This window comes from Trujillonella endophytica (genome assembly GCF_900110555.1).
GTDB classification, from domain to species: Bacteria; Actinomycetota; Actinomycetes; order Mycobacteriales; family Geodermatophilaceae; genus Trujillonella; species Trujillonella endophytica.
In genome coordinates, this window is sequence record NZ_FOEE01000009.1 from 1 (window position 1) to 55,843 (window position 55,843).

Here is a 55,843-nt window from a genome sequence, read left to right on the forward strand (position 1 = left end):
CGGCTCAACCGCGGCGGCGACCGCGCCGCCAACAACGCGATCCATCGGATCGTGCTCTGCCGGATGCGCCACGACGACCGCACCCGCGCCTACGTCGCCCGCCGCACCGCCCAGGGACTGAGCAAGAAAGAGATCATGCGCTGCCTCAAGCGCTACGTCGTCCGTGAGGTCCACACCGCGCTACTCGCCGACTTTGACGACCTGGTCTCCACTGCTTGACGCCGATAGGAGCATCCCGTCGCCGTCCGGCCGCCGCGCGGTGGTGCACCATGCCAGCCGTGCCCGGTTCCAGCCCCGTCCTGCCGCACGAGGTCCTCGTCGAGGGGACGCCGGTGCGCTACGCCGTCACCGGCCGCCAGGACGACGACCGGGCCGGCGACCTGGTCCTCGTCCACGGCCACGGCGCCCACCACGTGTGGTGGCACGCCGTCGTCCCGCTGCTGGCCGACCGGTGGCGCGTGGTCACGTTCGACCTGAGCGGGCACGGCGACAGCGGGCACCGCGCCGGGTACTCCGGCCAGCAGTGGGCCCGGGAGATCGTGGCGGTCGCGGAGGCGGCGGGCGCGCGACGGCCCGTGGTGGTCGGCCACAGCCTGGGCGGCCGCGTGGCCCTGCTCGCCGGCGGCGGGCACCCGGACCGGATCGCCGGCCTCGTGCTGATCGACTGCGGGATCCTCGTGCCCGAGACCCTCAAGGGCCGCACCCTCCCCCCGCCGCGGCCGCCGAAGGTGTACCCGACACGGGAGGCCGCCGTCGCCGCGTTCCGGCTCGGCCCGTCGCAGCCCGAGCCGCCCGCCGAGCTGTTCGCCCCGGTGGCCGAGTACTCGGTCCGGGCCGTCGAGGGCGGGTGGACGTGGAAGCACGGGGGGCAGCAGTTCCCCACGCTCTACGACGAGCACGTGATGCACGCCGCGACCTCCCTGACGATCCCCGTCGCATACGTCTCCGGGGGCGCCAGCCTCGTGGTGGACGACGCCAAGGCCGCGGAGGTGACCGGGATGCTGCCCGGCGTCCGCGCGGTCCGGGTGCCGGGCCTGCACCACCACATGGTCCTCGAGGACCCTGCTATCTGCGCGCGGCTGATCGACGAGCTCGCCCGGGCCTGAGCGCCCGGCGCGGGCACGCCGCGACGTCCGTCCCACACCTCGAACCGGCCCGCCACCTGGGCAGACGTGATCCAGGTCATCGGCGCCCCGCTCGTGGCAGCTCGTGCCTTTCTTGTATGGTTCAAGAAAAGCACGGCAGTCCCACCAACGAGCGGAGGCATCTCCATGGCCCTCATCAACACCGAGATCAAGCCGTTCGCGGCCACCGCGTTCCACAACGGCGCGTTCGTCGACGTCTCCGACACCGACCTGCGCGGGAAGTGGTCGGTCGTCTTCTTCTACCCGGCCGACTTCACCTTCGTCTGCCCCACCGAGCTGGGCGACCTCGCCGACCTGTACGAGGACTTCCGGGCGATCGGCGTGGAGATCTACTCGGTCTCCACCGACACCCACTTCACCCACAAGGCGTGGCACGAGACGTCGGACACGATCGTCAAGGTCCAGTACCCGATGATCGGCGACCCGACCGGCGCGATCACGAACAACTTCGAGGTCATGCGCCCGGGCCAGGGCCTGGCCGACCGCGCCACGTTCCTGATCGACCCCGACGGCGTCATCCAGTTCATGGAGATCTCGTCCGAGGGCGTCGGCCGCAACGCCGCCGAGCTGCTGCGCAAGGCCAAGGCCGCGCAGTACGTCCGGGAGCACCCGAACGAGGTCTGCCCGGCCAAGTGGGAAGAGGGCGACAGCACCCTCGCCCCGAGCCTGGACCTCGTCGGCAAGATCTGACTCCGGTCAGCACCTGACGCCCCCGGGCGTCGCACGCCGGTGCGGGGCGGGCTGCCGCTCGCCCCGCCCCGCACCGGCCCCCGGCTCCTCCAGCACCCCCTCTCATCCCGGAGGCCTCCCGTGCCCGTGCTCGACCCCGCCCTCAGCAAGCAGCTCGCCCAGCACCTGACCCTGGTCAAGCGGCCGATCGAGCTGGTCGCCTCCCTCGACGACAGCGCCAAGTCCTCGCAGACGGACGAGCTGCTCACCGAGGTCGCCGCCCTCTCCGACCAGGTCACCTACGTCCGGCGGGACGACGACGAGCGCCGCCCCTCCTTCGCCATCGAGCGGGTCGGGACCGACATCTCGGTGCGCTTCGCGGGCCTGCCGCTGGGCCACGAGTTCACCTCGTTCGTGCTCGCGCTCCTGCACGTCGGCGGCCACACCCCCAACATCGCGCCCGAACTGGTCGAGCAGATCCAGGCCCTGGACGGCGAGTACTCCTTCGAGACCGTCTTCTCCCTGACCTGTCAGAACTGCCCCGACGTGGTGCAGGCGCTCAACGTCATGAGCGTGCTCAACCCGCGGATCCGGCACACCGCCATCGACGGCGGCGTGTTCCGCGAGGAGGTGGAGGAGCGCGGCGTGCTCGCCGTCCCCACCGTCTTCGTCAACGGCGAGGTCTTCGACCAGGGCCGGATGACCCTCGAGCAGATCCTGGGCAAGCTCGACACCAGCGCCACCGAGCGCGCCGCGGAGGCCATCGAGGGCAAGGACCCCTTCGACGTCCTCGTCGTCGGCGCCGGCCCCGCCGGGTTCTCCGCCGGCATCTACGCCGCCCGCAAGGGCATCCGGACCGGCGTGATCGGCGAGCGGCTCGGCGGCCAGGTGCTCGACACCATGGCCATCGAGAACCTCATCTCGGTGCCCTACACCGAGGGCCCGAAGCTGGCCGCCGCGCTCGAGCAGCACGCCGCCGAGTACGAGATCGACGTCATGGGCCTGCAGCGCGCCGCGAAGCTCGTGCCGGCGGAGACCGACGGCGACCTGCACACGGTCGAGCTGGCCAGCGGCGCCCGGGTCCAGGGCCGCGCCGTGGTCCTGGCCACCGGCGCGCGGTGGCGGCACATCGGCGTCCCCGGCGAGCAGGAGTACCGCAACAAGGGCGTCACCTACTGCCCGCACTGCGACGGCCCGCTGTTCAAGGGCAAGCGCGTCGCGGTGATCGGCGGCGGCAACTCCGGAGTCGAGGCGGCGATCGACCTGGCCGGCGTCGTCGAGCACGTCACGCTGGTCGAGTTCGACGACCGGCTGCGGGCCGACGACGTCCTGCAGCGCAAGCTGCACAGCCTGCCCAACGTCGACGTCGTCCTGTCCGCCGCGACCAGCGAGGTCCTCGGCGACGGCAACCGGGTGACCGGCCTGACCTACACCGACCGGCCCTCGGGCGAGACGCGGCGGCTGGACCTGGCCGGCGTGTTCGTCCAGATCGGCCTGCTGCCCAACACCGAGTGGCTCGAGGGCAGCGTCGAGCTGACCCGGCGCGGCGAGGTCGTGGTCGACGAGCGCGGCGCGACGTCGATCCCCGGGGTCTACGCCGCGGGCGACTGCACGACCGAGCCCTACAAGCAGATCGTGACCGCGATGGGCACCGGCTCCACCGCCGCGCTCAGCGCGTTCGACCACCTGATCCGGACGTCGGCGCCGGCGGGTGCGACCGCCTGACCGCCGGCAGCACGGCAGGAGGGGCCGGTACGGATCTCGATCCGTACCGGCCCCTCGCGTTCCCCGCCCCCCTCACCGCACGGCCGCCGAGCCCTTGGCCCCTGCCGCGCCCCGGGGCCGGGTCCTAGCGTCGCTCGCGCGGCCGCCCTCCGGGGGCGCGGGACGGCGGTCGCCGTGGCGCACCGTCCCGCGCCCGCGAGCTGCAGGGGTGGACCCGGATGACCTCCACGACGACGGGCACCGAGCGGGACACGGCCGCGATCGCCGACCGGATCCGCGCGGCCTACGCGGCGATGGCACGGGGCGACGTGGAGCCGCTGCGGCAGCTGATGACCGACGACGTCACGTACGTCGACGTCAGCGGCGGCATCACCGGCGGCGTGCACCGGGGCTGGGACAGCATCCTGCACCTGTGGACCCAGGCGTCCCAGGTCGCCGGAGGCCCGGTCCGGCTGACCCTGGAGGACGTCGTCGTCCCCGACGAGAAGCGCGCCGTGGTCTTCATCAGGGCGAGCGCGGACATCGACGGCAGGACGGTGGAGGACGCGTCGGTGTTCGTCTACTACCTCGAGGACGGCCGCGTCCGGACGGCCTATCTCATGCACGAGGACCCCGCCGCCCCGGAGGCCTTCGCCGACCGGTGACGACCCGGCCCGGACGGCGAGAGGGGCCGGTGCGGATGATCCGCGCCGGCCCCTCTCGTTCCCCCCGGTCGGTGGCTGCGTCCCCCCGTGCGTCGCAGACGCCGACCGTGTCCGGCCCTTCCCGTTCCCGGCTCCCCCCGACCAGCGGCTCCGTCCCCCCGTGCGATGGAGACGCTGGTCGAACCGGGCCCGCGAGGGCCTGAGCTGTGGTGCGCCGCCGTTCCCGGCGACAAGGAGGACTCTGCCGACCGAACCGCAGGCGTCCCGCCCGGCAACCGCAAGGTCACCGCAAGATCCGCCGACCCGGCCTCGAGCTGCGAAAACCCCTTGTCGGGGCACCTACCGTCGCCTCGTGACCCCCTCCCCCGGCACGGCGCCGCCCCGGCTCCCCGTGCACCGCCCGCACGACGGCGAGCTGGTCGGCCGGCTGTCCGCCGAGCGGCGCGACGGTGCCGACGTGTGGGTGGCGCACACCCTCTTCGGCGTCGAGCTGGCCACGTTCGGCGGCCGCGAGGAGGCGGCGGGGTTCCTGCACGCCCGCGGCCTGGCGGTGCTGGCCGAGCGGTGGTGGTGGACCTCGCCGGAGGAGGGCCGGGTGCCCGTGACCCTCGTCGAGGCCCGCCCCGACGCGGTGACCTTCCGCCTCGAGCTCGACCCGGCGAGCCCGCTGCGCACCGTCTCCGGCGCGGCTCTGGCGTCGCTGTCGCGCACCCCGGACTGAGGAAGGTCCGCGCCGGTCGGGGCGTTGACCGGCGTGTGACCAGCAGCCGGGCCGTGGAGTGGTGGTGGTCGGGGGCGGCCAGGGCGGGCTGAGCACGGCCTACCACCTCGCCCGCCTCGGCTTCGCCCGCGAGAGGGGCTTCGTCGTCCTGGACGGCGACGACGGCCCCGGAGGCGCGTGGCGGCACCGCTGGCCCGCGCTGACGGTCGGCACCACCCACCGCGTGCACGACCTGCCGGGGCTGCCGTTCCCCGGGCGGGGCGAGCAGTCGGCCGCGGAGGCGGTGCCGGCCTACTTCGCCGAGTACGAGCGCCGCTTCGACCTGCCGGTGCACCGGCCGGTCCGCGTCACCGCCGTCCGGCGGGCGGGCCTCGGGTTCGTCGTCGAGACCCCCGACGGCGACTGGTCGGCCCGCGCCGTCGTCAACGCCACCGGCACGTGGACCCGGCCGTTCGTGCCTCGCTACCCGGGCCAGGAGACCTTCCGCGGCCGGCAGCTGCACGCCGCCGACTACCGGTCGGCGGAGGAGTTCGCCGGCGGGTCGGTGGTCGTCGTGGGCGGGGGCGCCTCCGCCGTCCAGCTGCTCGGCGAGATCGGCGAGGTGGCGACGACGACCTGGGTGACCCGGCGCCCGCCCGTGTGGCGGGAGGGCCCGTTCGACGAGGCCGCCGGACGCGCGGCCGTCGCCCGGGTGGCCGCCGCGATCCGCGAGGGCCGCTCGCCGGGCAGCGTCGTCGGCACCACCGGGCTGGTCGTGACCCCGTGGGTCCGCGGGGCCCGCGACCGCGGCCTGCTCGAGCGGTTGCCGGTGTTCGACCGCATCACCCCCGACGGCGTCGTCTGGGACGACGGGCGGTCGGTCCGGGCCGACGCGATCCTGTGGGCCACCGGCTTCCGCGCCGCCGTCGGGCACCTGGCGCCGCTGCGGCTGCGCGCGCCGGGCGGCGCGATCCCGCTGGAGGGCACCCGGGTCGTCGGCGAGACGCGGCTGCACCTGGTCGGCTACGGCCCCAGCGCCAGCACCATCGGCGCGAACCGGGCCGGGCGCGCCGCGGCCGTGGAGCTCGCCAGGCAGCTCCTCCCGGACCGCGCCGCGGCCTGACCCGCCCGCCGTCCGCCCCCTCTCCCCGCCGCCTGCCCCCGCCGAGATCGGCGATCTCGGCGGCATCGGGCCCCGATGGTGCCGAGATCGGCGATCTCGGCAGGCTGGAGACCCCCGAGCGGTCTCCTGGGGGACGGATGGGGGTCGGGTCAGGGCGCTCCCGGATGTCCCCGGACGGCGGCGCCCGACAGCCTCGACGGCATGACTCCTCCCCTCCTGCCCGGGACGGCGCCGTGATCATCGCCCGGGACCTCACCAAGACCTACGGCCCCCGGACCGCCGTCGACGGCATCTCCTTCACCGTCGAGCCCGGCCGGGTGACCGGCTTCCTCGGCCCCAACGGCGCGGGCAAGTCGACGACGATGCGGATGGTGCTGGGGCTGGACCGGCCCACCAGCGGCAGCGTCACGGTCAACGGCTCCCGCTACGCCGACTCCCCCGCCCCGCTGCGCGAGGTCGGCGCGCTGCTGGAGGCCCGCGCCCTGCACCCGGGCCGCACCGCCCGCAACCACCTGCGCTGGCTGGCGGCCAGCAACGCGCTCCCCGCGACGCGCATCGACGCGGTCCTGGGGCTCGTCGGTCTGGAAGGGGTGGCCGACCAGCGGGTCGGCCGGTTCTCCCTCGGCATGAGCCAGCGGCTCGGCATCGCCGTGGCGCTGCTCGGCGACCCCGCCGTCGTCGTCCTCGACGAGCCGGTGAACGGCCTGGACCCCGAGGGCATCCGCTGGGTCCGCACCCTCGCCCGGCAGCTGGCCGCGGAGGGGCGCACCGTGTTCGTCTCCAGCCACCTCATGGCCGAGATGGCGCTGACCGCCGACCACCTGGTCGTCATCGGGCGGGGCCGGGTGCTCGCCGACTGCCCCACGGCGGACTTCATCGCCCGGCACGCCGCCGCGCACGTGCGGGTGCGCAGCCCGCAGTCGGGCGAGCTCGCCGCGGTGCTGCGCCGCTCCGGCGCCCACGTCACCGCCGATGGCGAGGGGCTGCGCGTGGAGGGCCTCGACACGAGCGGCATCGGCGACCTCGCCGGCGCGCACGGCCTCGTCCTGCACGAGCTCACGCTCGTCCGGTCGTCCCTGGAGGACGCCTTCATGACCCTCACCGCCGACAGCGTCGAGTACGGCACCACTCCCGCGGGGGCCGCGCGATGACCGCCGCCGTGACCGCCGACCGGCCCGTCCCGACCACCCCGCCGGCCGCCGCCGGCGCCTCCCGGCCCGGTTTCGGGAACGTGCTGCGCGCCGAGTGGATCAAGTTCTGGTCGGTGCGCTCCACCGCCTGGTCGGTCGCGACCCTGTTCGTGCTCGGCGCCGGGCTGACCGTGCTCGTGTGCGCCACCAGCGCGGAGTGGCTGGCCGGCGACGAGGCCGACGAGTCGCCGGCCTCCTTCGTCACGTGGGGCCTGATGCTCGCCCAGGTCACCGCCGTGGTGCTGGGCACGCTCGTGGCGACCAGCGAGTACGGCACCGGGATGATCCGCGCGACCCTCGCCGCCGTCCCCCGGCGCGGGCCGGTGCTGGCGGCCAAGGCGGCCGTCCTCACCAGCACCCTGCTCGTGGCCGGCACGGTCACGGCCTTCGCGGGCTACCTGGGCGGCAACGCGTTCCTCTCCGCGGAGGGCATCGGCCTGTCCCTGGACGACGACGGCGTGCTGCGCGCCCTCGTCGGTAGCGGCCTCTACCTGGCCGGGCTGGGACTGCTGTCGATGGCGGTCGGCCTCCTCGTGCGGCACACCGCCGCGGCGCTGGCGACGGTGCTCGGGATCGTCTTCGTCGTCGGCAACATGGCGTTCCTGCTGCCCGGCGGATGGGGCGAGTGGGTGGCCAAGGTGCTCCCGGGCAACGCCGGCTCGGCGGTCGCGACCCCGGTGTCGTTCAATCCGGAGCTGCTCGACCCGTGGCCCGGGTTCGCGGTGTTCGCCGTCGAGGTGGCGGTGCTGCTCGCGGTGGCGACGGTGGCCTTCCGGCGCCGCGACGCCTGAAGGGCGGGCCGGCGGTGGGACAGTGGGCGGGTGACCGCCCCCGATGACCTCACCGCCGGCCGCGACCGGGCCGACGAGCTGCTGCGCCGCCTGGCCGACGACGAGGCGAGCGCGGAGGCGCTGCTGGAGGAGCTCACCGAGGTCCGCGACCTCGCCTTCGTCGGCGCGGGGCTGACCGCGATCGCGCGCACCGAGGCCCGCCGGCTCCCCCCGGCGCAGCGCGCCCAGGCCGCCACCCGGCAGGTGCATCTCGGCGCGCTGCGCGACCGCTCCCGCACCGACCCGGCCGGCCTGCGGACCTGGCTCCGCCGGGCGGCCGAGGAGGTGCTCCTGCTCCGCCGGCTGCGGGAGACGGCCGACCGCGTCGCCGGCTGAGGGTCACTCCGGGACCGGGAGGATCCGCGGCGGGGCCGCGGCCGCTGCCCGGAGGCTGTCCAGGGTGGGAGTGCCGGCCAGGAAGCGCTCCGCCTCCGTCGGGTCGAAGTCGGGCAGGGCCAGCCGTCCGTCGTCGCCGACCGTGACGAGCAGGTCCGCGCCGCCCCACTCCACGCGGTGGATGCTCGGGTCGTAGGCGAAGGCCCCCGACCTCAGGAAGAGGACGACCTCGCCCAGCGCGGGCAGTCCGTCCCGCGCCACCTCGAAGGGGACATCGGGGCCCCAGGGGACACCCACCACGATCGTCCGAACATTCAGCTGCCCGCCGAGCACCGTCGTCACGTCCACCTGTGCATGCACCGTTCGCCACTCGAGGTCGCGGGGATCGTCGAACGCCGTCACCACGGTGTCGGGCTCGTCGCCTCCCGGTGGGGTGTAGAAGCCCCGTCCCGGGCCGACCTGCGTGACGCGGCCGACGACGACGAGCTCCGTCGCGGGCCCGCCGACCGAACCGTCGGGCAACCGGAACCGCGTGTTGGGCAGGGCCTCCGCGAGGGTCCGGTACGGCGGCGGCACAAAGGCCCCCGCGTCCTGGCTCCCCCGGAGGAGGCGGAGGTATTCCTCGGCCGCCTCCGCCCGGTCGGCGGGGTCGGTGAACTGCGGCGACTCCCAGGTCGCGGCCGCCGCATGCCCGCCCGACGGCTCGCCACCCCCGTCGCCGACCACGAGGAAGACGCCCGCGGCGGCCGCTGCCACGGCGGTGCCCAGTGCGAGGGGTGGCGCCCAGCGGCGGACCCGGCTGCGCCGGGGCGGGCCGGACGGCGCGGATCGGCTGTCGAGGGCGCTGTCCGGGTCTGCCCCGGCGAGGTCGGCATAGGCGGCGAAGGCGCGCTCCAGGCGCTGCTCGATGTCAGTGCTCATCGGTGGCTCCCAGGCGGTTCGACAGCGTGGCCAGCGCGCGGAACGCACTGGTCTTGACGGTGCCCGCGGACACCCCGAGCGTGCGGGCGATCTCGGCCTCGCTCAGCCCCGACCAGTACCGCAGCACCAGCACCTCCCGCTGGCGCCTCGGCAGCCGGCGGACCGCCCCCAGGACGGCGCGGTGCTCCTCGGCCAGCAGCAGCCCGGCGTCGGGGCCGGCGGTCGAGGCCGGGTCGGGCGGCGGCGGGCGCCGGCGGGCCAGCGCTCGCCGCCGGTGCGCCGACCGGGCACCGTTCACCACCGACGAGCGGAGGTAGGCCGCCGCCGACGACCTGTCGTCGAGATCGCCCCACCGCCGGTGCAACCCCAGGAACGCCTCCTGGGCCAGGTCCTCGGCGAGGCCGAGGTCGTCGGTGAGGAGGAAGCCGAGCCTCCGCAGGGACGCCCACTCCGCCCGGAAGAGCACCTCGACGGCCGCGTCCCGGTCGTGCGGCACGAGCTCCTCCGTGGCGTCCACCCACGCACCGCCTCTCGCGTCGCCGATCTCCCACCAGGACAGACGCACGACTCCCGCCGAGGTTGACATGCGGGTCGAGGAAGTTCCGAGGTCGGCCGGCGGCGTCCTATGCCTCCGGCGGACGGGCCACCGCGGCCACCGGCCGGGTCGCCGCCACCGCCAGCGGGGTCGTGACCGCCAGCAGGACCGCGACCCAGGCGTAGGTCCACGGCAGGCCCAGCCCGCCGGCGACCCAGCCGAGCGCCAGGGCACCCATCGCCGTGCCCGCGTCGAACGAGGCGTTCCACATCGCGCTGGCTGCCGTCGCCCCACCCGCTCCCGCCCGGGCGAAGGCCGTCAGCAGCGTCAGGTTCTGCACCGCGCCGTAGCTGATCCCGAACAGCGCGACCCCGACCAGCAGCGCGGCGTCGTCCCACCGCAGGCCGGCGCCCAGCAGGGCCATGCCGACGGCGCCGACCGCCACCCCCGCCGGCAGCAGGAGGCGGGTGCCCAGCCGGTCGGCCAGCACGCCCACGCGCCAGCGGGCCAGGGCCGCCCCGACGCCCATGACGACCAGCGCCACGGTGGCCAGCGCGCCGTCCGGTCGCTCGATCGGCAGGAACGTGACCACCCCGCCGCCGGCGAGCGTGACCGCGAGCAGCACCGCCGACGGCGCCAGGGCCGCCCCGACCGCGCGCCTGCCCGCCCCGCCACCGGGCGAGGGCACGAGCGGCGCCGCGGCCCGCATCAGCGCGGGCAGGAACAGCAGCCCCAGCAGCGGCGAGGCGGACAGCCACGCCATCCACGCCGCGTGCCCGTCGAGGACCAGCGCCACCCCCGCCGGGACGCCGATCAGGTTCGGCACGGCGACGGCCAGGCCGTACAGGCCGATCGCCTCCCCGCGGCGCTCCGCGGGCGCCACCGCCGCGGCCAGCAGCGCCCCGAGGACGGTGATGATGCCGAACCCGACCCCGCGGACCGCCGACAGCACGGACAGCCAGAGCAGGCCGTCGTCCAAGGCGTACAGCGGGGAGGGCAGCCCCATCGCCAGCAGTCCCAGCGCCAGCACCGGCCCGGTGCCGAACCGCGCGGTCAGGGCCGGCACGGCGATCTGGGCGGCGATGGTCACCCCGAGGAAGACCGCGGTCACCACCCCGGCGGTGCTCGCGTCCGCACCGCCCTCGACGGCGTAGGTGGGCAGCGACGCCAGGGTCAGGCAGTAGCTGGCGAACCCGAGCACGGTGACGGCGAGCAGCGCCTGCAGGGCCGGCTCCCGCAGCAACGACGTCCGCGCCGCCCGCCCGCCGTCCATTCCTGCCCTCCCCCGGGCCCGAGCGGCCCGCCGACCAGCATGGCCCGCGCGTCGGCGGCACCGTCCCCGGGGTAGGGAGCAGGCGTGCGGCTGCTGACCGTGGGCCACGGGCCCGCCCCCCGCGAGGTGCTCGGCCCCCGTCTCTCGGCGGCCGGGGTCGACCTCGTGGTGGACGTGCGCCGCTTCCCCGGCAGCCGTAGCAACCCCGACGTCGGCCGCGAGGCCCTGGCGGCGTGGCTACCCGGCGTCGGGGTCGGGTACCGGTGGGAGGAGCGGCTGGGCGGGCGCCGGCACCTGCCCACGGGGGAGCCCGTCGCCGACGACTGGTGGACCGTCGCCCAGTTCGCCGCGTACGCCGCCCACACCCGCACGCCGGAGTTCGCCGCCGCGCTGGACGAGGTGCTGGCCGAGGCGGCCGCTGCGACGGTCGCGGTGATGTGCAGCGAGAGCGTGTGGTGGCGCTGCCACCGGCGGCTGATCGCCGACGTCGTCGTCCTCGGCCGGGGCCTGCCCGTCCGCCACCTCCTCCCCGACGGGCGGACCACGCCGCACCCGCCGGCCGAGGGCGCCGTCCTGGGCCCGGACGGGCTGGTCCGCTGGCCCGCGGCGCCCCGCGGGGATCAGGGAACCTGATCCCGCAGCGTCCTCCCTCACCTCCTGCGGTGAGGGAGGACGCCGCATGATCAGGGGACCTGATCGTGGCCGGTCGACCGGCGACTCCGCTCAGGACATGTGCGGGTAGCGGTAGTCGGTCGGCGGCACGAACGTCTCCTTGATCACCCGGGTGCTGGTCCAGCGCAGCAGGTTCTGCGCGGCCCCGGCCTTGTCGTTCGTGCCCGAGGCGCGGCCGCCGCCGAAGGGCTGCTGACCGACGACGGCCCCGGTGGGCTTGTCGTTGACGTAGAAGTTCCCGGCCGCGAAGCGCAGGACCCGCTCGGCGGCGGCGATGGCGGCGCGGTCCCGGGCGACGACGGCCCCGGTCAGCGCGTACGGCGCCACCGACTCCAGCTGGGTGAGCACCGCGTCGTAGTCGGCGTCGTCGTAGACGTGCACCGCGAGCACCGGGCCGAAGTACTCGGTGGTGAAGACCTCGTGCCCGGGGTCGGTGCCCTCGACGATCGTGGGCCGGACGAAGAAGCCCTCGGCGTCGTCCGCGGTGCCGCCGGCGACCACGGTCAGGGCGTCGTCCGACCGGGCCCGGTCCAGCACCCGGGCGAGGCGGTCGAAGGCGCGGCGGTCGATCACCGCGCCCAGGAAGTGCGACAGGTCGCTGACGTCGCCCATGGACAGCGCCTCGGTGGTGTCGACCAGGTCGTCCCGCAGCCGCGTCCACACGCTGCGCGGCACGTAGGCCCGCGAGGCCGCCGAGCACTTCTGCCCCTGGTACTCGAACGCGCCGCGGACCAGGGCGGTGCGCAGCACGTCGACGTCGGCCGAGGGATGGGCGACGACGAAGTCCTTGCCGCCGGTCTCTCCCACGAGGCGGGGATAGGAGCGATACCCCCCGATGTTCTCCCCGACGGTGCGCCACAGGTGCTGGAAGACCCGCGTCGACCCGGTGAAGTGGATGCCGGCGAGCGCCGGGTCGGCCAGCGCCACCTCCGAGACCGCCGCGCCGTCGCCGGTCACCATGGTGATCACCCCGGGCGGCAGGCCGGCCGCCTCGAGCAGTCGCATCAGGAAGTGCGCGGCGAACTGCTGGGTCGGCGCCGGCTTCCAGACGACGGTGTTGCCCATCAACGCCGGGGCGGTCGGCAGGTTGCCCGCGATCGCGGTGAAGTTGAACGGGGTGATCGCGTAGACGAAGCCCTCGAGCGGGCGGTGGTCGCTGCGGTTCCAGGTGCCGGGGGCGGACTCCGGCTGCTCGGCGAGCACCTGCCGGGCGAAGTGCACGTTGTAGCGCCAGAAGTCGGCGAGCTCGCACGCACTGTCGATCTCCGCCTGCTGCACGGTCTTGCTCTGACCGAGCATCGTGGCGGCGTTGAGGGTCTGCCGCCACGGCCCGGCGAGCAGGTCGGCGGCCCGGAGGAAGACGGCGGCGCGGTCGTCGGGGGACAGCTCCCGCCAGGCGGGGGCGGCGTCCCGGGCGCACCGGATCGCCGCCTGCGCGTCGGCGGGGGTGGCCTGCGCGCAGACGCCGAGGACGGCCGCGTGCCGATGCGGCTGGACGACGTCGAAGCGCTCGCCGCCGGCCATGCGTTGCTCGTCGCCGAGGGTGAGGGTCAGCTCCAGCGGTGCGCCGGCGAGCTCCGCGAGCCGGGTCCGCAGCTCCGCCCGCTCGGGGCTGCCCGGGGCGTAGGTCAGCACGGGCTCGTTGCGGGGCGGGGGGACGCGCGTGCTGCCGTCCATGGCGGGCCTTCCCTTCAGCCGGGGACGAGGGAGCGCAGGAAGAAGCGGAGGTTGGCCGGCCGCTCGGCCAGCCGGCGCACGAGGTAGCCGTACCAGTCGGCGCCGTAGGGCACGTACGCCCGCACGCGCACGCCCGCGGCGGCCAGCCGGACCTGCTCGGCGGAGCGGATGCCGTACAGCATCTGCACCTCCCAGGAGTCCGCCGCGCGCCCGTACTCGGCGGCCAGCCGCCGGGCCAGCGCGACCATCCGCGGGTCGTGGCTGCCGACCATCGGGTACCCGCCGCCGCGCATCAGCACCCCGAGGCAGCGCGCGTAGGCGGCGTCGACGTCGTCCCGGTCGACGTGCGCGACCGACGGCGGCTCGTCGTAGGCGCCCTTGACCAGGCGGACCCGCGCCCCGGGGACGGCCAGGGCCGCCACGTCGTCCGCCGTGCGGAACAGGGCCGCCTGCAGGACCGCGCCCGTGCCCGGGAAGTCGCAGCGGAGCGCGGCGAGCGTGCGGAGGGTGGCGTCGACGGTGGCCGACTGCTCCATGTCCAGGGTGACGGTGGTGCCCAGCCCGGTCGCCGCCGCGACCACCGGCCGGACCAGCTCCAGCGAGAGCGCCTCTCCCCCGGGCAGCGCCTGGCCGAACGCCGACAGCTTCACCGACAGCTCCGCGGCGGGACCCAGCCGCAGCGGCGCCAGCCCCTCCAGCGCGGCGAGGCAGGCGTCGCGGGACCGGCGGGCCGTCGCCGGGTCGGTCACCGCCTCGCCGAGGTGGTCGAGGGTCACCGCGACGCCGTCCGCGGCGAGGCGGCGGACGGCGGTCAGCGCGTCCTCCAGCGTCTCCCCGGCCACGAAGCGGTCGACGACGCGGCGGGTGACCGGCAGGCCCACCAGCGCCCGGCGCAGTGCCGGCCGGCGGGAGGCGGCCAGCAGGACTGCCCTGGAGCTCAGCACGGCGACCTCCGGCGACCGGGGACGGTCCGGTCGACGCTAGGCGCGGGGAGCCGCCGCTGCCAGGGCTCGCCGGCCGCCCCTCCGACCGGGGCATCGGGACCGCGCGCTCCCGGTGACCTAGGCTCGGGAGCGGTTCGGCTGGAGGAGGAGAGGCGTTGCCTCGAGAGAGCGGGGGCGCCGACGTCCTCACGGTGCTGCGGTCGGCGACGGCCCCGGAGCACGAGCGCGTCGAGGAGATCCTCGGCCTCGTGGACCCGGAGCTCACCCGGGAGCGGCTGGCCGTCGTCCTCACCCTGATGCTCGGTTTCTGGCTGGCCGCCGAGGAGGGGCTGGACGCCTGGGCCGAGCGGGAACCCGCCGCCGCCGAGGCCCTCACGTGGAGCCGGCGCCGCCGTGCCGGGCTGTTCGCCGCCGACCTCGCGACCCTCGGGCACGCCGACGGGCTCCCCGCCCGTCCGGAACTCCCGCCCGTCGCCGACACCGACGCCGCGCTCGGCCGGATGTACGTGCTGGAGGGCTCCACCCTCGGCGGCACGTTCATCGACCGGCACCTGGCCACGCTGCCGGATCTCTCCGGCGGCGTCCGGCTCCGCGCGTTCAGCCCGTACGGCCCCGACACCGGCCCGATGTGGCAGGCCTTCCGGCGCGCCGTCCGGGGGCACGTGGCCGGCGGCGGGGACGCCGACCGCGTGGTGGGCGCCGCCCGCGGCACGTTCACGGTCCTCGCCGACTGGTGCTCCGCCGCGCGGACGGCGGACGGGGCGTGAGCGGGGAGGTCGAGCTCCTCCCGCCCGGGACGCCGATCGACCTGAGCAACTGCGAGCGCGAGCCGATCCACGTGCCGGGCAGCATCCAGCCGCGCGGCGTGCTGCTGACCGTCGACGAGCCCGGGCAGGTGGTCCAGCAGGCCTCGCGCAACCTGGCCGACCTGATCGGCGTCCCGTGGGAGTCCGCGCTGGGCCGGTCGCTGGCGGAGGTGCTCGGGGTGCCCGCCGCCGACGCGGTCGCCCGCTCCGCCAGCGCCTTCGGCGACCTCCGCGAGCGGAACCCGATCGAGCTGACCCTCGACGTCGGCGGCCAGCCGGTGCCGGTCGACGCGATCCTGCACCGCGTGGCGCTGCGCGCCGCCGGCGACGCCACCCCGGATCTGCCCGCGGTCACGACGCTGGTGGTCGAGCTCGAGCCCGCCCGCGGCCCGCGGCCCTTCTCGTTCCCCAACACCTACCAGGCGGTGCGCGGCACCGTCGGCGAGCTGAACCGCGCCTCGTCGCTGCAGGAGCTCTACGACATCACCGCCCGCGCGGTGCAGTCGCTGACCGGCTTCGACCGGGTGATGGTCTACCGCTACGACGCCGACTACAACGGCGAGGTCGTGGCCGAGGCCAAGGTCGACGGCCTGAACTCGTTCCTCGGGCTGCACTACCCCGCATCGGACATCCCGGCCCAGGCCCGGGCGCTGTACGAGAAGAACTGGATCCGGCTCATCTCCGACGTGGACTACGCGCCGGCGCCGATCGAGCCGACGGCGCACCCGGCGACCGGTGAGCCGCTGGACCTCACCTACTCCACGCTGCGCAGCGTCTCGCCGATCCACTGCGAGTACCTCGGGAACATGGGCGTGCGCGCCTCCATGTCGATCTCGCTGCTGCGCGACGACCGGCTGTGGGGGCTCATCGCCTGCCACCACTACGCGGGCACGCACGCCCCGCCCTTCGCCACCCGGGCGGCCGCGGAGTTCCTCGGCTCGACGCTGTCGCTGCGGCTGGTCGACCGCGCCTCGGAAGAGGAGGTGCACCGCGCGCTGCGGGTGCGCTCGACCCTCGCCTGGCTCACCGCCGCCACCCTCGACGAGGACCGCCCGCTCACCGACACCCTGCTCGGTTCCCCGAGCCTGCTGGACCTCATCCCCGGCGAGGGGGTGAGCGTGTGCCTGCAGGGCGCCGCCGGCAGCCGGGGCGCGCCGCTGCCCGAGGGGATCGCGGCCGCCGTCGCCGCCTGGGCCGCCGGCCTGGGGGACGACGTCGTCGCCACCGATGCCCTGCCCGCCCTCGCGCCCCAGCTGGGCGCGCCCGTCGACGTGGCCTGCGGCGTGCTCGTGCTGCCGCTGCTGGAGGGCCAGTACCTGCTGTGGCACCGGGGCGAGACGGTGCAGCAGATCGACTGGGGCGGCGACCCGGACAACAAGGCGATCGCCGAGCGCGAGGGCGACGAGATCCGGCTGAGCCCGCGCAAGTCCTTCGAGCGGTGGCGGGAGACCGTGCGCGGCCGGTCCGAGGCGTGGACCCCGCAGGAGATCGCCGAGGCCACGGAGCTGCGCACGCATCTGCTCGAGGCGCTCTACGCGCGGCAGCGCAGCATCGTCCGCGCCGCCGAGATCCTGCAGCGCAGCCTGCTGTCGGACCCGCCCAGCCGCCCGGACCTGCGCATGGCCGTGCGCTACGTGCCCGCCACGCGCGAGGCCCAGGTCGGCGGCGACTGGTACGACGTGTTCACCCAGCCCGACGGCTCCACGGTGCTGGTCATCGGCGACGTCGTCGGCCACGACACGGCGGCCGCGGCGGACATGGCGCAGCTGCGCGGCCTGCTGCGGGGCATCGCCTACGACAACGCCGCCGGCCCGGCCTGCGTGCTGGGCCGGCTCGATGCCGCGATCGAGGGCCTGGGGCTGGGCGCCATGGCCACGGTGCTGCTGGCCCGGCTCACGCCCGGGGTCGACGGGCGCGTCACGGTCCGCTGGGCCAGCGCCGGCCACCTGCCCCCGCTGGTCGTGGACCCCGACGGCACGGTGCGGGTGCTCGACGGCGGCCGCCCCGGCCTGCTGCTCGGCGTCTCCCCCGGCGCCCACCGGTCCGACACCGACACCGTCCTGGCCGACGGCTCCACCCTGGTGCTCTGCACCGACGGCCTGGTGGAGCGCCGCGACCAGCTGTTCGACACCGGGGTGGAGCGGCTGCGGGATGCCCTCGCCGAGCTGCGCTCGGCCCCCGTCGAGGAGGTCTGCGACGGCGTGCTGGCCCAGCTCGTGCCCGACGGGGCCGAGGACGACGTCGCGCTCGTCGTCGTCCGCCTGCAGAGCTGAGGCGGCGCTACCGCTCCGGTGCGCTGAACTCCGCCTCCAGGCCGTCGCCCTGGAGGCCGCCCTTCGCCGGCAGCGGCACCTCGTCCGCGGCGGCGCGCAGCTCGGCGTCGCTGCCGCGGTCCAGGCTCTCGACCCCCCGTTGCAGCTCCGCGAGCAGCCGCTGCTCGTCCGGGCTCAGGTCTCCCCCGCGCAGGCGCTCGCCGGGCGCGCCGGCGTCGGATCCGCTCGCCATGCCCGAGTCGGGCAGGTCGAGCTCGTCGGGCTCGGTCATCGCGACACTCCTCAGCGGGGGAAGTTCGGTTCGAGACGGGGCACGATCTGCATCTCGGGCACGAAGGCCGACGGGTGCAGGGTGATGAGGTAGCGGACCATCTCCGCGACCGCGGACGGCGGCATCATCAGGTGCGGTGGGATCCCCCACTGCTCCATCATCGGGGTGTCCATCGCGGCGGGGATCACCGCCTGCACCCGGCAGGGAAACGGCCGCTCGGTGCCGTCGTCGGCCCGGGTCGCCTTCTCCCTCAGCTCCCGCTGGATGCACCGGGTGGCGTTCAGGAAGCCGGCCTTGGAGCCGTTGTAGGCGATCGCGCCGCTGCCGGAGGTGACGGCCGAGAGGCTCACGATGTGGACGACGTCGGCCGTGCGCCCCTCGGGCAGGTGCTGGACCCGCTTCATGAACTCGCTGGTGAGGAAGAGCGGGCCCTCGCAGTTGACCGCCTGCACCCGCTGGTAGTCGGCGAGGTCGATGTCGGTGACGTAGCCGGGCCGGTCGATGCCCGCGACGTTGACCAGGACGTCGAACGCGTCGCCGTGCTGCTCGAACAGCTGCGCGACCACGGCCCGGCGGCCGGCGTCGTCGGTGACGTCCAGGGCGACGACGTCGGCCTTTCCGCCCGCCTCGCCGACCAGCTGCGCCGTCCGCTCGCTGCCCGCGGCGTCGATGTCGGCGACGACGACGTGCGCGCCGGCCCCGGCCAGCGCGACGCAGGTGGCCCGCCCGAGCCCGCTCGCCCCGCCGGTGACGAGGGCGACCCGCCCGTCCAGCGACCGACTGCCCGCCATCCTCGCCTCCCCCACGCCGTCCGCGCCGCCGCGACCACGGCGTCCCCGCCAGCCTCGCCGATGCCGCCGGATGCCGCAGGTCGACGACGATCCGGGCGACTCCGCCCTTCTGCCCCGGGCAATACCGCGCTTCTGCACGGAGCAACAGAGCCCTTCCGCACCGGTGGCCGCCCCCCCGCACCGCCGGTCAGCGCGGCGCGGCCCACACGTCGGCCAGCGTGACCGTCTCCAGCGCGCGCTCCTCGATCAGCTCCACCAGCTGGTCGAGCACCGTGGTGACGGTGTCGTGGTTGGCGTGCCCGATCACGATGCACTGCGCGGCGAACCACCGCCGGGCCGCGGCCATCAGCTCCTCCGCCCCGAGCACCCGGTGGTCTCCCAGCGTGCCCTCCCACATGGCGACGGTGGGGTGCCCGCAGTCGGCGGCGATGCGGTCGACCCGCTCGTCGCGGGAGCCGTAGGGCGGCCGGAAGAACGGGGTCTCCCCCGCGCCGAAGGTGTCGGCGAGGAACCGCCGGTTGCGGCCGATGTCCTCGGCGACCGCGGCGTCGTCCAGGGTGCGCAGGTCCGCGTGCGACCAGGTGTGGTTGCCCAGCGCCACCTGCCCGGAGTCCACCAGCGGTCGCAGCGCGCGGGCGTTGTCGGACCAGGAGCGGTAGCAGCCGTTGGGGAAGAACGTCAGGCGCAGCCCGGTGTCGGCGGCGAGCTCGGCGAAGGCGGCGACCACGGCGGAGCTGACGCCGTCGTCGATGGTGAGGGCGAGCCGGCTGCCGGTCCCGGGGAGCCGGTCGACCACCCCGGACGGCGGCGGGCTGGTGCCCGGAGGCTGCTGGGGGGTGGCCGCGGCGGGCAGGGCCACCGGCCACGCCCCGCCCTCCCGGTCCGCCACCAGCTCGGCGGTTCCCCGGCCGACGGCGGCACCGAGCACCCCGCCGGCCGCCAGCAGCAGGAGTCGTCGGCGGTCCACGAGGCGGGACGCTAGGGAGGCCGCTGCGCGCGTCCCGGCCAGCGACACCCCGGCACCCGCGCGCCCGCCACGCGCCGTCGTCCCCCGGCTACGGCTCCGCCAGCACTTCGCGCGCGACAGTCTCCTCAGGCGGCCGGGACGAGCCCGGCGGTCTCGATCAAGCGCGCCTGCTCGCGGCACCACGGCGACCAGGCGTCGCCCTCGGTCTCCTGCCGGCGCCGGAACGCCGTCCACTCCAGCAGCTGCCAGTCGCCGACCTCGGTCGGGTCCGGCGCCGGGGTGCCGGTGAACCGGCCGAGGTAGACGGGGCAGATCTCGTTCTCCACCACGCCACGGAACTCGGCGCGGTAGCGGTAGCCGGGCAGCGCCGGACGCAGGTCGGCGACGCCGAGGCCGAGCTCGAAGCCGGCCCGGCGGGCGATCGCGGCGGCGTCGTCCTCGTCGGGGCCGGGATGCCCGCAGACCGTGTTGGTCCACATCCCCGGGAACGTCTGCTTGTCCGCCGCGCGGCGGGTCACCAGGAGCCGCCCGTCGTCGGCGAACAGGTAGGCGGAGAACGCCCGGTGCAACGGCGTCTCCCCGTGGTGCACCAACGGCTTGGGCATGCTGCCGATCGCCGTTCCGTCCTCGTCGACCAGCACGATCAGCTCCTGAACCACTCCTGCAGTGTCCCCGATCGTCGGCCCTCGGGGATCGGGGCATTGATAAACCGAGCGACCGGTCGGACAATGCCCTCATGACCGGCGCCCGCCTCCGCTGGCACGAGCGGCTCCTCGAGGTCCGGATCGCGCGCCGTGGCGTCCGGACACGGGTCACGCTGCTGGTCGATTCCGCCCCCGCGGCCGAGGTGGACGGCCTCGGCCTGCTCCGCCTGCCGGTCCGCCTCGGCGACGGGAGGGCGGCGGTCGTCGTCGTGGTCACCCCCCTGCCCGGCGTGGCACTGCGCACGGTGCTGCTGCGGCCGGCCGCCGACGCCCCCGGGGACGACGACGCCGATCCCGATCCCGATGCGGACCCCGCCGCCCTGGCGACCGCCGAGCGCCACCCCTTCTCCCCCGCACCCGGGACGGCGGCCGCGCGCGTGCAGGCCTTCGAGCAGCGGCACCCCCGGCTGTGGGCCACCCGGCACGTCGTCCTCGGCGTCGGCAAGGCGCTGGCCGCGCTGCTGGGGCTGGCCGTGCTGCTGCAGGCGCTGGTGCGGCCACTCCTGCAGTGGCTGGCGGGGCTGGTCCCCGCCCTCGACCTGCCGTCGATCCCCTGGCCGGACGTCGACCTGCCCTCGATCCCGTGGCCCGACGTGGACCTGCCCGACCTCGCGCCGCCCGGCTGGGTGGCCGCGGTGCTCGCGACGGCGAAGTTCTGGGTCCCGGTGCTCGTCGGCGTCGTCCTGGCCGTGCGCGAGGCCCGTCGCCGGCGCCGGCCACCCCCGGGAGAGGATGACCCGGATGCGCACCGTTGACCCCGTCCGGCACCGGGAGCGCCGGATGGCCATCGTGGGGGCGGCGCTGGAGCTGTTCGCCACCCAGGGCCTCGCCGGCACCACCACCGCCGAGATCGCCCGCGCGGCCGGCATCTCCAGCGGCGCGCTGTTCCACTACTTCCCGTCCAAGCGCGCCGTCTTCCTCGCGCTGTTCGACGCCGACCGGGAGGAGTGGGACGAGGCCTTCGCCGCCGCCCGACGGCAGCCGGACCCGTGGACGGCGCTGACCGGCATCGTCGACCGGCTGGCGGCCGAGGCGGCCCATCCGCTCATGGCGGGGCTCGTCGTCGAGGTGCTGGCCCAGGCGCACCGCGACCCGGAGGTGGCCGGGCTGGTCGCCGCGAACGACCGCCGGATGCTCGCCGGCGTCGCCGAGCTGGTCGAGCGGATGTGCCGGGACGGGTCGGCCGACCCCGGCATGCCCGCCGCGACGGCGGCCCGCTGGGTGCTCACCCTGACCGACGCCTTCCAGACCCGGGGCTATCCCGAGCCCGACCGGGACCGCGCGGCCGAGGCGGCCACGGCCACGCTGCTGATCGCCCGGGTCCTGCGCCGCACCGGGCCGGGTTCCCCCGGCCGACCGCGCCGACGGACCGGCTGACGGCGCCGTCGCACCGGCTGGCGGTCCCGGCGGCCCGGGGGCAGGGTCGCGGCATGGACAGCTTCCGCCGCCAGGGCATGGAGTTCGACGTGCGCGACGCCGGCCCGGCGGACGGTGTGCCGGTGGTCCTGCTGCACGGTTTCCCGCAGGACTCCAGCGCCTTCGACCGGCTGGCGCCCGTGCTGCACGGCGCGGGGCTGCGGACCCTCGCCCCGGACCAGCGCGGCTACTCCCCCGGCTCCCGCCCCCTCGGGCGCGCCGACTACCGGCTGCGGGAGACCGCGCAGGACGTGCTGGCGCTCCTCGACGCCGCCGGGCTGGAGTCCGCACACGTCGTGGGCCACGACTGGGGCGGCATCGTCGGCTGGGCGCTGGGCGCCTGGTACCCCGAGCGGGTGCGCACCCTCACCGCGCTGTCGGTGCCGCACCCCGCGGCGATGGCGAAGTCGCTGGTGACCAGCGACCAGGGGCTGCGGTCGGCCTACATGGCGCTGTTCCAGCTGCCGGTCGTCCCGGAGCGCCTGCTGCTGGCCGGGGGCGGGTCGGCGCTGCGCCGGGTCCTGCACCGCGGAGGGTTGCCGGACGAGGTGGTCGACCGCTACGTACGGCGGATGCAGGAGCCCGGCGCCCTCACCGCGGCGCTCAACTGGTACCGCGCGCTGCCGTTCGGCGCCCGGGACGCGATCGGCCGGGTGGGGGTGCCGACGCTGCACGTCTGGAGCACCGGCGACCCCTTCCTGGGCCGCGCGGCCACGGACGCCACCCGGCAGTACGTGACCGGCCCCTACCGGCTCGAGGTGATCGAGGGCCTGCCGCACTGGATCCCCGAGCTCGCCGCCGAGCGCACCGGCGAGCTGGTGGTGGCGCACGTCCGGAGTCTCGATCCGGCCTGACCGCGCGCAAATCGCTGGCGGGCGTCCGGAGAATCGTCGCCGTGACCTATCCGGCCGGCCCCAGAACCGTTCCCACCCGCATCCGCGAGCGCGTCGGCTACGACCGCGCGACCGTGCACGCGGTCCTCGACGAGGCGCTGGTGTGCCACGCCGGGTTCGTCGTCGACGGGCGGCCCGTCGTCCTCCCGCAGTTGCACGCCCGCATCGACGACCGGCTCTACCTGCACGGCTCCACGGGGGCGCGCGCCCTGCGCCGCGCGATCGACGGCGGGCTCGACGTCTGCGTGACCGTGACGCTCGTGGACGGGCTGGTGCTCGCCCGCTCGGCGTTCCACCACTCGATCAACTACCGGTCGGTGGTCGCGCTGGGCACCGCGACCGTCGTCACCGACCCGGAGGAGAAGGCGCGCGCCCTGTCGGCGCTGGTGGACGGCGTCGTCCCGGGGCGCAGCGCCGGAAGCCGCGCGCCCGACCGCAGGGAGCTCGCCGCCACCACGGTGCTGGTGCTCCCGCTGGAGGAGGTGTCGGTGAAGGTCCGGACCGGCCCGCCGAACGACGACGCCGAGGACCTGGACCTGCCGTACTGGGCCGGGGTGCTGCCGCTGCGCGGCGTGGCCGGCGAGCCCGAGCCGGGGCCGGACCTGGCCGCGGGCATCGCCGTCCCCGAGCACGTCCGGGCGTACCGGCCGTAGCTCGTGCGGCCGCCCGGCGGGAAGCGAGGGGGTCCTGGCTCAGGCGACGTGGTGGGCCGGGGTGCCCTCGACGAGGCCGACGTGGGTTCCGCGGGGGCGGGACGCCGACGCCGGGACGCGCAGGGGAACGGTGCACCCGGAGCAGTCCAGCCGGTCACCGGGGAGGACGTCGGTCCGCGTGGTCGCGAAGCAGTGCGGGCACCACACGCGGCGCTGCTCGTGGGCGGTGATCACAGCACGGACCTCGGCGTCCACCAGGCCCAGCCGGATCGCCGCGTCCCGGGCAGCGCGCACGTCGGCCTCCGGGCCGGCCAGCATCAGCCGCCAGCCGACGTGCGCCGCGGTCACCAGCCGCTCCAGCTCGGTCAGCGTGACCATGTCGGCCGTCTGCGCGGCCGCCCAGGTGACCGGGGTGCGTGCGGGGACCTGTTCGATCCAGCGCCGGACGACGCGCATGCCGACCGCACCGAAGCCCAGCATGCCGATCGCCCGGGCGGAGGGGTCGACGACGACCTCGGGAGCCGCCTCCGAGAGGACCGGCGGCACGGGCTGTGACATGGAGGCTCCGGGGGGAGAAGCGGTGGTGGTCCCACCACGGTAGGGACCAATGACCCTCGCGGAGGTTACCGGATCGTTACTTCCTGTCCACTCCCGGCGACCGATCGCTCCGACGGGCCCGCGATCGGCACCGCGGCGCCCCCTCCGCGGGGTGTCCCGTTGCCCGCCGGCCTCCCGAGACGCTCCGCGTGACCCCGCCGGGACCGGGGTAGCGCCGACGGGTGAGCACGCACGCCCCGCCCGCCGCGCCCACCCGGTCCCAGCGGCTGGACCGGCTGCCCTTCACCCGCGAGCACGGCCGCCTCGTCGGCGGCTCGGGCATCGGCTGGGCCCTCGACGCCATGGACGTCGGTCTCATCTCCTTCGTCATGGCGGCGCTGCGCGAGCAGTGGTCGCTGAGCTCGACCCAGCTGTCGTGGATCGCCTCGATCGGCTTCGTCGGGATGGCGCTGGGGGCCACGCTCGGCGGCCTGCTCGCGGACCGCTTCGGGCGGCGGCAGGTCTTCGCGCTCACGCTGCTGCTGTTCGGGTTCGCCACCGGCGCGGCGGCGCTGTCCTGGTCGGTCGGCGCGCTGCTGGTGTTCCGGTTCCTCATCGGCCTCGGGCTGGGCGCCGAGCTGCCCGTCGCCTCCACCCTGGTGAGCGAGTACGCCCCCGCGCGGCTGCGCGGGCGGATCGTGGTCGCGCTCGAGGCGTTCTGGGCGGTGGGGTGGCTGCTCGCGGCGATCATCGGCTACGTCGTCGTCCCGCGCAGCGACGCCGGCTGGCGCTGGGCCCTGCTGCTGGGCGCCGCGCCGGCGGTGTACGCGGTGGTGGTCCGCCGCGGGCTGCCCGAGTCGGTGCGGTTCCTCGAGCTCCGGGGCCGCACCGGGGAGGCCGAGGCCGCCGTCCGGCGGTTCGAGCGCTCGGCCGGGGTGGCGCCCCCCGCCGGGGAGCCTCCGGCGGGCGACGCCGCACCCCCGTCGGTCCCCGCCTCCCCGGCGCGGCTCTGGGACCCCGCCCACCGCCGCCGCACCGCGGCGCTGTGGACGGTCTGGTTCGGCATCAACTTCGCCTACTACGGCGCCTTCATCTGGCTGCCCACGCTGCTGGTCGCCTCCGGCCTGTCGCTGGTGCAGTCCTTCGGGTACACGCTGGTGATCACGCTGGCGCAGCTGCCCGGCTACGCGGTGGCCGCCGTCCTCGTCGAGGTCTGGGGGCGCCGGCCGACGCTGGCGACCTTCCTGGCGGGATCCGCGCTGAGCGCCGGGCTGTTCGCCGTCGCCGACGGCACGGCCACGGTGCTCGCGTTCGGCATGGCGCTGTCGTTCTTCAACCTGGGCGCGTGGGGGGCGGTCTACGCGGTGACGCCGGAGGTCTATCCGACGGCCCTGCGCGGCACGGGCGCCGGCGCCGCGGCCGGCTTCGGCCGGATCGCCTCCATCGCGGCCCCGCTGTGCGTCCCGCCGCTGCTGGACGCCGGCGGCGAGCCGCTGGTCTTCGGGGTGTTCGCGGCCTTCTTCCTGATGGCGGCCACCGCCTCGCTGTGGCTGCCCGAGCAGCGTGGCCGGACGCTGGAGGACGCCGCCTGACCCGCGGCCGACGGGTGGACGCCGGTCGGCACGGGTAGCGGCAGCCCATGGCCGACTCACCCGGACACCTGCAGGGCCTGCGGGTCGCCGTCACCGGCGCCAGCGGCAACGTCGGGACCGCCCTGCTGCGCCGGCTGACCGATCCCGCGCTCGGCGTCGCCGAGGTGCGGGGGCTGGCCCGCCGGCAACCGCCGGAGCTCACCCCGTACGCCGGTGTCGACTGGCACCTGGTCGATCTCGGCGAGCCGGCGAGCGAGGAGCGGCTGCCCGAGTTCGTCGCGGGCGTGGACGCCGTCGTGCACCTGGCCTGGGCCCTGCAGCCCGGCCGGCGCCCCGGGTTGCTGCACGCGGTCAACGTCGACGGCACCTACCGGGTGGCCCGCGCCGCGGCCCGCGCCGGGGTGCCGCAGTTCGTGCACATGTCCTCCCTCGGCGCCTACGCCGCCGGTGCCCGGGACCAGCAGGTGAGCGAGAACTGGCCGACGACGGGCATCCCCAGCTCGCAGTACAGCCGCGACAAGAGCGCGGCCGAGCGGGTGGTGCGCCAGGTGCTCGGCCACCGCCCGGACACCGTGCTGACCGTCGTCCGCCCCACCCTGGTGCTGCAGCCCGACGCCGCCAGCGAGATCGGCCGCTACTTCCTCGGCCCGCTGCTGTACGCCGCGGCGCGAGCGCTGCCCGGGCCGGTGGCACAGGCGCTCCCGCTCCCGCTGCCGGCGCTGCGCGTGGGGTTCGTGCACGCCGACGACGTCGCCGACGCGCTGGTCCGCATGCTCGACCGCCGTGCTCCGGGGCCGTTCAACCTGACCGCCGAACCCACGCTGGACGCCGACGGCCTCGCCCGCGCGCTCGGCACCCGACGCATCGCGGTGCCGGCGGTGGCGCTGCGGGCGGCGCTGGCGGCGGCGCACGCGGCCTACCTGGTCCCGACCGAGCCCGGCTGGCTGGACCTCGGCCTGGGCGCGCCCGCGCTCGACGCCACCCGCGCCCGCACCCAGCTCGGCTGGGCGCCGATCCACGCCGGCGACGACGTGCTGCGCGAGTTCGTCGCGGCGCTCGGCCGCGGGGACGGCGCCCCCGGCCCGCTGCTGGCCCCGGCCGGCTGACCGACCGCGGTCAGCTCACGACGTCCTCGCGGGCGCGGAGGATCGCGCGCAGCCGTTGCTCGACCTCGTCGGTGCTGTGGTCGTCGGTGAACACGTAGTCCCGTCCCCGGCGGATCGCGTCGACGACGTTGGCGGCCACCTGCTCGGCGGTCACCGTGCCGTAGGGGTTCATGCCCGTCCTGATGGCGCCCGGCATCACGACGCTCACCCCCACCGGCGCCCCGAGGGCCGCGAGCTCGGCGCGGAGCACGTCGGACAGCCCCAGCAGTCCGTGCTTGGCGACCGTGTAGGGACCGAGCTTCGCGATGATGTTGACGGCGGCCATCGATGCCGTGTTCACGACGTGCCCCTCCTCGCCCGTGGCCAGGATGCGGGGCACGAACGCCCGGATGCCGTGGATGACCCCCCACAGGTTCACGTCGAGCACGCGGTGCCACTCCTCGAGCGACAGCTCCCACGAGTTGCCCCGGTTGACGATCCCGGCGTTGTTGACCGCGACGTTCACCCCGCCGAACCGGTCGACGGCGACCCGGCCGAGGTCCTCGACCGCGGCCGGGTCGCGCACGTCCACGGTCGCCGCCAGCACCTGCGCGCCCCCGGCGGCCAACCGGTCGGCGTGCCCACGGACGGCGTCGGGGTCGAGATCGGCCAGCACCACGCGCATGCCCTCGGCCACGAACGCCTCGGAGACCGCGAGCCCGATGCCGCTGCCCGCCCCGGTCACCACGGCGACGCGGCCCTCCAGGCGCTGCATCCCGGGGCCGCTCAGGGCCGCGGCCAGGCGACGGCCTTGGTCTCGAGGTACTGGTCGAACCCGTAGCTGCCGTTCTGCCGGCCGATGCCGCTGCTCTTGTACCCGCCGAAGGGCATGTCCGGGCCGTAGGTGTTCCCGCCGTTGACGGTCACCTGCCCGGCGCGGATCCGCTTGGCGATCGCCCGACCGCGCTCCAGCGATCCGGACCAGACGCCCCCGCCGAGGCCGTACTCGCTGTCGTTGGCGATCCGCACGGCGTCCTCGTCGTCGTCGAAGGGGATGACGACGAGCACGGGGCCGAAGATCTCCTGCTGGGCGATCGCCATCGAGTTGTCCACGTCGGCGAACAGGGTGGGCTCGACGTAGTACCCCTTCGGCAGGTGCTCCGGGCGCTTGCCGCCGAGCACCAGGCGCGCACCCTCCCGGACCCCCGTGGCGATGAGCTCCTCGACGCGGTCGCGCTGCTTGGCCGAGATCAGCGGGCCCATCATGACGTCGGGCCGCTGCGGGTCGCCGTACGGGACGTTGGCGAACATCTGCTCGATGATCGCGAGGCCCTCGTCGTAGCGGGAGCGCGGCAGCAGCATCCGCGTCTGGATCGCGCACCCCTGGCCGGCGTGGTAGCAGGCACCCATGCCGGCCATGACGGCCGTGGGCAGGTCGGCGTCGTCCAGCACGATGGTCGCCGACTTGCCGCCCAGCTCCAGGAACAGCCGCTTCATCGTCGCGGCGCCCTTCTCCATGATCCGCCGGCCCACGGCGGTGGAGCCGGTGAAGGAGATCAGGTCGACGAGCGGGGAGAGCGTCAGCTGCTCCCCCACCAGGTGGTCCGAGGAGGTGACCACGTTGAACACGCCCGCGGGGATGTCGGTCCGCTCGGCCACGAGCCGGCCGAGGCGGGTCGCGGTGAAGGGGGTGTCCGGCGCAGGCTTGAGCACCACGGTGTTGCCGGTGGCCAGCGCCTGGCCGATCTTGTTGAGGTTGACCTCGAAGGGGAAGTTCCAGGGCGTGATCGCCCCGACGACGCCCACCGGCTCCTTCCAGACCTGCCGCACGTGGGTGCCGTCGCCGCCCAGGCCGGGGCCGTCGGGCAGCTCGGTCACCCACGGGTACTGCTCGATGAACTTGGCCGGCCACTTCAGGCCGTCCTCGAGGGGCGACTCGAACTGCGGCCCGGCGGTGATCATCCGCGGGCAGCCGACCTCGGCGATGAGCTCCTCGCGGATCTCCTCGCGCTCGCCCTCGAGCGCCTCCTGCAGCTGGCCGAGGCAGCGGGCGCGGAACGCGTGGTCGGTCGCCCAGCTCGTCTCCTCGAAGGCGCGGCGCGCGGCGACGATCGCCCGCTCCATCTCCGCCGCCGAGGCGTCGGCGACCTCGCCGATGACCTCCTCGGTGGCCGGGTTGACGTTCTCGAACGTCCGCCCGGAGTCGGCGAGGACCAGCTCGCCGTCGATCAACATCCGCTTCTCGCCCTGGGACATCGTCCTGGCCTTCCGTGCTCGTCGGTGAGCTGAGGGTCCTGCTGTGCCGTGGACCGCCGGCGCGTGGCCGACGGAGGTGGGAGGAGCCCACGGCGTCCCGCCGGTCCCGAACCGGGACCGGCGGGACGCCGTGGCGGAGCGGTCAGCCCCGGTAGTCGCTGGTCGAGGCCAGCTCGGCGGCGTCCGCCATCATCGACAGCGCGATCGGTCCGAAGGCCTCGCGCGTGGAACCCGGCGTCGAGCGCTGGAACCCCTGCTCCAGGACGATGGCGTGCTTGAACTTGATCAGCACGTTGTAGTAGTCCATGTCGTCGACCTGGCGGCCGGCGCTCGTCGAGAAGTGCTCGAGCAGCTCCTCCCGGCCGGGCATCCCGCGCAGGTCCACGTAGCCCTGACCCTTCTCCGTGGGCGCGTCCGGGTCGTCGGGCCAGCCGCCGACCACGAGGGCCAGGTCGAGCTTGGGGTCCCCGATGGTGCCCATCTCCCAGTCGATGATCGCCGCGAGCCGGGCGGGAGCGCCGTGCTTGAACATGACGTTGGCGAACTGGTAGTCGCCGTGCATCAGGCCCGGCACGAAGTCCAGCGGCTTGTGGCTGCGCAGCCAGGCCGACGTCTCCTCGAAGCCCGGGAGCTGCCGGGCCCCCTCGACCCGCTGGAGGAACGTCGTCCAGCGGTCGACCTGCCGCTCGTGGAAGTTGTCCGGCCGGCCCAGGCCCTCGAGCCCGGCCGCCTTCCAGTCCAGCTTCGACATCAGGGCGATGCCCTCGACCAGCTGCAGCGCCAGGCCGCGGCGGGCCGACAGGTCGCTGCCGAAGGGCTCGGGCCACTTGCGGTCGGCCATGTTCATCGGCGACCAGCCGTCGACGAAGCCCATGATGTAGAACGGCCGGCCCAGCACCGAGGAGTCCTCGCACACCGCGATGGCGGGGGTGTGCGGCACCTCGCTGCCGTCGAGCGCGGCGATGATCCGCCACTCCCGGAGGATGCCGTCGTCCCGCTGGGCGGGGGCGTCGGTCGGCGGCATCCGGAGCGCGCCGTGGACGTCGCCCCGCCGGATCTCGTAGATCTCGTTCTGCGATCCGCCGGAGACGAACCGGTGCTCCAGCGGTGCGCCGACGGCCACCCCCTGGGAGTCGAGCCATGTACCGAGCCGCTCAACGTCCAGGGTCTTGGCGCCCTCCTCCACGGCGGTCACGGCTGGGCCACGAGCTCGGCGTCGGGGTGGACGGCCTCGACCCGGCCGGCCCCGGCCGCGGCGTTGGCCCGGACCGATGCCTCGGTGCCCGGCCAGGGGTAGTCCGACTGCACGGTGGGCACGGTCCCCGGGAAGGGCTCGGTGGGCGACGGGTTCACCTGGGTCATGCCGAACTTGGCCAGCGCGGCCGCGCGCTTGGCCGGGACGAAGGCGCTGGGGTTGCCGTCGACCGGGGTGTAGTCGCGCAGCACCTGCCGGGCGACGGTCACCTGGTGCACCTCGGTCGGCCCGTCGACGACGGCCATGGTCTCCGCGCCGAACATCATGTGGGCCAGGGGCATGTCGTTGCTGACGCCGAGGGCGCCGTGCAGGTGCAGGGCCCGCTGGGCGATGTCGTGGTAGACCTTCGGCATCACGGCCTTGCAGGCGGCGATGTCCTTGCGGACCTTGCGGTAGTCGTTGTACTTGTCGATCTTCCAGGCCGTCTGCAGCACCATCAGCCGGAACATCTGCAGCTGGGCCCAGGAGTCGGCGATGTAGCCCTGGACGAACTGCTTGTCGGCCAGCAGGGTGCCCTGCGTCCGGCGGCTGATCGCCCGCTCGGCCAGCATGTCCAGCGCCTGCCCGGCCTGCGCGATCGTGCGCATGGCGTGGTGGATGCGCCCGCCGCCGAGGCGGGTCTGGGAGATGACGAACGCCTGGCCCACGCCGCCGAGCACCGAGTCGCCCGGGATCCGGACGTCGGTGAACCGCAGGTCGGCGTGCAGCGCCTCGTCCTCGGTGTCGAACGCCAGTCCGACGTTGCGCTCGATGCGGATGCCGGGCGTGGTGGCCGGCACCAGGAACATCGTCATGCTCTTGTACGGGTCGGCGTCGAGGTCGGTCTTCGCCATCACGATGAAGAACGACGCCGTCTTCGCGTTCGAGGCGTAGTACTTCGCGCCGTTGATGACCCAGTCGTCGCCGTCGCGCACGGCCTTGGTGGTGAACTGCTTGGGGTCCGACCCGCCGTGCGGCTCGGTCATCGCGTAGCAGGAGAAGATCTCCCCCTCCAGCAGCGGCTTGAGGTAGCGCTCCTTCTGCTCCTCGGTGCCGTAGTGGGCCAGGATCTCGGCGTTGCCCGTGTCCGGCGCCTGCGTCCCGAAGACGATCGGCGCCCACTGCGACCGGCCCAGGATCTCGTTGAGCAGGGCCAGCTTCACCTGCCCGAACCCCTGCCCGCCCAGCTCCGGCGCGAGGTGGGTCGCCCAGAGGCCCTGCTCCCGGACCTTCTCCTTCAGCGGCTGGACGACCTCACGCGCCTTGCCGCGCAGCGGATCGAACATCTGCATCGGGAAGGCCAGGTCCAGCGGCTCGACCTCCTCGCGCACGAAGCGGTCCGCCCAGTCCAGCTTCTCCTGGTACTCGGCGTCGGTCTCGAAGTCCCACGACATTGCTTGTTTCCTTCCGACTCACTGCTCAGTGCTGTCCCGATCAACGCTGTCCCGACAGTGACAGGACAAGGTTCTTGCCGTCAAGAACAACATTCTGGCATCCTTTCCGTCGACCGGGCATGACGTGCATCACAATCTGCCAGCACCACCGGCCCGGGCACAGACCCATCCGAGGAGCGAACTCCGCCGCTCGACGTCCCACCGGTCCACCGCACCACCTGGCACTGCTCATCGACGAGGAGACGACGGACTATGCGAACGAGACGACTGACGGCGATCGCCGGTACGGCCGCACTGCTGATCGCCATGGCTGCGTGCGGGAGCGACGACGAGGAGGGCGGCGACGAGAGCTCCAGCGGGGGCGGTGGCGGGGGCTCCCAGACGGTGAAGGTCGGCATCCTCACCCCGCTGAGCGGACCCGCCGCGGCCACCTACGGCGACGCCGCCCGGACCGGGGTCGAGGCCCGGCTGGCCGCGTACGCCGAGGAGGGCGGCGAGTGCGCCGACGTCGAGTTCGAGGTCGTCGAGGCCGACACGGTCGATCCCGCCGGCGCGCTGACCAGCGCGCAGCGCCTCGTCCAGCAGGAGGAGGTCTACGCCATCCTGTCGACGTCGCCGTTCGTCTACGGCGCGTCCGCCTACCTCACCACGCAGGCCTCCGACGTCCCGGTCCTCGGCGACGCCTCCGACCAGGACCCGGGATGGCGGGCGCTGGACAACAACATGTTCCAGGCCCAGCCCATCCCCGACGCCGGCGCGGCCTACACCGTCATCGGCGACTACTTCGACACGATCGGCGGGACGAAGATCGCCGGGGCCTCCTTCCCGGTCGCCAGCTCCAGCGGCGCCCTGGACGCGGCCGCGGTGTCGGCCGAGGAGGCCGGCCTCGACGTGGGCTACCTCAACACCGAGGTGCCCTTCGGCTCCACGGACGTCGGGGCCATCGTGCTCGGCATCCGGGACTCCGGCGCCGACGTCCTCTACCTGCCGATCACCTTCGACACGGCGCTGGCGATCGTCGAGGGGCTGCGGCAGAACGACGTCGAGCTCGCGGGGATCCTCGCCGCGACCGGCTACGGCAACGACCTGCTCGAGTCCGAGCCGGCCGTGGCGGCCGCGCAGGGCGTGAGCTTCTCGATCGCCTACGCCCCGGTCTCGCTCGGCACCGAGTCGACCGAGCGCCTGGCCAACGCCGTCCGGGAGCAGGGCATCGAGTCGGGGATCCCGACCTACGGCATGGTCTCGGGCTGGTTCAACGCGGATCTGCTGATCTACGGGCTCGAGCAGGCCGGCTGCGACGCCTCGCAGACCGACTTCATCGCCGCCGTGAACGAGAGCGACAGCTACGACGGGAGCGGGCTGTTCCCCGCTCCGATCGACTACACCACCACGGAGGCCGACGAGCTGTGCCAGTACTTCGTGACGCTGGAGGGCGAGGAGTTCGTCGCTGTGGAGGGTGCGGCGCCGCTGTGCGGCACACGCATCGAATGACCTGACCCGGTGGTGGACGGTCGGGCCGGCCGGTCCCGTGCGCATTCGTCGCGCGGGCGGTCGGCCCGACCGTCGTCCACCGACCGACACACCGAGCGCAGAGCAGAGGAGCAGGGATCGACGTGGGTAATTCGATGGAGGGCAAGGTCGCGTTCGTGACGGGCGCGGCCCGCGGTCAGGGCCGCAGTCACGCGGTGCGTCTGGCCGAGGAGGGCGCCGACATCATCGCGATCGACATCTGCGCGAAGATCGAGTCGTCGTCGCACAGCATGGGCACCGAGGCCGACCTGGCCGAGACCGCGAAGCTGGTGGAGGCACTCGACCGGCGGATCGTCACGCGGGTCGCCGACGTGCGGGAACGGGCCCAGCTCGCCGCCGCCGTCGAGGCGGGGGTGGCCGAGCTCGGCCGTCTCGACGTCGTGGTCGCCAACGCCGGCATCTCACCGATGGGCCCGGACGTCCCGGTGATCGGGTTCTTCGACGTCCTGTCGGTCAACCTGTGCGGCGTGATCAACACCGTCGAGGCGGCGTTCCCGCACCTGGGCCCCGGCGCCTCGATCGTCTGCACCGGATCGATGGCCGCGCTGATGCCCGGCGCGATGGACAGCCCGGAGGCCGGGCCCGGAGCGGCCGCCTACGGGCACGCCAAGCGGGAGGTCGCCCGGTTCGTGCACGACACGGCGCTGCAGCTGGCCCGCCACTCGATCCGGGTCAACGCCGTGCACCCCGGCAACATCGAGACGGACATGCTGCACCACGACGCGATGTACCGGCTGTTCCGGCCCGACCTGGAGAACCCGACCCGGGACGACGCCCTCCCCGCGTTCGGCGCGATGCACAAGATGCCGGTCACCACCATCCCGCCCCGGGACATCAGCGAGGCCGTCCTGTTCTTCGCCTCGGACGCGTCGCGGTTCGTGACCGGCGCCCAACTGCGGGTGGACGCCGGCGCCCTGCTGCCGATGATGAACTCGGGAGCCCCGGCGTGAGGGCCGGCGACCTCTACCACGTGGGCATCGTCACCGACGACCTCGACGGCGTGCGCGACGAGATGTCGGAGCTCCTCGGGTACGAGTGGACCCAGGAGGTCACCGCCCGCACGGCGGTCTGCCTGCTCGGGGTCGACACGGCCCTGGACCTCCGCCTGGTCTACTCGCGGACCACGCCGCGGGTCGAACTGGTCGCCAGCCTGCCCGGCAATCCCGTGTGGACGCCCGCCGGCGGCTCCGGCGTCCACCACCTCGGCTACTGGTCCGACGACCTGGCGGCCGACCGGGCCGAGCTGGAGGAACGCGGGTTCGTCGCCGAGGCTCTGGGGCAGGAGCCGGGCGGGCCGGCGATGTGGGGCTACTTCGCCCGCGAGGGAGCACCCCGGATCGAGTTGGTCTCCCGCGCGATGCAGGAGTACATGGAGCAGTCCTGGCGCGCCTAGGGCGGCGCCGGCCGGGGTGCGGGACGCCGTGATGTTCCCCCGCACCCCGGCCGAACTGGCGCCGCTCCTGGACCTCCGCCCCCGGGAGCGCGGCTTCACCGTCGACACCCTGCCCACCGACCACGGGGCGATCCTGGGCGCCCACGAACTCCTGCAGCAGGTCCTGGCCGCCGAGCGGGCCGCCCCCGGCAAGCGCGTGCTCTCGCTGCACACCGTCTTCTCCTCCGGTGGCCGCAGCGGCGAGCCGGTCGACATCGCTGTCGAGACCACGCAGAGCGGGCGTTCCTTCGCGGGGGTGACCCTGACGCTGACCCAGGGACCGCTCCTGATCAGCCGGGCCGTCGTCCTGCTCACGGCGGACGAACCCGACACCCTCCACCACCGCGCGCCCGGCCCGCGCCCCGCGCCCCCGGACGACTGGACCGAGATCGACTGGGGGCTGTGGCCCGGCCGCACCTGGCAGCGGGCGCCCGGGGAGTCCGGCGAGGTGGCGCAGCGGCTGGCCACCGAGGGGCTGGCCGGCGACCCCGGGGTGGAGCGGGGGCTGATCGCCATGTCGACCGAGGCCCTGGTCATGTCCGCGCTGATCACGCGGCTGGAGGGGGGCTTCGCGTTCCGCCAGGGATCGAGCAACGTCCTCGCGCAGAGCGTCACCTTCCTCGAGCCGGTGGACGGCGCGGAGGCGCTGGTCGTGACCGCGGTGCCCACCTACGCCGGTCGCGGGCGGGCGCACGGCACCGGCACGGTGACCGACGACGACGGGCGGCTGCTGGCCACGTTCCAGACCACGGGCGTGCTGCGGGGGCCGTCTCGCCCGCCGGCCTGACGCACGCCCGTAGGATCGAACGACTGTTCTGGCTCCCTGGAACAGGGATCTGACGGGAGACACCATGAGCGAGGAAGTCCTGGGGCGTGTCGTGCAGCGTGCCCTCGCCCAGCGCGGCATGACCTACGAGGAGGAGGTCCGCCGGCTCCTCGACGCCGGGCTCGAGGTGATGATCCGCTGCGGAACCGCCGCCAGCCCGCGGGTGTCCGACATCGTCGCCGCCGCTGGGCTGTCCAACGACGCCTTCTACCGGTACTTCCCGTCCAAGGGTGCCCTCGTCGCGGCGCTGCTGGAGCACGGGACGGAGCGGCTGCGCAGCTACCTGGCCCACCAGATGGCGAAGGAGTCCACCCCCGAGGGCCGCATCCGGCGCTGGGTGGAGGGCGTCCTCATCCAGGCCCAGGACGACGTCGCCGCCACGACCCGGGCCGTCATGTGGAACGCGCCCACCGCCGGCAGCGGCGCTCCGTACGGGCGACACTTCGCGAGCGAGGTCCTGGCCGCGCTCATCGAGCCGTCCTTCGCCGAGCTGGGCAACCCGTCGCCCGAGCGGAACGCGACGTTCGTGACGTACGCGACCCTGGGCGTTCTGGCCGAGCACGTGTGGGCCGAGACGGTGCCCACGGCCGCGGAGCAGGACGAGCTCGTCACCACGTGCCTCACGGTGGCCCGGGCGGCGGACCGGGCTCCGGCGGGCGTCCCGCAGGCCGGCCCGGCCTCCTGAGGGAGGCCGCCCGGGCAGCCCGGGCGGCCTCCCTCAGCGGATCGTCTCCTCCACCGCGCGGGCGACCGCGTCCAGCGCGCGCACCACCTGCGCCGCCCGTCCTCCGTCGGGCACGGTGACGGCGAGACGCGCACTGCGGCGCTCGCCGAGTACCAGACCCGACGACCGCCGGTACGACACGACGGTCGAGACGACGGGTCCCAGGGTCGCGATGCCGCGCTCGACGCCGAGACCCCAGTCCCCCAGCGGGCGCGCCCGGGTGGCGCGCGCGTCGACCACCGTGAGCGTGCCCCCGTCGGCGCTCGGGACGTCGGCCCCCAGCGAGCCCCGCAGGGCGGCGACGGCGTGGGCCGAGCGATCGACCGCGCGGTCGGCCCGGGCGCCGGCGAGTCCCCCGTCGGTGGGCGCCACGATCCGCAGCGCGGAGCCGTCGTCGATGAGCCCCTCGCGGGCGCACGCCACGACCAGCGCGGCGACGACCTCGGCGAACAGGTCGTCCGCCGGCCGCTCCGCGAGGCGGGTCACGTCGAGGTCGACCTCCGCGGAGAACGGGACCCCGGCCGCCTGCCCTCCCGGGCCGCCCGCCGGGGACGGCACCGGCGCGGGGGGCGACGCCGTTGCCATCGCCGGCGCGGGAGGCAGCACCGCCGCCGGCGCCGGCGCGGGAGGCAGCACCGCCGCCGGCGCCGGCGCGGGAGGCGGCACCGCCGCCGGCCCGGCGACCCGCCGGACGAAACCCTCGGGAGCCCGCTGCGGCTGGTCCGCCGCCCGCGGTGCGCGCTGCACCCTCATCGCGTGCCCACCTCCATGAGCCGGCGCAGGGCGTCGGCGATGACCCCCCGGTCGGGTAGCCAGGCCTTCTCCAGCGCGGGCGAGTACGGCGCGGGCATCGCCTGCGGCGCGACGCGGACGACCGGCGCATCGAGGTGCCAGAAGCCCTCGTTGGCGGCCAGCGCCGCGATCTCGGCGCCCACCCCGAAATCCATCACGGCCTCGTGGGCGATCACCAGCCGCCGCGTGCGCCGGAGCGACTCGAGCACCGTGGCCCGGTCGAACGGCGCGATCGTGCGCAGGTCGACGACCTCGACCTCGATGCCCTCGGCGGCGACCTCCGTGGCGGCCGCGAGCACCTCCTGCAGCATGCGGGACCAGGTGACCACCGTGACGTCGCGGCCGGGCCGCACGATGCGCGCCTTCCCCAGCGGGATCAGGTGGTCGGCGTTGGGCCGGGGCGCCTTCATGCCGTACTGGAGGCGGTTCTCGACGAACACCACCGGGTTGGGGCTGCGGATCGCCGACCGGAGGAGGCCGTAGGTCTCGACCGGGTCCGACGGCATCACGACGGTCAGCCCGGGGATGTGCGCCAGCAGCGCCTCCAGGCTCTGCGAGTGCTGGCTGCCCGAGGAGCGGCCGGCGCCGAACTGGGTGCGCACGACCAGCGGCAGCGAGGCCTTGCCGCCGGTCATGAACCGCAGCTTCGCGGCCTGGTTCATCAGCGCGTCCAGGCAGACCCCGATGAAGTCCATGTACATGACCTCGACGACGGGACGCATGCCCGCCATGGCGGCCCCGACGGCGCCGCCGACGATGGCCGTCTCCGAGATCGGGGTGTCGCGCACCCGGCCGGGGAACCGGTCGGCGAGACCGCGCGTGAGGCCGAAGACGTTCCCGCCGCGGCCGACGTCGATGCCCGCGACGAAGACGGTCGGGTCGTTCTCCAACTCGTAGGTGAGCGCCTCGCGGACGGCGTCCATGGTCTTGAAGACCTCGCCCTTCTCGGGCACCTGCTCGGGGGTGTCGTCGGACTCCACCCACACGAAGTCGAGCAGGTCGGCCGGGTCGGGGAACGGCGACCGTCGGGCCGCGTCGATCGCCGCCCGCACCTCCGCCTCCACCTCGCGGTCGATTCCGTCGGCCACCTCGGCGTCGACCCCGAGGTCGGCCAGCCGGGCGCGGGCGACGACGAGCGGGTCGCGCAGCTTCCACGCGGCGAGTTCCTCGGCCTCGCGGTAGCGGATGGGGTCGCCCTCGTAGTGACCGTGCCAGCGGTAGGTGTCCGCCTCGACGATGACCGGGCCGGCCCCCGCCCGGAGCTCGCCGACCAGCCGCTGCATGAGCTCGGCCACCGCGACGACGTCGTTGCCGTCGACCGACTCGTAGCGCACGCCGTACCCGACGGCCCGCAGCGCCAGCCCGGCGCGGGTCTGGTCCTCCTCGCGGGAGAACTCGGAGTAGTGGTTGTTCTCGCAGAAGAAGACGACCGGGAGGTCCCAGACGGCGGCCAGGTTCACCGACTCGTGGAACATGCCCTGGGCCACGGCGCCGTCACCGAAGAACCCGACCGCGACGCCGCCGTTCCCGCGGATCTGGGCCGCGGTGCCCGCTCCGGTGATGATCGGCAGGCCGGCCCCCACGATGCCGTTGGCGCCGAGGATGCCCAGCCGGGGGTCGGCGATGTGCATCGAGCCGCCGCGGCCGGAGCAGGTGCCGCCCTCGCGGCCCATCAGCTCGGCGAACATCTCCGTCATGTCCAGGCCCTTGGCCAGGCAGTGGCCGTGCCCGCGGTGCGTGGAGGTGATGGCGTCGTCGTCGCGCAGGTGCCAGCAGGCCCCGACCGCCGTCGCCTCCTGGCCGATCGACAGGTGCACGAAGCCGGGCACCTCGGTGTCGGCGTACAGCTTCGACGCCGCCTGCTCGAAGAGCCGGATCCGGACCATCCGCCGGTACATCTCCACGACCTCGTCCGCCGGGAGCGCCCCGGCCGGGCTCGGCGGGGATCCGGCGGCCGTCGCCTCGCGGGTGTCGGCAGCTCCTTCGACGCTCATGAGTCCTGCACCTCGGGCATCGTCCGCAGCTCCCTCTTCACGACCTTGCCCGACGCGGTACGGGGCAGGTGCCCCACGACCGTCGTGTACGCCGGGACCTTGAACTTGGCCAGCCGCGCCCGGCAGAACGCGGCGACGTCCTCCGGGGTGAGCGTCGCCCCCTCGCGGACGACGACGAACGCGTGCGGCACCTCGCCCCACCGGTCGTCGGGGTGGCCCACCACCGCGGCCTCGAGGACGTCGGGGTGCTCGTAGAGCACGCGCTCGACCTCGGGCGTGGCGATGTTCTCCCCGCCGGAGACGATCATGTCCTTCTTGCGGTCCTCGATGTAGAGGAACCCGTCCTCGTCGAGCCGGCCGACGTCACCGGTCTTGAACCAGCCGTCGACGAACGCCCGCTCGGTGGCCTCGGGGTCGCGCCAGTAGCCGGCGAACACCTTGGCGCCGCGGACCAGGATCTCGCCGACGGAGCCGGCGGGGACGTCGTGGCCGTCCTCGTCGCCGACCCGCACCTCGTGCTGGGAGAGCGGCTTGCCGACCGACCCGAGCTTGGCGCGCATGTGCTCGTACGGCAGGAACGTGTCGCTGGAGACGGTCTCGGTGAGGCCGTACGCGTCGGCGAACCAGACGTCGGGCAGCACGTCGAGGATCTGCCGCAGCCGCGCCTCGGGCATCTTCTCGCCGCCGGACATGATGACCCGGAGCGCGCCGAGGTCGGCCGACGCCAGCCGCTCCTGCTGGAGCAGGCCGTTGACCATGGCCGGCGCCAGCCAGACCGTCGTCGCCCGGTGCCGCTCCATCAGGCCGATGAGGTCCGGTGCGTCGAACCGCCGCTGGACCACGAGGCTGCCGCCGACGTGCAGCGTCGCGAGGCCGCCCATGTCCAGCGCGCCCACGTGGTACAGCGGCCCGGCGACGGCCGTGACGTCCCGCGCGGTCAGGCCGAACTCGATGATCAGCCCGAGGTTCTTCGCGACGAGGTTGGCGTGGCTGATGCACACGCCCTTCGGCCGCGACGTCGTGCCCGAGGTGTACATCAGCCGCTGGAGCGCCGACCCGGGCACGTCGGCGACCGGGACGACGGCGCCGGCGTGGGCGCCGACGAGGTCCTCGTACCCGGTCCACGCCTCCGGCGCCGTTCCCCCGCCGACGACGACCCGGGTGCGCAGACCCGGCAGCTGCGGCAGCACGTCGGCCAGCTGCGGCAGGAACTCCGCGTCCGCGACCAGGACGGTGGCCTCGCTGTGCCCGAGGACGTACTCCCACTCCGCCGGCGCCAGTCGCACGTTGAGCGGCAGGAACGCCGCCCCGATGCGGTTCACGGCGTAGACGAGCTCCAGGAACTCCAGGCAGTTGGGCAGCAGCAGCGCGACGACGTCCCCGCGCCGGACGCCGCGGTCGGCCAGCGCCGCGGCGAGCGCGTTGACCCGCTGCAGCAGTTCGGCGTTCGTCCGGGTGGTCTGGTCCTGGGTGAGGACGACCTTGTCCGGGCGGCGGTCGGCGGCGTGGTCGAGGGTGGCGGCGAAGTTGTCCATGACGGGTCCCCTGCGGATCGTCAGCGGCCGGCTTCGGCGATCACCAGGCGGGAGATCACGTTGCGCTGGATCTCGCTGGTGCCCTCGCCGATCTCGAGGATCTTGGCGTCGGAGTAGAAGCGGGAGATCGGCGACTCGAGCATCCAGCCGTAGCCGCCGTGGATCTGGACGCTGGCGCTCGCGACCCGGTTCGCGACCTCGGAGGCGTAGAGCTTCGCCATGGCCGCCTCCTTGCGGTTCGGGAGCTTCTGGTCGGCCAGCCAGGCCGCGCGGTAGACCATCCACCGGGCCGCCTCCACCTCGGTCGCCATGTCGGCGATCTTGTGCTGGATGGCCTGGAAGGAGCCGATGTGCTTGCCGAACTGCTTGCGCTGGCCGGCGTACCGGACGGCGAGCTCGAGGGCGGCCTGCGCGAGGGACAGCCCGAGCGCGGCGACGCTGACCCGGCCCGGGTCGAGGGCGGTGAGGAACTGGCTCAGCCCGTTGACCGGGTCACCGACCAGGTGGTCGTCGCTCACGAAGCAATCGGTGAAGGTCAGCTCGCGGGTGTCCAGGGCGTGCCAGCCGAGCTTCCGCAGCGGGGCGCCCATGCCGTAGCCGGGGGTGCCGGTGGGCACGAAGAAGGCGCCGAACTGCTTGCGCCCCTCGGGCCCCACCCCGGTCTGGGCCAGCACGGTCACGCCGAGGGTCATGGGGGTGCCGGCGTTGCTGATGAAGATCTTCGCCCCGTCGAGGACCCAGCCCCCGTCGACGCGCTTCGCGCGGGTCGAGATGCCGGCGGCGTCCGACCCGGCGTCGGGCTCCGTGAGCCCGAAGGCGGCGATCTTCTCGCCTGCGGCCAGGGGTCGCAGCCAGTTCTCCTTCTGCTGCTCGGTACCGAAGAGCGCCAGCGGCAGCGAGGCGATGGTGGAGTGGGCGTTCCACGCCGCGGCCACCGACTGGTCGGCCCGGCCGATCTCCTCCATCACGGCGACGTAGGCCACCATGCCGGCGTCCATCCCGCCCCACTCCTCGGGCAGGAGCATGCCCATGAGGCCCAGGTCACCGAGCTTGCGGAAGACCGCCACGGGGAACTCCCCGCGCTCGGACCACCCCGCGGCGTGCGGCGCGATCTCCTTGTCCGCGAAGTCGCGGACCATCTTCTTCAGGGCCACGATCTCGGGGTCCAGGGAGAAGTCCATCAGATCTCCTGCGGGGTGAGCAGCACCTTGACGTGCTGGTTGGGCGAGGAGAGCTCCTCGAGGGTGGCGGCACCGTCGGCCAGCGGCCGGACGCCGGTGATCAGCGGCGCCGGGTCGATGTGCCCGGAGGCCATCAGGCCCAGGACCCGCGGGATGTCGAAGTTGTAGCCCAGCGAGCCGACCAGCTGCCGCTCGTAGAGCACGATCTGGCGCAGGTCGATGGCCAGTTCGGACGGCGAGATGCCGGCGATGGCCATGCGGCCGCCGCGGCGCAGCGAACGCACGCCCAGGTCGATGGCCTCGGGCCGGCCCGTGCCGTCGATGACCGCGTCGGGCCCGATCCGGCCGGTGCCGGTGAAGACCTCCTTGCGCACGTCGTCGGTGGTCGGGTCGAAGACCGCCGTCGCCCCCATCGACCGGGCGATCTCGGCCCGGGCGGGGTTGGGCTCGCTGACGAAGACGGTGGCCGCGCCGGCCACCCGCGCGCCGATCAGCGCCGCCAGCCCGATCGGGCCGGCGCCGAGCACGAGGACGTGGTCGCCCGGCCCGACCTGTGCCCGCATCGCGGCGTGCAGCCCGACGGCGAGCGGCTCGGCGAGCGCGGCGTGCTGGTCGGAGACGCCGTCGGGGATCGCGTGCAGCTCGATCAGCGGCACGCGCACCAGCGGGGCCAGGCCGCCGTCGGCCGCCAGCCCGATCGAGCCGCCCTTCGCGCAGATGTGGTACTCGCCGCGCAGGCACCACCGGCAGACGCCGCAGCGCAGGCAGGGGTCGGCCACGACGCGGCTGCCGACGGCGATCCCGGGGACCTCGCCGTCCATCGCGACGACCCGGCCGCTGAACTCGTGACCCAGGGTGATCGGCGGCCGCGCACCGCTCAGGGGGTGCGCGCCCGGCCGGATCATGACCGGGCCGTGGGTGTACTCGTGGACATCGGTGCCGCAGAGGCCGCAGAAGGCCACCTCGACCAGCGCCGTGCCCGGGAGCAGCTGCGGTTCCTCGACCTCGTCCAGCCGGACGTCGCGGGCGGCGTGCCAGCGCAGTGCCTCCACAGTCGCACCTCTCCTCGTCGGGACCGCTCCGTCGCGGTCCACGCCAGTCCGCCGCGCGTGGCGCTCAGCGGAGTGAGTAGCCGCCGTCCACCGTGAGGGTCGCCCCGGTCACGTAGGCCGAGGACCCCGACGCCAGGTACAGGTACATGCCGGCCAGGTCGGCCGCATTCCCCCACCGCCCGAGCGCGGTGTGCGCCACGATGCCCTGCTCGCGCTCGGCGTCGCGGTGCCAGTGGCGCCCCAGGCCGGTGTCGAACCACCCGAGGGCCACGGTGTTCACGGTGATCGCCCGCGGGCCCAGCTCCTGGGCCAGCGACTGCACCAGCGCCTGCACCCCGCTCTTGGAGGCGGAGTACGCGCCGAGCCCGCCCAGTGGGCGGTCGCCGAGGACGGAGCCGGTCACGATGATGCGACCGCCCTCCCCCATCACCGCGGCGGCCGCGCGGGCGCCGAGAAAGGTCCCCGTCAGGTTGACGTCCACGATCTCGCGCCACGCGTCGGGTTCCATGTCGAGCACGGAGGTGAACTCCGGCGAGACACCCGCGTTGGCGATCCAGACGTCGAGACCGCCGAAGCGCTCCACCATGCCGCGGGCGACGGACTCGTTGAAGGCGGAGTCCCGGACGTCGCCCGCGCAGACGAGCGCCTCGCCGTCGAGGGAGGCAGCCACCTTCTGCAGCGCGTCCTCGGAGCGGGCGACCAGGCCCACCGAGGCGCCGGCGGCGTCGAAGGCCTCCGCCAGCAGGCGGCCGAGGCCGCGCCCGGCACCCGTGATGACCACGCGCCGACCCGCCACATCGCCCCAGCCGGGGATCACCGCGTAGGTTTGACCGGTCGGTACAGACACAGCGCGAAACTAACACAGGACGCGGAGGACCCGACAGTGACCAGCACGCCGCAGACCGCCCCGGTGACACTCCGGCCACACCCCGCCGACGGGCGGCTGGCGGTCCTCCGCCTCGACCGCGCGCCCGTGAACGCGCTCGACCAGGCGATGTGGGACCTGCTCGCCGCGGCCGCCGCGGAGTTGCACGACCCGGGCTCCCCCTACCGGGCCGTCGTGATCACCGGCGGCCCGAAGCACTTCGCGGCGGGCGCGGACATCCGGGAGATGGTCGACCTGACCCCCGAGGAGTTCGACCGGCGCAACCGCGTGCTCCAGGGGGCCTTCCACGGCCTGGCGACGGCGCCGCAGATCGTGCTCGCGGCCGTCAACGGCTACGCGCTCGGCGGCGGCTGCGAGCTGGCCCTCGCGGCCGACTTCCGCGTCGCCGGGAGCCGGACGGTGCTGGGTCTGCCCGAGGTGACGCTCGGCATCATGCCCGGCTCGGGCGGGACCCAGCGGCTCGCGCACGTCGTCGGCCTGCCCCGCGCGAAGGACCTCGTCCTGTCCGGCCGCCGCGTCGCCGCCGAGGAGGCGCTCGCGATCGGGCTTGTGGACCGGGTGGTGGACGACGCCGAGGTGTTCGACAGCGCCGTCGAGCAGGCGCTGGGCTTCGCCCGCGGCCCCCTCGCCCTCCGGCACGCGAAGCGGGCGCTCGACGCCAGCGTGGCGCTTCCCATCGAGGCCGGCCTGGCCCTGGAGGCCGATCTGATCGCGGCGTGCTTCGGCAGCGAGGACGCCCAGCGGGGGCTCCGCAGCTTCCTGGCGGACGGGCCCGGCAAGGCCTCGTTCACCGGCCGGTGAGCACCCCCCTCCCATTGTGTGTATCGACCGGTCTGCCTAGCGTGGCCGGGATTGCGGTCCACTGATCCATCGACGGCGTACGGCAGGAGTTCCAGATGAGCACGTTCAGCTTCGAGGGCCGAGTGGCGGTCGTCAGCGGCGCCGGTCGCGGGATCGGCCGGGGCTACGCGCGCCTGCTGGCCGCGCGCGGCGCGAAGGTCGTCGTCAACGACCTCGGCGGGTCGATCGAGGGCGACGGCACCGACGCCGGACCGGCCCAGACCGTCGTCGACGAGATCGTGGCCGCGGGTGGCGAGGCGGTCGCCGACACCTCCGACGTGTCCACCGCCGCCGGCGGCGAGACGATCGTCGCCACCGCGGTGGAGCGCTTCGGTCGCATCGACGCCCTGGTCAACAACGCCGGCATCATCCGGTGGGCCGGCCTCCCCGAGGTCGATCTCGACAACCTCGAGCGCCACCTGGCCGTCCACCTCGCCGGGTCCTTCAACACGATGCGGGCGGCCTGGCCGCACTTCGTCGAGCAGCAGTACGGCCGCGTCGTGCACACCACGTCGACCGGCCTGCTCGGCCTGCCGAACAACCTCGGGTACGCCGCGGCGAAGGCCGGGACGATCGGCATGGCCCGCAGCGCGAAGCTCGCGGGCGCCCCGCACGGGATCAAGGTCAACTGCATCGCGCCGGCGGCCATGACCCGGATGGGCGGCGGCGACCCGCTGGGCGAGGAGGCCCCGCGCCGGGCCGGGCAGCCGTACATGCCCTCGGACGCGGTGGCGCCCCTGGTGGCCTACCTCGCCCACGAGGACTGCCCGGTCAGCGGCGAGGTCTACGTCGCCGGCGCGGGCCGCTACTCCCGGCTCTTCATCGCCTCGACCGAGGGCTGGCTGCACGACGCGGAGGGCACCGCGACGGTGGAGGACGTCGCCGCCAACTTCGCGGCGATCAACGACGAGTCCGGCTACTACGTGCCCGCCGATCTGATGGCGTGGTCGGGCGCCTTCCTCAAGCACCAGCTGGGCTGAGGCGCCGCCCGCTCCGGCCTGACCCGGCCGGAGCGGGCCCCGCGGATCAGGACGCGACGTCGGCCGGGTCGCGCAGGGACTCCAGGAGGGCGCGGCCGCGCGCGAGGTCGTCGGCGTCGTCGCCCGCGTCGGCGGGTGCCGAGGCGATGCCGTCGAGGAAGATCCGGCAGTAGAACGCCGCCAGGCCCTCCACCGTCAGGTCCCGCCGCCCGCCGAGCCACTGGTACGTGTAGTTGTGCAGGTTGAGGAACGCCAGGGTGGCGAGCTCGAGGTCCTCGGCCTGGACCAGACCCTGCTCCTGCCCCTCGGCCAGCGCATCCCGCACGCGCTGCTCGAACCGCTGGCGCTTGGCGCGGAACAGCGTCCGCGGCTCCCCCTGCAACTGCTGGTACTCGTGCAGGAAGACCCAGACGTGGTCGCGCCGGTGGAGGATCTGCCAGAGCAGGGACTCCGACAGCAGCCGCAGCCGCGCGCGGAAGCCCACCTCGAGCGAGGCGAGCGCCGCGGCCTCGGTGAGCAGCGGGTCCATGACCCGGTCGTGGATCTCGGCGAGCAGCGCTTCCTTGGAGCCGATGTAGTAGTACAGCGCTCCCCGGGCCAGGCCGGCCGCGTCACCGATGTCGGCGACGCCGGTGCTCGCGTACCCGTTCTTGGAGAACAGTTCGACCGCCACGTCGATGACGTGCTCGCGCTTGCGGTGGTAGCGCATGGTCTTCGCGCGCTCGCTACCAGGTGTGGACATCTCACCGATCCTCGAAGCCGGACGCCGCGACCGGGGAACGGAGGTCAGACCCTCGGCGGTCGGCGGCACCGCGAGCGTCACGCTACACATCGTGCCGGGCGTCCCGGGCGACCGTGCGGGGTCCTCACCCTGGAGGAGGAGGCGATGCCGCCCCGCCCCGGTGAGGACCCCGCCGGCGTCACACGGTGGCGACCGGCGTCAGCGGGGACCCCTGGGTCCCGGGCAGCCGCAGCGGCGGCGCGGTGAGCAGGAAGCGGCTCCGCTCGTTCTCCCGCAGCCACGCCGCCAGGTCGTTCAGGTACCAGAGCTCACCCAGCGGCACCCCGAGCTTGAACAGGCACAGGTGGTGGATGGGCAGCAGGGTGTGCGGCTCGGGCTTGCGCGCCGCCCACCCCTCGACGGCGTAGTTGTCGGCCACCAGCGCCGAGATCCCGGAGTCGGCGATCCACTCGAGCAGGGCCGGGTCGTCGCCGTCCAGGTAGGAGTGCATCGCCTGGATCCGGCTCGCGTCCGGGTTCCCGCCCCACTCCATGACCTGGGTGGCGAAGCCGGTGTGCAGCAGCAGCATGTCGCCGGGCTCCACGACCACCTTGTCGGCCGCCATGATCTCCTGCAGCGTCTTCAGGTTCACCGGCTGCCAGTCGTCGCCCAGGTGGTGGCGCAGGTCGATCAGCACGCCCCGGCCCTGGACGCCGTGCGCGGCCATGTGCTCGAGGCCGAGGTGGCGGGCGAAGCTCAGGCTGCCGCTGCCGTCACCCTTCGCGTCCTCCTTCGGGCCGACGATGTCGTCACCGGCGCGGTAGCCGTTGTAGTAGACGGCCTCGGGGACCCCGTCGCCGTCGGCGTCGAACTCCGCGCCCTGGTGGGCCAGCGCGTCCCACTGGGTCGAGTACTGCAGCCACAGCGTCACGACGTCGTCGGACCAGACGTCGATGTAGTGCTTGCTGATCGACTCGCGCGCGACGACGTTGTAGAAGACGTCCTGCTTGTGCTGCAGGTCCTCGGTGGGCCGCAGGATCGGCGGGTAGCGCCGCTGGTTCAGCGCCGAACCGCCGGGCAGGTCCAGCGGCAGGCTCAGGCTGAACGTCCGGCCTTCCCGGACCTCGCGGACCCCCTGGAGGACCTTCTCCGAGGTGAGCAGGTTGATCCGCCCCAACTCGTCGTCCTCGCCCCAGTCACCCCAGGTCGAACCGGGCGGACGTTGCTGCCACCGCTTGGCCATTCGGCGCTCCTCGTGGTCGGGACCGTCCGCAGTGACGGCCCCTCCGATAGTATGGATTCCTGTACCGATCGGTCAATGAAGCGGAGGGCCCCATGGCCGGAGTCGACAAGGCGTCGGTCGACGCCGGGGTGCGCGCCGCGATCGCGGCCCTGAGCCGGGCGCAGGACGCCGGCCGGCCGGACGACCTGGTCGCGCTGTACACCGCGGACGCGACCCTGGAACTGCCGGGAGCGGACCCCGTCGTCGGCGCCGCCGCGCTGCGCGAGGCCTTCGCCGCCTGGGCACCCAAGGTGCCGCAGTTGCACCTGGTCGGCAACGTCGTCGTCACCCCGGGCGGCCCCGACGAGGCGACGGCGGTCAGCGACGTGGCGATGATGCAGCGCGGCGAGTCCGGCTGGGCCGTCCGGATCGTCGGCCGGTACCGGGACACGTTCCTCCTGCAGGGCGACGGCTGGCGCCTGCACCGGCGCAGCACCACGTTCTCCGCCTGACCGCACCGCCCGCTCCCCCATCCGCACCAGCACCGGAGGATCCGTGACCCTGCCCCCCGACCCGTCGGTCTCGGCCGCCGTGCACAACGCGGTCGCCGCCTACGCGCACGCGCTGGACGCCGGGCGCACCGAGGACCTGGCCGCCCTGTTCACCCCCGACGGCGTCGCCGAGGTGGTCGGCTCCGCGCTGTACGAGGGCCGCGACGCCATCCGCGAGGGCTACGCGGCCTTCGCCCCGACCGCGCCGCAGTTGCACCTCGTGGGCAACACGGCGATCACGTCGTGGTCGCAGGACGCCGCGACGGCCGTCAGCGACCTGGCGTTCCTGCGCCGCGGCAAGGGCGGCTGGAGCGTCCAGCTGACCGGCCGGTACGACGACACGCTGCGCCGCACCGACGAGGGCTGGCTGTTCACCCGCCGGGTCCTGACCCTCGCGCCCTGACCCGCACACCCTGACCCGCACACCCTGACCCGCACACCCTGACGGGGCCGGCGACCCGGCCCCGTCAGGGGCGTCGCGGTCAGGCGGCGGGGACCTGCAGCTTCGAGAAGGTCAGCGTGGGGAACCCGGTCTCGGCGTCCCGCGCCATCATCTTGCGCAGCGTCGGGCGCCCCGTCGGGTTCAGCAGCTGCCGCACCGGCTTGCCGGGGATGTTGCCGCCGTAGAAGTAGCTGCTGTCCAGGAACGACGACATCCGCGAGCTGTCGTTCATCATCGCGGTCCACTGCTCCTCGGCGGCGTCGTCGACCTCCACGACGTCCTGCCCGTGCTCCCGCGCGTGCAGCAGGACGTCCATCACGTAGTCGACCTGGTCCCCGGCGTAGCGCGGGTTGTTGCCGAGCGCGCCGTGCGGACCGCCGGGGAAGAAGAAGTTCGGGAAGCCCGCCGTCATGATGCCGAGATAGGTGCGCGGCCCGTCGGCCCAGTGCTCCTCCAGGGCCAGGCCCTGGCGCCCGCGGACGCCGAGGCGGTTCAGCGCGCCGGTGCCGAAGTCGTACCCCGTCGCCCAGATGATGACGTCGTACTCCCGGTGACCCTCACTGGTCTCGATCCCCGTCTCGGTGATCCGCAGGATCGGCGTCTCGCGCAGGGAGACCAGGTCGACGTTCGGGTTGTTGTAGGCCTCGTAGTAGCCCGTGCCGAACGGCGGACGGCGGCCGCCGTAGCCGCTGTCCTTGGGGATGAGCCGCTCCGCGGTTACCGGATCGGAGACGATGGCGCGGATCTTCGCCGCCATGAACTCGCACCACTCACGGTTGACCTCGGGGTTGAAGAGGAGGTCGATGTAGCTCTCGGTGAGCTTGCGGAACCCGGAGCTCGCCCACATCTGCTCGAAGAGCTCCTGCCACTGCTCCCGGGTGTCCTCGGTCGACTTGCGGCCGGTCGACGTGTGCAGGAACCCGCTGGGCGAGGCGTCCAGCGCCGCGACGATCTCGGCGAAGCGGGCCTTCAGGTCGGCATGCTCCTCCGGCGGGATGGGCCGGTTGTTCAGCGGTGTCACCCAGTCGGCGTTCATCTGGTAGACGGTCAGGTTCGCGACCTCGTCGGCGATCGCCGGAACGATCTGCACGCCGCTGGAGCCGGTGCCGATCTGCGCGACCCGCAGGCCGCGGAAGTCGACGGACTCCTTGGGCCAGAGGCCGGTGTGGAGCTGCCGGCCGCGGAAGGCCTCCCGGCCCTCGATCGCCGGGATGAAGGGCACCGAGAGGTTGCCGCTCGCGGCCACCACGTAGCGGGCGCGCCAGGTGCGGCCGTCCTGGGTCCCGACGGTGGAGATGCCCGTCGCCTCGTCGAAGACCACCGAGGTCACCTTGGCGCCGAACTCGATGTGCCGGCGCATGTCGCACCGGTCGAGGACGAAGTCGAAGTACCCCTCGATCTCGGGCTGGCCCGCGTACTGCTCGGACCACTCCCACTCCTGCCACAGCTCCTCGGAGAAGAGGAAGCCGTAGGACCAGCTCTCGGAGTCGAAGCGGGCCCCCGGGTAGCGGTTCCAGTGCCACACGCCACCCGGGCCGTCCGCGGCCTCGAGGAGGGTCACCGAGTAGCCGGCCTCCCGGGCGCGCCACAGCTGGTAGATGCCGGTCACGCCGGCACCGATGACGAGGACGTCGACCGGAGCCCCTGCCGTCGCGCCGTCCTCTTCCGTTCCCGACGCCATCGACGGTCCCGTCATCTGTCCTCCGCTCTCGAGCCGCCCCTGCGCCGCGGCGGCACGATCTTGTCGGTCGACAGTGTTTCGACCGATCGGTCCAAAGCCAGATTAGGGCAGAGCGTCCTCCGCGGGCAACGGGCGCCGCCGCGGGATGCCGGGCGACCGGACGTTGCCTGTACCGACCGCTTGTTCTAATTTCAGCTGACCGCTCGATCGCCCAGCCCTCCGGCCACCCCGAGGGGCGGCGACGCGCGTTCCCGTCCGCACCGGGGATCGCGCGGCCGGCCCCCGATATCCCTACAGACGAGGAGCGGACATGTCGCTGAACGGAAAGGTCGCGGTCGTCACCGGCGGCGCGCGCGGCATCGGACGGGCGATCGCCCTCGTGCTCGCCCGGCACGGTGCCGCGGTCGCGGTCTGGGACCTCGACCTCGCCGGGGCCGAGGAGGCCGCCGCCGAGATCCGCGCGGCCGGCGGAACCGCCGTCGCCGTCGGCGGCGACGCCGCCGAGGCGTCCTCCGTCCGCGCCGCCGCCGAGCGGACGCGTGCCGAGCTGGGCCCGGTCACCGTGCTCGTGAACAACGCCGGGATCAACGAGACCGCACGGTTCACCGAGCTGGCCGAGGACGCCTGGGACCGGGTGATCCGGATCAATCTGAAGGGCCCCTTCCTCGTCACCCAGGCGCTCGTCCCCGACATGCTCGAGGCCGGCTGGGGACGCATCGTCAACATCTCGTCCTCGTCCGCCCAGACCGGATCGCCCAACATGGCGCACTACGTGTCGTCCAAGGGCGGGGTGATCGGACTGACCAAGGCGCTGGCGATGGAGTACGTCGCCAAGGGCATCACCGTCAACCACGTGCCGCCGGGCTTCATCGACACCCCGCTCACCCGGGAGACGCTCGGCGACGTCGCCGCCGTCGCCAAGATGATGCCGATGAAGCGGGCCGGCACCCCGGAGGACGTCGCGCACGCCGTGGCGTACCTGGCCTCGGAGGAGGCCGGCTACGTGACCGGCCAGACGCTCAGCCCCAACGGCGGCCGGTACCTGGTCTGAGCTCGAGCACATCCGGGGGGCCTCCCCGTCGTCAGTCAGCGCAACGAAGCGAGGAGAGACATGGACGAGAGCACCCCCCGACCGATCCGCGTGGTCCAGTGGGCGACCGGCAACATCGGCTCGCGCGCCCTGCGCGCCGTGATCGAGCACCCCGAGCTGGAGCTCGCGGGCGTCTACGTCACGAACCCGGACAAGGTGGGCCGGGACGCCGGCACGCTCGCGGGCACCGGCGTCACGACGGGCGTGCTGGCCACCGGTGACGCGGACGCGATCGTGGCCCTGGACGCCGACGTGGCGCTGTACATGCCGTTGCGGTGCGACTTCGACGAGGTCTGCCGGCTGCTCGCGGCCGGCCTGGACGTCGTCACCACGCGCGGGGAGTTCCACCACCCGGCGAGCCTGGACCCGGACGTGCGCGCCCGCGTCGAGCGGGCCTGCGCGGAGGGCGGCACCTCGATCCACGCCACGGGGAGCAGTCCCGGCTTCATCACCGAGGCCATCCCCCTGGTGCTGACGTCGATCGCGCGCCGGCTCGACCACCTCTCCATCGACGAGTACGCCGACCTCTCCCGGCGGAACTCACCCGGCCTGGTCTTCGACATCATGGGCTTCGGAAAGCGGCCGGAGGAGCTGGGCAGGAAGCGGGCCGCGCACCTCGCGGCCGCCTTCGGCCCCTCCCTGCGCGTGACCGCCGAGGCCCTCGGTCTGCCGCTGGACGCCGTCGAGGCCACCGAGGAGCTCGCGCTCGCCACGCGGGACGTGCAGATCGCCGCCGGGCCGGTCCCCGCGGGCACCGTCGCCGGTCAGCGCACCGTCATCTCCGGGATGCGCAACGGCGTCGAGCTGATCCGGTTCCGGGCCAACTGGATCGTCACGACCGACATCGACGCCGACTGGGACATGCAGGCCACCGGCTGGCGGGTCCAGGTGGCCGGCGACACCCCGCTCGACGTCCGGCTCGAGTTCGCCGTCCCGCTGGAGCGGATGGCCGAGTACTCCCCCGGCTACACCGCCCACCGCGCCGTCAACGCCATCGCGGCGGTGCGCGCCGCCGCACCGGGGATCCGGACCAGCATGGACCTGCCGCAGGTGGTCGCGCGGCTCGGGGACCCGCCGATCAGCGACGCCGAGGCGGCGGAGCTCTCCGGGCTGGTGACCGCGGGCGCCCAGGACCCGAACTTCCTCCCGATGGAGGCCGACCGGATGGCCGGGGAGACCGCGGCGAACGCCGCCCACGAGCACGACGCCGAGGACGCCGCGGGGCTGGTGGGCACGCCCAGCCACGATCCGAACTTCCTCCCCGTCGAGACCGGGCGGGTCGTCGGTGAGGACGACGCCGGGGACCTGGCACGGTCGTGAGCGACGACCTGGGGACGCCGTTCCTGAGGCTGGAGCGCGAGGGACCGATCGCCTGGTGCGTGATCGACCGCCCCGCGGCGCGCAACGCCCTCACGTCGGCCATGTACTACGGCATCAAGCGGGCGGTGTACCTGGTCAACGGCGACCCCGACCTGGCCGCCCTCGTCATCACGGGGACCGGCGACGTCTTCGCTCCCGGCGGCGACCTGGGCGGGGGGTCGGACGCCGGTGAGCAGCCCGTGGCGGCGCTGGGGCCGGACACGCTGCCCTTCCTGGCCGTCCGCGACAGCCGGGCGCCGGTGATCGCCGCGGTCAACGGAATCTGCCAGGGCGGCGGCCTGCTCATCGCGATGATGGCCGACATCGCCGTCGCCAGCGATCGGGCCACCTTCCGCGCGCCGGAACTGCTGCGCGGGATCGTGGACGCCACGTTCGCCGCGACGCTGCCCGCGCACGTCGGCGTGGCCGTCGCCCGCGATCTGCTGCTCTCGGCGCGGCGCCTCGACGCGGCCGAGGCCCAGCGGCTCGGGATCATCTCCCGCGTCGTCCCGCACGACGGGCTGCGGGAGGCCGCACTGTCAGCCGCCGCCGAGGTCCTGCGGACCGCCCCCGGGGCACGGGCCCAGACCAAGCGGATGCTCAACGAGCACTACCGGCCCATCGACTACCCCACGATGTTCGCCGCGCTCGAGGAGTCGCCCGAGCCGCGCGAGGGGATGCGGGCCTTCATGGAGAAGCGCCCGCCGGCCTGGGTTCCCCCGGACCTGCCGGCCTGATCGCCGTCCCCGGGACGTCCGCACCGATCGGTGCGGACGTCCCGGGCCGGCTCAGCCCAGGGCCGGCGTCGCGGCGTCGGAGTCCGCGCGGTCGTGCGGCGTGAAGCCGGCGCTCGCGGCCCAGGCCGGGTCCCCGCTCGGGTCCATGGGCTCGATACCCGACTCGATGGCCTTGATCTGCAGCGCCATGAACTTCGAGTAGTACCGCGCCATCCGGATGAACCCGGTGCCGAACCAGAGCCCGGGCTGGGCCGACCGGCGCCAGGTGTTCGCGTACTCGCCGTCCGCCGCGCGTCCGTAGGCCTTGTCGATCCTCGCCGCCGCCGTGCCGAGGGTGGGCCGGATGGACGCCCACAGCCAGTCGTAGCCCGTGGCGAAGACGATGAGGTCGAGCTGCATCTCGGACCCGTCGCTGAAGACGCCGGTCCGCCCGTCCTTGATCTCGACGAGCTCCACGCCCTGCTTGAGGCCGATCTTCCCCTCCGCGATCAGCTGGGCCGCACCGATGTTGATGTGGTAGCTGTCCTTGCCGACCGCGATGGAGCCGTAGATCCCCCCGCCGTCGGCGCCCCAGTCCAGCTTGAAGCCGCGGGCCACGAGCGCGTCGAGTAGCTCCTGGTCCTCCTTGGCTGCCAGCTTCACCAGCTTCTTCTGCAGCTCGTCCGACAGCGCGTTCGGGAGCGCGTAGGCCATCTGGTCGGCGTAGTCCGGGGGCACGGTGGTGTCCTCGTGGAACAGCCCGGCCCAGATCTTGTGGTAGGTCGGAAAGTCCACGACGTAGGTGGAGCTGCGCTGCAGCATGGTCACGTCGGTGCCGTGCTCGGCGAGGTCGTGGGCGATCTCGTGGCCGCTCACGCCGGCCCCGATGACGAGGGCGGTCTTGCCCGGGAAGCGGTCGCCGTCCTGGAACGCGTCGGAGTGCGTGTACACGCCGGTGAAGGTCTCCAGCCCCTTGATCGCCGGAATCCTGGGGTTGCCGTACAGGCCGGCGGCGACGACGAAGTGCCGCGGGTGCAGCTCGCGGATCGACCCGTCCTCCCGGCGGACACGGACCGTCCACCGCTGCGCCACCTCGTCGTAGTGCGCGTTGACGAACGTGGTCGAGGTCCAGACGTTCAGGTCCAGCAGCGTCACGTAGGACTCGAGGAAGTCGGCGAACTTGTCCTTGGGCGTGTGCTCGGTCCAGGTGGGCGGCAGCGGCAGGTAGGGCAGGTGGTCGCCGTACACGCTGCTGTGCAGCGCGAGCGAGGCGTAGCGCTTGCGCCAGGTGTCCCCGACCCGGGCCTCCCGGTCGATGACCAGCGTGGGCACGTCCAGCGCCTGCAGCCGCGCGGCGATCGACAGCCCGTTGTGCCCGGCGCCGAGCACCAGCACCGCCGGGTCGGAGTCCTCGAACGCCAGCTCCTTGCGCCGGTCGGCGCTCCAGCGCGTGCGGTTGGGAACGGTGCCGTGCACCTTGCCGATCGGACGGTGGTGCCGGATCCGCTCGGGATGCCCCTGCAGCCCGTCCACCTGGGACTGGAACACCGTCGCCAGCGGACGCCCCGTCGCCGTGCTCAGCCGGACGTGCCCCCGGTCGAGCCGGTCCCTGGTGGTGAAGTCGAAGAAGGCGGCGACCTCGCCGTTGAACTCGAAGGGCGGCTGGTCGGTGTTCAGCGTGAACCCGCGGGCATCCGCGGCCTTCGCCAGCTCCAACAGGCGCGGCACCAGCTCGTCACGGCCGATCTTGTGGCTGAAGTCCCAGGTGAAGGCCATGAAGTCGCGCCAGGAGGCGTCCTCGACGAACAGGACCTCGAGGTCGGGCGCCGAGCCCCGCTCGAGTGCGTCCGCGAAGGCCGCGAGCCACTCGGCGGCGACCGTCGCCGCGGCTTCGGTAGATGCGGCCGGCGCGGGGGCGCCCTGGGTGGTCTCCTGCAGGGTGTCGGTCACGATCGGTGTCCTCCGGACGGGTTCTCGGTCTCGGTTCGGGGAGCGGCGCCCGCCGTCGGGGCGGGGCAGTCGCAGGGTCTGGCGGGAGGGGTCACGGGGTGCCTGCCGGCGCCACGGCCGCGCGGTCGCGGACCGCCGCCCGCCCGGCGTAGAGGCCCCACACGCCCGCTACCGCGAGCGTCGCCCCGGCGCCGCCGTAGACCATGCCGGCCGGGCTCGCCATGGCATTGCCGGCCGCGTACAGGCCGCGGATGACGTCGCCGTCCACGTCGAGGACGCGCCCCTCGCGGTCGGTCCGCGGACCGCCCTTGGTGCCCAGCGCGGAGATCGCCACCTCCACGGCGTAGAAGGGGCCGGTCTCCACCGGCCCGAGCGTCGCGAACGGCGACTCGGGGTCGCCCATCCGGCCGCCGGGGAAGCGGTCGAAGGCGCTCTCGCCCCGGCCGAAGTCCGGGTCGACGCCGGCGCGGGCGTGCTCGTTGAACCGCTCGACCGTCGCCCGGAGCTCGTCCGCCGGCACACCGAGCGCCCCGGCCAGCTCCTCGAGCGTTCCGGCGCGGGTCACCCAGTCCGGCAGCTCGCCGCCCGGCGGGAGCCCGAAGACGCCGAACCGGTCGACGGTGGATCGGTCGAACACCATGTAGGCCGGGACGTTGAGGTAGTCGAGCTTGGACTCGTCCAACCGGTGGAAGGCGCCGCCGATGGCGTTGTAGTTCGCGGCCTCGTTGGCGAACCGGCGGCCGTAGCGGTTGACCATGATGGCGCCGGGCAGGGCCCGCTCCCGCGAGGCGAGCAGGCCGTTGGGTCCGCCGTCCCGGCGCGTGCCGGGGTACAGCACGATCGGCGACCACCAGGCCTCGCGCATGTTGCCCAGCTGAGCGCCCAGGCGCATCGCCATGCGCAGACCGTCGCCGGAGTCGGTCGGCGCACCGAACGGCTCGGTGAGCGGCCCGCGCAGGAAGTCGCGGACCAGGGCGCGGTCGTACTCGAAGCCGCCCGTGGCGAGGACCACCGCGCCGGCGTGCACCTCCTGCGCGCCGTCGGCCGTCTCGATCTCGACGCCGGTGACGGCGCCGCCGTCGG

Annotated in this window: 55 protein-coding genes and 1 pseudogene (1 of these 56 cut by a window edge); 31 read left to right on the forward strand and 25 right to left on the reverse strand. The window is 74.2% G+C overall.

The window, feature by feature from the left end; genetic code table 11:
• The 10 genes and pseudogenes from BMY88_RS14565 to BMY88_RS14610 form a co-directional block, all read left to right on the forward strand.
• Positions 1–219, forward strand: a pseudogene (locus BMY88_RS14565) (IS110 family transposase); the annotation flags it as partial.
• A gap of 59 nt (positions 220–278) precedes the next feature.
• Positions 279–1,106: an alpha/beta fold hydrolase gene (locus BMY88_RS14570; RefSeq protein WP_170861119.1), complete on the forward strand. Its 828-nt coding sequence runs from the start codon at positions 279–281 to the stop codon at positions 1,104–1,106.
• Positions 1,107–1,271: 165 nt separating this feature from the next.
• Positions 1,272–1,835, forward strand: a complete 564-nt coding sequence (gene ahpC, locus BMY88_RS14575) for an alkyl hydroperoxide reductase subunit C (RefSeq protein WP_091944784.1) — start codon at positions 1,272–1,274, stop codon at positions 1,833–1,835.
• Positions 1,836–1,955: 120 nt separating this feature from the next.
• Positions 1,956–3,539: an alkyl hydroperoxide reductase subunit F gene (ahpF, locus tag BMY88_RS14580; protein WP_211435664.1), complete on the forward strand. Its 1,584-nt coding sequence runs from the start codon at positions 1,956–1,958 to the stop codon at positions 3,537–3,539.
• A gap of 218 nt (positions 3,540–3,757) precedes the next feature.
• A complete protein-coding gene (locus BMY88_RS14585; RefSeq protein ID WP_091944787.1) occupies positions 3,758–4,183 on the forward strand; it encodes a nuclear transport factor 2 family protein in 426 nt (141 codons plus the stop codon).
• 352 nt (positions 4,184–4,535) lie between these two features.
• Complete coding sequence (locus tag BMY88_RS14590; RefSeq protein WP_091944790.1) at positions 4,536–4,904, forward strand: hypothetical protein; 369 nt, start codon at positions 4,536–4,538, stop codon at positions 4,902–4,904.
• Positions 4,905–4,965: 61 nt separating this feature from the next.
• A complete protein-coding gene (locus BMY88_RS14595; RefSeq protein WP_244524696.1) occupies positions 4,966–6,006 on the forward strand; it encodes an NAD(P)-binding domain-containing protein in 1,041 nt (346 codons plus the stop codon).
• 233 nt (positions 6,007–6,239) lie between these two features.
• Complete coding sequence (locus tag BMY88_RS14600; RefSeq protein WP_091944796.1) at positions 6,240–7,157, forward strand: ABC transporter ATP-binding protein; 918 nt, start codon at positions 6,240–6,242, stop codon at positions 7,155–7,157.
• Positions 7,154–7,987, forward strand: coding sequence for an ABC transporter permease (locus tag BMY88_RS14605; RefSeq protein WP_244524697.1), 834 nt, complete (start codon positions 7,154–7,156; stop codon positions 7,985–7,987). Before BMY88_RS14600 ends, BMY88_RS14605 begins: the two co-directional genes overlap by 4 nt.
• A gap of 30 nt (positions 7,988–8,017) precedes the next feature.
• A complete protein-coding gene (locus BMY88_RS14610) occupies positions 8,018–8,362 on the forward strand; it encodes a hypothetical protein (protein WP_091944800.1) in 345 nt (114 codons plus the stop codon).
• 3 nt (positions 8,363–8,365) lie between these two features.
• Here BMY88_RS14610 and BMY88_RS14615 read toward each other — a convergent pair whose 3' ends face one another.
• The 3 genes from BMY88_RS14615 to BMY88_RS14625 form a co-directional block, all read right to left on the reverse strand.
• Positions 8,366–9,283, reverse strand: a complete 918-nt coding sequence (locus BMY88_RS14615) for a hypothetical protein (protein WP_091944803.1) — start codon at positions 9,281–9,283, stop codon at positions 8,366–8,368.
• Positions 9,273–9,800, reverse strand: coding sequence for an RNA polymerase sigma factor (locus tag BMY88_RS14620; RefSeq protein WP_211435665.1), 528 nt, complete (start codon positions 9,798–9,800; stop codon positions 9,273–9,275). Before BMY88_RS14620 ends, BMY88_RS14615 begins: the two co-directional genes overlap by 11 nt.
• 106 nt (positions 9,801–9,906) lie before the next feature.
• Positions 9,907–11,091, reverse strand: coding sequence for an MFS transporter (locus tag BMY88_RS14625; protein WP_091944808.1), 1,185 nt, complete (start codon positions 11,089–11,091; stop codon positions 9,907–9,909).
• Between the two features lie 84 nt (positions 11,092–11,175).
• Between BMY88_RS14625 and BMY88_RS14630 the strand changes: the two genes are divergently transcribed.
• Complete coding sequence (locus tag BMY88_RS14630; protein ID WP_091944810.1) at positions 11,176–11,724, forward strand: DUF488 domain-containing protein; 549 nt, start codon at positions 11,176–11,178, stop codon at positions 11,722–11,724.
• Positions 11,725–11,814: 90 nt separating this feature from the next.
• Here BMY88_RS14630 and pruA read toward each other — a convergent pair whose 3' ends face one another.
• Together pruA and BMY88_RS14640 are read right to left on the reverse strand one after the other, a co-directional pair.
• On the reverse strand, positions 11,815–13,440 hold the full coding sequence (gene pruA / locus BMY88_RS14635; protein WP_091944813.1) for an L-glutamate gamma-semialdehyde dehydrogenase: 1,626 nt from the start codon (positions 13,438–13,440) through the stop codon (positions 11,815–11,817).
• 14 nt (positions 13,441–13,454) lie between these two features.
• A complete protein-coding gene (locus BMY88_RS14640) occupies positions 13,455–14,384 on the reverse strand; it encodes a proline dehydrogenase family protein (protein WP_091944816.1) in 930 nt (309 codons plus the stop codon).
• A 155-nt stretch (positions 14,385–14,539) separates the two neighbouring features.
• Between BMY88_RS14640 and BMY88_RS14645 the strand changes: the two genes are divergently transcribed.
• Positions 14,540–15,151: a biliverdin-producing heme oxygenase gene (locus tag BMY88_RS14645; protein ID WP_091944819.1), complete on the forward strand. Its 612-nt coding sequence runs from the start codon at positions 14,540–14,542 to the stop codon at positions 15,149–15,151.
• Positions 15,148–17,463: a SpoIIE family protein phosphatase gene (locus BMY88_RS14650; RefSeq protein WP_091945329.1), complete on the forward strand. Its 2,316-nt coding sequence runs from the start codon at positions 15,148–15,150 to the stop codon at positions 17,461–17,463. The genes BMY88_RS14645 and BMY88_RS14650 overlap by 4 nt, the downstream gene beginning before the upstream one ends.
• 7 nt (positions 17,464–17,470) lie before the next feature.
• Here the strand turns inward: BMY88_RS14650 and BMY88_RS14655 are convergent, their stop codons facing one another.
• The 4 genes from BMY88_RS14655 to idi form a co-directional block, all read right to left on the reverse strand.
• Positions 17,471–17,734: a hypothetical protein gene (locus BMY88_RS14655; RefSeq protein WP_091944822.1), complete on the reverse strand. Its 264-nt coding sequence runs from the start codon at positions 17,732–17,734 to the stop codon at positions 17,471–17,473.
• An 11-nt stretch (positions 17,735–17,745) separates the two neighbouring features.
• A complete protein-coding gene (locus BMY88_RS14660; protein ID WP_091944825.1) occupies positions 17,746–18,525 on the reverse strand; it encodes an SDR family NAD(P)-dependent oxidoreductase in 780 nt (259 codons plus the stop codon).
• Between the two features lie 187 nt (positions 18,526–18,712).
• The gene (locus tag BMY88_RS14665) at positions 18,713–19,492 is read right to left on the reverse strand and encodes a polysaccharide deacetylase family protein (RefSeq protein ID WP_091944828.1); all 780 of its coding nucleotides are present in this window, start codon (positions 19,490–19,492) and stop codon (positions 18,713–18,715) included.
• Positions 19,493–19,617: 125 nt separating this feature from the next.
• Complete coding sequence (idi, locus tag BMY88_RS14670) at positions 19,618–20,151, reverse strand: isopentenyl-diphosphate Delta-isomerase (RefSeq protein ID WP_091944830.1); 534 nt, start codon at positions 20,149–20,151, stop codon at positions 19,618–19,620.
• Between the two features lie 77 nt (positions 20,152–20,228).
• On the opposite strand from idi, the gene BMY88_RS14675 reads away from it, so the two are divergent.
• Genes BMY88_RS14675 through BMY88_RS14690 form a run of 4 tightly spaced genes read left to right on the forward strand, consistent with a single transcriptional unit; the run spans position 20,229 to position 23,158 of the window.
• Complete coding sequence (locus BMY88_RS14675) at positions 20,229–20,951, forward strand: hypothetical protein (protein ID WP_091944833.1); 723 nt, start codon at positions 20,229–20,231, stop codon at positions 20,949–20,951.
• Positions 20,938–21,573, forward strand: a complete 636-nt coding sequence (locus tag BMY88_RS14680; RefSeq protein WP_091944836.1) for a TetR/AcrR family transcriptional regulator — start codon at positions 20,938–20,940, stop codon at positions 21,571–21,573. The genes BMY88_RS14675 and BMY88_RS14680 overlap by 14 nt, the downstream gene beginning before the upstream one ends.
• A gap of 53 nt (positions 21,574–21,626) precedes the next feature.
• On the forward strand, positions 21,627–22,466 hold the full coding sequence (locus tag BMY88_RS14685) for an alpha/beta fold hydrolase (protein ID WP_091944838.1): 840 nt from the start codon (positions 21,627–21,629) through the stop codon (positions 22,464–22,466).
• Between the two features lie 41 nt (positions 22,467–22,507).
• On the forward strand, positions 22,508–23,158 hold the full coding sequence (locus BMY88_RS14690; RefSeq protein WP_244524698.1) for a pyridoxamine 5'-phosphate oxidase family protein: 651 nt from the start codon (positions 22,508–22,510) through the stop codon (positions 23,156–23,158).
• A gap of 39 nt (positions 23,159–23,197) precedes the next feature.
• Here BMY88_RS14690 and BMY88_RS14695 read toward each other — a convergent pair whose 3' ends face one another.
• Entirely contained in the window at positions 23,198–23,716 is a 519-nt protein-coding gene (locus BMY88_RS14695) for a dimethylamine monooxygenase subunit DmmA family protein (protein WP_139220486.1), read from the reverse strand.
• Between the two features lie 221 nt (positions 23,717–23,937).
• Here BMY88_RS14695 and BMY88_RS14700 point away from each other — a divergent pair, with 221 nt between their 5' ends.
• A complete protein-coding gene (locus tag BMY88_RS14700) occupies positions 23,938–25,287 on the forward strand; it encodes an MFS transporter (protein ID WP_091944847.1) in 1,350 nt (449 codons plus the stop codon).
• A gap of 47 nt (positions 25,288–25,334) precedes the next feature.
• The gene (locus BMY88_RS14705) at positions 25,335–26,393 is read left to right on the forward strand and encodes an NAD-dependent epimerase/dehydratase family protein (protein WP_091944850.1); all 1,059 of its coding nucleotides are present in this window, start codon (positions 25,335–25,337) and stop codon (positions 26,391–26,393) included.
• 10 nt (positions 26,394–26,403) lie between these two features.
• On the opposite strand, the gene BMY88_RS14710 is transcribed toward BMY88_RS14705, so the two are convergent.
• From BMY88_RS14710 to BMY88_RS14725, 4 genes are all read right to left on the reverse strand, one after another.
• A complete protein-coding gene (locus BMY88_RS14710) occupies positions 26,404–27,147 on the reverse strand; it encodes an SDR family NAD(P)-dependent oxidoreductase (protein ID WP_091944852.1) in 744 nt (247 codons plus the stop codon).
• Between the two features lie 11 nt (positions 27,148–27,158).
• Positions 27,159–28,628 (reverse strand): aldehyde dehydrogenase family protein, encoded by a 1,470-nt coding sequence (locus BMY88_RS14715; protein ID WP_211435666.1) that lies wholly within the window; start codon positions 28,626–28,628, stop codon positions 27,159–27,161.
• A gap of 142 nt (positions 28,629–28,770) precedes the next feature.
• A complete protein-coding gene (locus tag BMY88_RS14720) occupies positions 28,771–29,823 on the reverse strand; it encodes a phosphotransferase family protein (protein WP_211435667.1) in 1,053 nt (350 codons plus the stop codon).
• Positions 29,820–31,256 carry an acyl-CoA dehydrogenase family protein gene (locus BMY88_RS14725; protein ID WP_091944855.1) on the reverse strand — a complete coding sequence of 479 codons (1,437 nt, stop codon included), beginning with the start codon at positions 31,254–31,256 and terminating at the stop codon, positions 29,820–29,822. The genes BMY88_RS14720 and BMY88_RS14725 overlap by 4 nt, the downstream gene beginning before the upstream one ends.
• Before the next feature lie 252 nt (positions 31,257–31,508).
• On the opposite strand from BMY88_RS14725, the gene BMY88_RS14730 reads away from it, so the two are divergent.
• The 5 genes from BMY88_RS14730 to BMY88_RS14750 all read left to right on the forward strand — a co-directional run bounded on the left by BMY88_RS14730 (position 31,509) and on the right by BMY88_RS14750 (position 35,729).
• Positions 31,509–32,747 carry an ABC transporter substrate-binding protein gene (locus tag BMY88_RS14730; RefSeq protein WP_091944858.1) on the forward strand — a complete coding sequence of 413 codons (1,239 nt, stop codon included), beginning with the start codon at positions 31,509–31,511 and terminating at the stop codon, positions 32,745–32,747.
• A 122-nt stretch (positions 32,748–32,869) separates the two neighbouring features.
• On the forward strand, positions 32,870–33,736 hold the full coding sequence (locus BMY88_RS14735) for a mycofactocin-coupled SDR family oxidoreductase (RefSeq protein ID WP_170861120.1): 867 nt from the start codon (positions 32,870–32,872) through the stop codon (positions 33,734–33,736).
• Positions 33,733–34,179: a VOC family protein gene (locus BMY88_RS14740; protein ID WP_091944864.1), complete on the forward strand. Its 447-nt coding sequence runs from the start codon at positions 33,733–33,735 to the stop codon at positions 34,177–34,179. Before BMY88_RS14735 ends, BMY88_RS14740 begins: the two co-directional genes overlap by 4 nt.
• 31 nt (positions 34,180–34,210) lie before the next feature.
• A complete protein-coding gene (locus BMY88_RS14745) occupies positions 34,211–35,005 on the forward strand; it encodes an acyl-CoA thioesterase domain-containing protein (protein ID WP_170861121.1) in 795 nt (264 codons plus the stop codon).
• 64 nt (positions 35,006–35,069) lie between these two features.
• Positions 35,070–35,729, forward strand: coding sequence for a TetR/AcrR family transcriptional regulator (locus BMY88_RS14750; protein ID WP_091944873.1), 660 nt, complete (start codon positions 35,070–35,072; stop codon positions 35,727–35,729).
• A 33-nt stretch (positions 35,730–35,762) separates the two neighbouring features.
• Here the strand turns inward: BMY88_RS14750 and BMY88_RS23885 are convergent, their stop codons facing one another.
• The 6 genes from BMY88_RS23885 to BMY88_RS14780 all read right to left on the reverse strand — a co-directional run bounded on the left by BMY88_RS23885 (position 35,763) and on the right by BMY88_RS14780 (position 43,103).
• A complete protein-coding gene (locus BMY88_RS23885; protein ID WP_170861122.1) occupies positions 35,763–36,521 on the reverse strand; it encodes a hypothetical protein in 759 nt (252 codons plus the stop codon).
• Positions 36,518–38,554, reverse strand: a complete 2,037-nt coding sequence (locus BMY88_RS14760) for an alpha-ketoacid dehydrogenase subunit alpha/beta (protein WP_091944881.1) — start codon at positions 38,552–38,554, stop codon at positions 36,518–36,520. The genes BMY88_RS23885 and BMY88_RS14760 overlap by 4 nt, the downstream gene beginning before the upstream one ends.
• Positions 38,551–40,089, reverse strand: a complete 1,539-nt coding sequence (locus tag BMY88_RS14765; protein WP_091944886.1) for an acyl-CoA synthetase — start codon at positions 40,087–40,089, stop codon at positions 38,551–38,553. Before BMY88_RS14765 ends, BMY88_RS14760 begins: the two co-directional genes overlap by 4 nt.
• A 20-nt stretch (positions 40,090–40,109) precedes the next feature.
• On the reverse strand, positions 40,110–41,270 hold the full coding sequence (locus BMY88_RS14770) for an acyl-CoA dehydrogenase family protein (RefSeq protein ID WP_091944890.1): 1,161 nt from the start codon (positions 41,268–41,270) through the stop codon (positions 40,110–40,112).
• Positions 41,270–42,322, reverse strand: a complete 1,053-nt coding sequence (locus BMY88_RS14775; protein ID WP_211435668.1) for a zinc-binding dehydrogenase — start codon at positions 42,320–42,322, stop codon at positions 41,270–41,272. Before BMY88_RS14775 ends, BMY88_RS14770 begins: the two co-directional genes overlap by 1 nt.
• Before the next feature lie 64 nt (positions 42,323–42,386).
• On the reverse strand, positions 42,387–43,103 hold the full coding sequence (locus BMY88_RS14780; RefSeq protein ID WP_211435669.1) for an SDR family NAD(P)-dependent oxidoreductase: 717 nt from the start codon (positions 43,101–43,103) through the stop codon (positions 42,387–42,389).
• Between the two features lie 102 nt (positions 43,104–43,205).
• On the opposite strand from BMY88_RS14780, the gene BMY88_RS14785 reads away from it, so the two are divergent.
• Together BMY88_RS14785 and BMY88_RS14790 are read left to right on the forward strand one after the other, a co-directional pair.
• Entirely contained in the window at positions 43,206–44,009 is an 804-nt protein-coding gene (locus tag BMY88_RS14785) for an enoyl-CoA hydratase/isomerase family protein (RefSeq protein ID WP_244524699.1), read from the forward strand.
• Between the two features lie 95 nt (positions 44,010–44,104).
• A complete protein-coding gene (locus BMY88_RS14790; RefSeq protein WP_091944896.1) occupies positions 44,105–45,028 on the forward strand; it encodes an SDR family NAD(P)-dependent oxidoreductase in 924 nt (307 codons plus the stop codon).
• Positions 45,029–45,074: 46 nt separating this feature from the next.
• On the opposite strand, the gene BMY88_RS14795 is transcribed toward BMY88_RS14790, so the two are convergent.
• Entirely contained in the window at positions 45,075–45,770 is a 696-nt protein-coding gene (locus BMY88_RS14795; protein ID WP_170861123.1) for a TetR/AcrR family transcriptional regulator, read from the reverse strand.
• Positions 45,771–45,948: 178 nt separating this feature from the next.
• Positions 45,949–46,992 (reverse strand): cyclase family protein, encoded by a 1,044-nt coding sequence (locus tag BMY88_RS14800; protein ID WP_091944902.1) that lies wholly within the window; start codon positions 46,990–46,992, stop codon positions 45,949–45,951.
• Between the two features lie 92 nt (positions 46,993–47,084).
• On the opposite strand from BMY88_RS14800, the gene BMY88_RS14805 reads away from it, so the two are divergent.
• Positions 47,085–47,483: a nuclear transport factor 2 family protein gene (locus tag BMY88_RS14805; protein WP_091944905.1), complete on the forward strand. Its 399-nt coding sequence runs from the start codon at positions 47,085–47,087 to the stop codon at positions 47,481–47,483.
• A 43-nt stretch (positions 47,484–47,526) separates the two neighbouring features.
• Positions 47,527–47,925, forward strand: coding sequence for a nuclear transport factor 2 family protein (locus BMY88_RS14810; protein WP_091944908.1), 399 nt, complete (start codon positions 47,527–47,529; stop codon positions 47,923–47,925).
• 79 nt (positions 47,926–48,004) lie between these two features.
• Here the strand turns inward: BMY88_RS14810 and BMY88_RS14815 are convergent, their stop codons facing one another.
• The gene (locus BMY88_RS14815) at positions 48,005–49,660 is read right to left on the reverse strand and encodes a flavin-containing monooxygenase (protein ID WP_211435670.1); all 1,656 of its coding nucleotides are present in this window, start codon (positions 49,658–49,660) and stop codon (positions 48,005–48,007) included.
• A 295-nt stretch (positions 49,661–49,955) separates the two neighbouring features.
• Here BMY88_RS14815 and BMY88_RS14820 point away from each other — a divergent pair, with 295 nt between their 5' ends.
• The 3 genes from BMY88_RS14820 to BMY88_RS14830 are packed head-to-tail and all read left to right on the forward strand — an operon-like array spanning position 49,956 to position 52,831.
• Positions 49,956–50,696 carry an SDR family NAD(P)-dependent oxidoreductase gene (locus BMY88_RS14820; RefSeq protein ID WP_091944914.1) on the forward strand — a complete coding sequence of 247 codons (741 nt, stop codon included), beginning with the start codon at positions 49,956–49,958 and terminating at the stop codon, positions 50,694–50,696.
• 60 nt (positions 50,697–50,756) lie between these two features.
• A complete protein-coding gene (locus tag BMY88_RS14825) occupies positions 50,757–52,055 on the forward strand; it encodes an NAD(P)H-dependent amine dehydrogenase family protein (protein WP_139220488.1) in 1,299 nt (432 codons plus the stop codon).
• Positions 52,052–52,831: an enoyl-CoA hydratase/isomerase family protein gene (locus BMY88_RS14830; protein WP_091944917.1), complete on the forward strand. Its 780-nt coding sequence runs from the start codon at positions 52,052–52,054 to the stop codon at positions 52,829–52,831. Before BMY88_RS14825 ends, BMY88_RS14830 begins: the two co-directional genes overlap by 4 nt.
• 51 nt (positions 52,832–52,882) lie before the next feature.
• Here BMY88_RS14830 and BMY88_RS14835 read toward each other — a convergent pair whose 3' ends face one another.
• Positions 52,883–54,760 carry a flavin-containing monooxygenase gene (locus BMY88_RS14835; protein ID WP_091944921.1) on the reverse strand — a complete coding sequence of 626 codons (1,878 nt, stop codon included), beginning with the start codon at positions 54,758–54,760 and terminating at the stop codon, positions 52,883–52,885.
• Positions 54,761–54,851: 91 nt separating this feature from the next.
• Positions 54,852–55,843 carry the 3' portion of an FAD-dependent oxidoreductase gene (locus BMY88_RS14840; protein ID WP_091944925.1) on the reverse strand. Its footprint extends 649 nt past the window's final position, so the window shows 992 of its 1,641 coding nt (coding positions 650–1,641); its start codon lies off the right edge, out of view; it ends in the stop codon at positions 54,852–54,854.

What these genes read in the sequence shown, in the direction of transcription:
- BMY88_RS14655 (WP_091944822.1), bottom strand. Translation starts at nt 17,734, where the DNA reads ATGACCGAGCCCGACGAGCTCGACCTGCCCGACTCGGGCATGGCGAGC.
- BMY88_RS14795 (WP_170861123.1), bottom strand. Translation starts at nt 45,770, where the DNA reads ATGTCCACACCTGGTAGCGAGCGCGCGAAGACCATGCGCTACCACCGC.
- BMY88_RS14585 (WP_091944787.1), top strand. Translation starts at nt 3,758, where the DNA reads ATGACCTCCACGACGACGGGCACCGAGCGGGACACGGCCGCGATCGCC.
- BMY88_RS14760 (WP_091944881.1), bottom strand. Translation starts at nt 38,554, where the DNA reads ATGAGCGTCGAAGGAGCTGCCGACACCCGCGAGGCGACGGCCGCCGGA.
- BMY88_RS14715 (WP_211435666.1), bottom strand. Translation starts at nt 28,628, where the DNA reads ATGTCCCAGGGCGAGAAGCGGATGTTGATCGACGGCGAGCTGGTCCTC.
- BMY88_RS14745 (WP_170861121.1), top strand. Translation starts at nt 34,211, where the DNA reads ATGTTCCCCCGCACCCCGGCCGAACTGGCGCCGCTCCTGGACCTCCGC.
- BMY88_RS23885 (WP_170861122.1), bottom strand. Translation starts at nt 36,521, where the DNA reads ATGAGGGTGCAGCGCGCACCGCGGGCGGCGGACCAGCCGCAGCGGGCT.
- BMY88_RS14680 (WP_091944836.1), top strand. Translation starts at nt 20,938, where the DNA reads ATGCGCACCGTTGACCCCGTCCGGCACCGGGAGCGCCGGATGGCCATC.
- BMY88_RS14605 (WP_244524697.1), top strand. Translation starts at nt 7,154, where the DNA reads ATGACCGCCGCCGTGACCGCCGACCGGCCCGTCCCGACCACCCCGCCG.
- BMY88_RS14770 (WP_091944890.1), bottom strand. Translation starts at nt 41,270, where the DNA reads ATGGACTTCTCCCTGGACCCCGAGATCGTGGCCCTGAAGAAGATGGTC.
- BMY88_RS14730 (WP_091944858.1), top strand. Translation starts at nt 31,509, where the DNA reads ATGCGAACGAGACGACTGACGGCGATCGCCGGTACGGCCGCACTGCTG.
- BMY88_RS14815 (WP_211435670.1), bottom strand. Translation starts at nt 49,660, where the DNA reads ATGACGGGACCGTCGATGGCGTCGGGAACGGAAGAGGACGGCGCGACG.
- BMY88_RS14705 (WP_091944850.1), top strand. Translation starts at nt 25,335, where the DNA reads ATGGCCGACTCACCCGGACACCTGCAGGGCCTGCGGGTCGCCGTCACC.
- BMY88_RS14625 (WP_091944808.1), bottom strand. Translation starts at nt 11,091, where the DNA reads ATGGACGGCGGGCGGGCGGCGCGGACGTCGTTGCTGCGGGAGCCGGCC.
- pruA (WP_091944813.1), bottom strand. Translation starts at nt 13,440, where the DNA reads ATGGACGGCAGCACGCGCGTCCCCCCGCCCCGCAACGAGCCCGTGCTG.
- ahpC (WP_091944784.1), top strand. Translation starts at nt 1,272, where the DNA reads ATGGCCCTCATCAACACCGAGATCAAGCCGTTCGCGGCCACCGCGTTC.
- BMY88_RS14615 (WP_091944803.1), bottom strand. Translation starts at nt 9,283, where the DNA reads ATGAGCACTGACATCGAGCAGCGCCTGGAGCGCGCCTTCGCCGCCTAT.
- BMY88_RS14710 (WP_091944852.1), bottom strand. Translation starts at nt 27,147, where the DNA reads ATGCAGCGCCTGGAGGGCCGCGTCGCCGTGGTGACCGGGGCGGGCAGC.
- BMY88_RS14765 (WP_091944886.1), bottom strand. Translation starts at nt 40,089, where the DNA reads ATGGACAACTTCGCCGCCACCCTCGACCACGCCGCCGACCGCCGCCCG.
- BMY88_RS14805 (WP_091944905.1), top strand. Translation starts at nt 47,085, where the DNA reads ATGGCCGGAGTCGACAAGGCGTCGGTCGACGCCGGGGTGCGCGCCGCG.
- BMY88_RS14660 (WP_091944825.1), bottom strand. Translation starts at nt 18,525, where the DNA reads ATGGCGGGCAGTCGGTCGCTGGACGGGCGGGTCGCCCTCGTCACCGGC.
- BMY88_RS14725 (WP_091944855.1), bottom strand. Translation starts at nt 31,256, where the DNA reads ATGTCGTGGGACTTCGAGACCGACGCCGAGTACCAGGAGAAGCTGGAC.
- BMY88_RS14695 (WP_139220486.1), bottom strand. Translation starts at nt 23,716, where the DNA reads ATGTCACAGCCCGTGCCGCCGGTCCTCTCGGAGGCGGCTCCCGAGGTC.
- BMY88_RS14685 (WP_091944838.1), top strand. Translation starts at nt 21,627, where the DNA reads ATGGACAGCTTCCGCCGCCAGGGCATGGAGTTCGACGTGCGCGACGCC.
- BMY88_RS14800 (WP_091944902.1), bottom strand. Translation starts at nt 46,992, where the DNA reads ATGGCCAAGCGGTGGCAGCAACGTCCGCCCGGTTCGACCTGGGGTGAC.
- BMY88_RS14825 (WP_139220488.1), top strand. Translation starts at nt 50,757, where the DNA reads ATGGACGAGAGCACCCCCCGACCGATCCGCGTGGTCCAGTGGGCGACC.
- BMY88_RS14790 (WP_091944896.1), top strand. Translation starts at nt 44,105, where the DNA reads ATGAGCACGTTCAGCTTCGAGGGCCGAGTGGCGGTCGTCAGCGGCGCC.
- BMY88_RS14750 (WP_091944873.1), top strand. Translation starts at nt 35,070, where the DNA reads ATGAGCGAGGAAGTCCTGGGGCGTGTCGTGCAGCGTGCCCTCGCCCAG.
- BMY88_RS14820 (WP_091944914.1), top strand. Translation starts at nt 49,956, where the DNA reads ATGTCGCTGAACGGAAAGGTCGCGGTCGTCACCGGCGGCGCGCGCGGC.
- BMY88_RS14675 (WP_091944833.1), top strand. Translation starts at nt 20,229, where the DNA reads ATGACCGGCGCCCGCCTCCGCTGGCACGAGCGGCTCCTCGAGGTCCGG.